The sequence below is a fragment of the Pseudomonas sp. GD03842 genome (assembly GCF_029841165.1).
In the GTDB taxonomy this organism is placed as follows: Bacteria; Pseudomonadota; Gammaproteobacteria; order Pseudomonadales; family Pseudomonadaceae; genus Aquipseudomonas.
In genome coordinates, this window is the sequence record NZ_JAOCEA010000002.1 from 452,808 (window position 1) to 510,478 (window position 57,671).

Here is a 57,671-nt window from a genome sequence, read left to right on the forward strand (position 1 = left end):
CGAACGCATGCACCGACTCACCGCGTTGGTCAGCCATTTCCTGGGCGAAGAGGTGCGGTTCCTCCAGCCTCAGGGCGGGGCCACCCTGTGGCTGGACTGTCAGTCCCGCGTGGACATGGCACGCGTGTTCGAACGGTTGCTGGAGCAGCGCATCGTCATTGCGCCGGGGGAGTTGTTCAGCGTCCGCGGGCTGCATCGGCAGAGCCTGTGCCTGAGCGTGGCGGCCGATTGGGGACACGACATCGAGTCCACGCTGGTGATCGTCAAAAACGCGTTGGCCCAGGAGCGAATTCCGTAGCGCGACGGGCGCCGTCGATCCAATTCCGTTTGCCACGAAGGGCCTGCCACTGGTATCTGTATGCCTGTCCAGTATTTCAGCGCGTCGGCCCTTTTCTGCAGTGACTTCCATCGTTTCCCAGCCTCCCGGTGACACCCCGTCCAGCCTGTCGGCGATTGATGCGCCGGGCGAATATTGCATCGCCGTACGCGCCTTGTGCGAGTTCACGGCCAAGGCCGGTGACCTGGACCTGCGTTTCACCCCATCTCCTACCGCTCAGGAAGGCATCGCCGGCCACCGCATCGTGGCGGCGCGGCGCGGTGAGGGCTATCGGGCCGAAGTGTCACTGGCCGGGCGTTTTCACGAACTGTCTGTGAAGGGCAGAGCGGACGGCTATGACCCTGCGCTCAACCGTCTGGACGAGGTCAAGACCTACCGGGGCGATCTCGACAACCTGCCGACCAATCATCGGCAACTGCACTGGGCCCAAGCGAAAGTCTATGCCTGGCTGCTCTGTCAGCAATTGCAACTGACCGAGATCGACGTCGCGCTGGTCTATTTCAACATTGTCACCGAACAGGAAACCCTGCTGACGCAGCGCTGCGGCGCCGAAGAGTTGCACGCTTTCTTCGATGCTCACTGTGAGCGCTTCCTGGCATGGGCCCGTCAGGAATTGGCCCACGTCCAGGCGCGCAACCACGCCCTCAACGAGTTGAAGTTTCCCCACCTGGATTTTCGCAGCGGCCAGCGTGAGCTGGCCGAGTCGGTGTACAAGGCGGTCAGCACCGGGCGTTGCCTGATGGCCCAGGCGCCCACCGGAATAGGGAAGACCATCGGCACGGTCTTCCCGATGCTCAAGGCGACTCCGCGCCAGAAGCTCGACAAGGTGTTCTTTCTCACCGCCAAGACGCCCGGACGCCAACTGGCGCTCGAAGCTCTGCGCGTCATCGGTGAATCTGCGCCGGCGGTGCAACTGCGGGTCCTGGAGATGGTGGCTCGCGACAAGGCATGTGAATACCCCACCCAGGCCTGCAATGGGGATTCCTGCCCACTGGCCAAAGGTTTTTATGATCGCTTGCCGGCGGCGCGCAGCGCGGCGCTGGCGCAACGGGGGCTCGATCGCGCAGGCGTGCGAGAGGTGGCGCTGCAGCATCAGGTGTGCCCGTATTACCTCAGCCAGGAGCTGGCCCGCTGGGCCGATGTGGTGATCGCCGATTACAACTACTACTTTGACCTCAACGGTCTGCTGTTCGGCCTCTGTCAGCTCAATCAATGGCGCGTTGCGGTGCTGGTGGACGAAGCCCACAACATGGTCGAGCGTGCGCGGCAGATGTACAGCGCGGGGCTTGACCAGTACGCCTTCAATCAGGTTCGGGCCAGTGCCCCCGAAGCGTTGAAGCAGCCGTTGCAACGGCTCAACCGCGAATGGAACGCGCTGCACAAAGCACAGGTTGCGCCGTATCAGGCGTATGCCGCGACACCTTCAGCGTTTCTCAATCGCTTGAATCAGTGCATCGCCGCGATGGGTGACTATTTCAATGATCATCCGCAGGCGGCCCATGGCGAGTTGCAGAGTTTCTACTTCGAAGCCATCCAGTTCGCTCGGATTGGCGAATTGTTCGACGAGCATTTCCTCTTCGACATCGGCAAGCGCGAACTCGGCAACCGCAAGACCCTCTCGCGACTGACCCTGCGCAATGTGGTCCCTGCCGGTTTTCTGCGGCCCCGCCTGACCGCCGCCCGCAGCACTGTGCTGTTTTCCGCGACCCTCAATCCTCGGCATTTTTACCGCGACCTGCTGGGTTTGCCGGACGATACGGCGTGGATCGATGTTGCGTCGCCGTTCCAGGGTGAGCAATTGGAAGTGCGCATCGTCAGCCGCATCTCCACCCGCTTCAACCATCGGCAGGCTTCACTCATGCCCATCGTTGGATTGCTCGCCGAGCAGTTCACCGCCAAGCCTGGCAACTATCTGGCCTTTTTCAGCAGCTTTGATTACTTGCAACAGGTGGCCGAGCTGATGCAGGCGACCTGTCCGGACGTTCCGCTGTGGCAGCAGGCCCGCGGGATGGCCGAGTCGGATCGCCAGCAGTTCATCGACCGGTTCACGCCGGACAGCCGAGGCATCGGTTTCGCGGTGCTGGGCGGCGCGTTCGGAGAGGGCATCGACCTGCCTGGAGCGCGATTGATCGGCGCCTTTATCGCAACCTTGGGGCTGCCGCAGTTGAATCCGGTCAACGAGCAGTTCAAACAGCGCATGGGCCAATTGTTCGGGGCCGGTTACGACTACACCTACCTCTACCCCGGCCTGCAGAAGGTGGTGCAAGCGGCGGGGCGAGTGATTCGCGGTCAGGAGGACCGAGGTGTGGTGATGCTGATCGACGACCGTTTTGCCGAGGCTCGGATTCAGAAGCTCTTGCCCGCCTGGTGGGCGCTGTGACCAAGGCGCTTTCGTCCAGCGGGGCGGGGCGGACAATCGACTCAAGGGTTTACGGATCGATACCCAAGCAGGGCGGTCCAACTGCCAGTAAACTGCCGCACAACGGTCTACTTTCTCACCTAATGTTTTCTGGCTTTCCCATCCACGGAGGTTTCGCATGAGTATCAGTCCATTCGCGGGCAAACTGGCGCCTGCAGAATTGCTGGTCGATCTTCCTCGTCTGGTCACGGCGTATTACACCGGGCAGCCCGATGCCTCGGTGCCGACCCAGCGGGTTTCCTTTGGTACCTCCGGCCATCGTGGCAGCTCGTTCGACTTGAGCTTCAACGAATGGCACGTACTTGCGATCAGTCAGGCCATCTGCCTGTACCGTCAGGCCCATGGCATCGACGGCCCCCTGTTTCTTGGGGCCGACACCCACGCGCTGTCTACGCCCGCTGCGGCCTCGGCGCTGGAAGTGCTGGCGGCCAATGGCGTCAACGTGATGATCTCTGAAGGCGATGAATACACGCCCACTCCGGCCGTGTCCCACGCGATCATTTGCTACAACAAAGGCCGCACTTCGGGCCTTGCCGACGGCATCGTCATCACCCCGTCGCACAACCCACCGGAGAGCGGCGGTTTCAAATACAACCCGCCCAATGGCGGCCCGGCCGATTCGCACATCACCAAGTGGATCGAGAACAAGGCGAACGAGCTGCTGGCCGAGAAGATCGTCGGTGTCAGCCGCATGAGCCATGAAAAGGCGCTGCGTGCGGCGACCACCCACCGGCATGACTACCTCAACACCTACGTCGCGGACCTGAAAAACGTCATCGACATGGACGCCATCCGCGGTGCCGGTCTGCGGCTGGGCGTCGATCCGCTGGGCGGCGCGGGCGTGCGTTACTGGTCGGCGATTGGCGAGCACTACGGCCTGAATCTGGAGGTGGTGAACCAGCATGTCGATCCGACCTTCCGCTTCATGAGCGTCGACTGGGACGGCAAGATCCGCATGGACCCATCCTCGAATTACGCCATGCAAGGCCTGATCGGGTTGAAGGATCGCTTCCAGGTGGCCTTCGCCTGCGACCCGGATCATGACCGGCATGGCATCGTGACGCCCACCGGGGGCCTGCTGGCGCCGAACAATTACTTGGCGGTGGCGATCGATTACCTGTTCCAGAATCGCCCTGAATGGCGCGCCGATGCCGCCGTCGGCAAGACCGTTGTCAGCAGCGGCATGATCGACCGCGTGACCCAGCGTCTGGGTCGTCGCCTCTACGAAGTGCCGGTCGGCTTCAAATTCTTCGCCGAGGGCTTGTTCGAAGGCTCGCTCGGCTTCGGTGGCGAGGAAAGTGCAGGCGCGTCGTTCCTGCGCCGCGACGGCTCGGTCTGGAGCACCGACAAGGATGGTTTGATTCCCTCCCTGCTGGCGGCCGAGATTCGTGCGCGCAAGGGCCGCGATCCGAGCGAGGTGTACAAGGCGTTGACCGACGAACTGGGTGAACCCGTGTCCACTCGCGTGGAGGCCAAGGCCAATTTCGAGCAGAAGGCGTTGCTGAGCAAGCTGTCGCCGGAGCAGGTGACGTCCACCGAACTGGCGGGCGAGAAGATCCAGCAGATTCTCAGCAAGGCGCCAGGCAACGATCAGGCCATCGGCGGTTTGAAAGTCATGACTGAAAACGGCTGGTTTGCGGCGCGTCCGTCCGGGACCGAGGACATCTACAAAATCTACGCCGAGAGCTTTAAGGGCGAGGAGCACCTCAAGCGTCTGGTGGCCGAAGCGCAGGTGCTGGTCGACGCTGCGATCGCGCCGAAGTAAGCCACCAGGGAACGGGGCCGGCGTCAGCCGCCGGTCATGTTCATGAAGCGCACGACCTGCACATCGTCGTTGATTTCGAAGGTGTGCCGGTAGGGCTTGAGCTTCATGGCCTCGACAATGGCGGTCTCCAGCTTTTCCGGTTGGCCGGGGTTGGCCCTGAGGACCGCCTTGAGGTCCGCCGAATGCTCATTGCCCAGGCACAGTAGCAAGCGCCCTTCGACCGTCACCCGCACGCGATTGCAGGTGGCGCAGAAGTTGTGGCTGTGCGGGGAAATGAAGCCCACGCGGATATCCGGCGCTTCCGCGATTCGCCAGTAGCGTGACGGCCCTTGAGTCGACTCGGTAGAGTGGACGAGCGTGTAGCGCTCGGCAATGCGGTCGCGCACCTGCTCGCTGGAAAAAAACGACTCGGCGCGACTGTGCTCGCTGATCACCCCCAGCGGCATTTCCTCGATGAAGGTGATGTCCAGCCCTCGGTCGATGGCAAAGGCGACCAGATCGTTGATTTCGTGGTCGTTACGCCCCTGCATCACCACGCAGTTGAGCTTGGTTCGGGTGAACCCGGCAGCGTTGGCGGCGTCGATCCCGGCGATGACCTTCGACAGGTCACCGGTGCGGGTCAGGGCTTTGAAACGCTCCGGGTCCAGGCTGTCCAGGCTGATGTTGAGGCGCTTGAGCCCGGCCTCGAACAGCGGCGCGGCGAGCTTGTCCAGTTGCGACCCATTGGTGGTCATGCACAATTCGCGCAGCCCGGGGAGGGCAGCAATGTTCTTGCACAGCCCTACGATTCCCGAACGGACCAGCGGCTCGCCGCCGGTCAGGCGGATCTTTTTCGTGCCCAGCGCGACGAACCGTTCGGCGATCTGCTGGATTTCCTCCAGCGACAGAATCTGTTGGCGCGGCAGAAAGGTCATCTCTTCGGCCATGCAATACACGCAACGAAAATCACAACGGTCGGTCACCGACAATCGAACGTAATCGACTTTGCGTGAATAGCCGTCTATCAAAACCCGGTTGGACATGCGTTTTCTCGGCAGCGTGTTGCGTGGCAGATCAGGCGTCGTGCTATGAACGGACGAAGCACATGGCTCAAGGTTCAAATCTTCTGGCTGACCGGCGGCTCGACCATCACGTTATGCGCCCGTTCAGCTTTCGAATAGGACACGTAATACGCCAGACCGACGAAAATTGCACCCCCCACCGCGTTGCCCAGGAACACCGCGCCGATATTTTCCACGAAGACGCCCCAGTTCAACGCATCGGCAAAAATGGCCGCCGGGATCACGAACATGTTCGCCACCACGTGCTGGAAGCCGATCGCGACGAAGGCCATGATGGGAAACCACATGCCGATGATCTTGCCGGTGACGTCCTTGCTGGCGTACGACAGCCAGACCGCCAGGCACACCAGCCAGTTGCAGCCGATGCCGGAAATGAACGCTTGACCGAAGTCGGCACTCGCCTTGGCTTTGGCGATCGCCACCGTTTTGGCCAGGTAAACGCCTTCGGTCAGCCCCAGCACATGGCCGAAAAAATAGGCAATGAACAGTGCGCCCAGCAGGTTGGCGAAAGTGACCAGCGCCCAGTTGCCCAGCACCGCGCCCACTGAGATGCGCCCGGCAAACAGCGCCGTGGGGAGGGTCATCATGTTGCCGGTGAGCAACTCGCCGCCCGCCAGGATGACCAGGATCAGCCCGATGGGAAACACCGCTGCACCCAGCAAATTACCCAGCGAGGCCCATGGGCCGGGGATCATGGTGCTGACGTGAATGTCCAGCAGAAAACCCAGGGCGATGAAGGCGCCTGCCAGGAAACCCAGTACCAGGATCGCGGACACCGGCAGCCGGGATTTCTTCACGCCGGCCTCGATGGTGAGCTCGGCGATTTGTTGGGGGGTGTTGATGGACATGTGTTCAAACTCGCACGCAAAGGCCGATGGCACGACACTCAGTCACGCGCCTGGCAACGATTAATGATGGGTCAAGCGTCCGGTCTTGATGCGCGAGCGTGCTGTGAGCCACGGCGCCAATCCATTTGAGGGTGTCGGTGTGCGACTTCACACCGCATCGCAGAAACGCCAGAAAAAGCGTAATCAGGTAGTGAGCAAGCTACCGATCCGGGGCCAGAGCGTCCAATCGCTTGTTCCGATCATCTCATCGATATGCTCTATCGCCCGCTGTTTCGGTCCGCGTGCAACCCTTCGGGATGGCCCATGCGCGCGCAAGAAGACCGGCGGCGAGAGCGAAAGGCCATTTATCGCTATCCCCATTGCCAGCGAATTGGCATGATGCACTGGGGAACCGACAGCAGGATCGCCGATCCGATTGAGCATGTCGCTTTCTGCCAGCCCCCCTTATCAGCGTGAACCCATGACCCATCGCCCCGCGCCGCTCCCGCTTGACGAAGCTCGACGTATCGAGGCCCTGGAGCGCCTGCACATCCTCGACAGTCTGCCCGAGCAGGCCTTCGACGACATCGTCTCGTTGGCCGCGCTGATCTGCGAAACCCCGATTGCCCTGGTTTCGCTCATCGACCGCGAACGTCAATGGTTCAAGGCCTGCGTCGGCTTGCCCGTGCGCGAAACCCATCGTGATCAGGCGTTTTGCGCCCATGCCATCCTTCAACCGGCGCAACTGCTGATCGTGGAGGACGCTACGCTGGATGAGCGCTTCGCCCAGAATCCGTTGGTGCTGGGTGAACCCTTCATCCGGTTCTATGCCGGGGCGCCCATCGTGACCGAACACGGTGCCGTGCTAGGCACCGTGTGTGTGATCGACAGGGTTCCGCGCACTCTGAACCCGGCTCAGGCTGCCGCGCTCGAGGCGTTGGCCCGCCAGACTTCAGCCCTGATGCAGCTGCGCGAATTCAGCCTGCTCAAAGACGAGCAGACCCGCAGTTTGAGCCGCAAGGTGATCGACGCACTGGGTGATGACCGAACCGCCCATGCCCAATTGCGCCAGGACCAGCGGGTGTCGGTGATCGGGCAACTGACCAGCGGCATTGCCCATGACTTCAACAACCTGCTCCAGGCGATCAGCGCCAGCCTGCAATTCATCGAGCGCAAGGCGCAGAAGCCCGAAGACGTTCTACGCTGGGCTTCGGTCGGTCTGCAGGCCGTGAACAAAGGCTCGACCTTGATCGCGCAACTGCTGGCCTTCACCCGCCAGGACCCTTCGGCGCTCAGCCTGCTGGACGTGAGCGCGGAATTGCGCGGCCTCGAGGAACTGTTCGGCCGTGTGCTGAGCCCGGACATCAAGCTGCTTTTCGAGCTGGACTCGACGCCTGCCTGGGTGCTTTGTGACGCCACTCAACTGGAAGCTGCGGTTCTCAATCTGCTGGTCAACGCACGGGATGCGATGGGCGGGGCGGGGAGCATTCGCGTGGCGACCCGGGTGCTGTCACTCACCGATCACGCGGCGCTGAGCGACGGCGTCTATGTGGAGTTGACCGTCGAAGACGACGGCCCTGGCATTCCTGAAGCGATTGCCCGACAGGCGTTCGAGCCGTTCTTCACCACCAAGCAAGCCGGGAAGGGCACGGGGCTTGGGCTTTCGCAGGTATCGGCGTTCGCCGCCCAGGCAGGAGGCAACGTGACCTTGCAGTGCGGCGGCGCAGGCGGCACCACGGTGAGCCTGCTGCTCAAGATACGCGAGGGCGTAGACGGGACGATCGCGCAGGCGCCAGCCCACTCGGCAGCATCGGCAGCTGCTTTGCCAGCTCGGGGAGCGAAGGTCTTGCTGGTGGACGATGACGACCGCCTTCGAGACGTCATGGCCGGGCTGCTAATGGACGCCGGTTACGCGGTGGAGTCGGTGTCGAGTGGTTTCGCAGCGATTGAGTCGATACGCCGTCGCGTGCCGGATATCGTCGTCAGTGATTGCGCCATGGGTGATTTCAGCGGAGTGGCGCTGTTTCGCGTACTGCGCGAGATCTGGCCAGGGCTGCCGGTGTTGCTGCTCACCGGGCACGCGGATATCGAAGCGGTGCGCGCGGGCTGTCAGGCCGGCGCGGTGATCATGAACAAGCCTGTGAGCCTGGAAGGCCTGATTGCCGGTATCGAGGGATTGCTGCGCTAGACTGCCGCGCTGAGTTCGTTGGCAAACCCCACTCCTTGAGCAGGGGTTTGCCGTCAGAACGGGTTGCAGATCGCAGCCATGACCGGGGCATACACGCCCGGTGCGCTACCGCTCGATGGTTCGGCTCCAGCGAGCGTTCCACTCCGGACGCACCTGATTGACTTGATCCCAATCGATGGTCACCGCTGTTTCCAAGTACTTGTTCATGGCCTCGACCTGCCCGCGGGTGCGGTCGCTGGTCGGCGTTTTCGGATTGGACGGGATCTGGTCACCCAGTTCCAGCGCCGGAGATTGCGCCTGCGGAGTGAGCAGGAATTCCGCCAGTTTCTGCGCCAGCTCGGGTTGATCGTTATTGGCAATGGTGCATTCGGCGACGTTCAGCACCACGGCGCCTTCCTTGGGCGGCGCGTACTCAACGGGCACGCCTTTGAGCTTGAGCGCGGTGACCTGTGTCGGCGTCAGCGGGAACAGGGCGGCCTCGCCGGTCTGAACCATTTCGGAAATCTTTGCGGAACTGGCGATGTATTCCAGCACATTCGGCCCCACGGTCTTCGGCCACGCCTTGAAGCCGGGCTCGACGTTGGTTTCGGTGCCGCCCTGCAAGCGGTTGAACATCAGGAAGCCGTGCAGGCCGAAGGTGCTGGAGGCCAGCGACTGGAACACCAGCTTGTCCTTGTAGCGTTTGTCTGCCATGTCTGCCCAGGAAGTTGGCGCGCTCCAGCCGTTCTCCTGAAACATCTTGCTGTTGTACGCCAGACCGGTGACGCCCAGGCTCACTGCCACGGCTTCGTCCTTGATCTTGCCCTTGGCCGGAATGTCCGCGAGGGTTGCGCTCGGCTGAAGCTTGCCGCACAGCCCCATGGAAATCGCGCGGTACATGATGCCGTCGTCGAGAAACATGACGTGCATCTGCGGGTTGTCCTTGCTGGCCTGGACCTTGGCGAGAATGTCCGAGGAGGTGCCGGGGACGATCACCACCTTGACGTCGTTGGCCTTCTCGAACGCAGGCAGTACCTGATCGGCATACAGCCGTTCCATGGTGCCGCCGTTCATCCCCAGGTACAGGGTGGTTTGCGCATGGACGGTGGTCGATGCCAGTGCGGTGGCCGCCAGTGGCAGACCGGTCAGGGCGAGGCGTTTGAGGGATCTGAGGGTATTCATGGCTGCGATGTTCCTCTGAGCAAAGGGATGACGTTATCCGTGCGCGGGGGCACGGCAGGGGCAGGCGGTACCGCTTGAAATCGGGAAATCGAAAAGGCATCCAGGGCGATGTCGGGCGCCCCGTCGCAGACGATCTGCGCCAGCGCCTGACCCGCGGCCGGGCCGATCTGGAAACCGGAACCTGCAAAGCCGAAACCGTGCAACAGACCCGGTTGCGTGGCGCTGGCCCCCAGCACCGGTTCGCGGTCCGGCAGGTAGCCTTCGGTGCCGCTCCAGGTGCGGATCGCCTGTGCGCCTGCCAGCGGCGGGTAGAGTTCACCGGCGTTGCGCAGTATTTCCAGAATCGCCGCCTGCCCGGGCCGGGCTCTGCCCGGGTCGAGCGCGAAGCCCTGGCCACCGCCGAGCACGCAATTGCCCCGAGCGACCTGTCGTGCATAGATACCGCCGCCTTCGACGCCGGTGCTGACGTCCATGAACAGGGGCAACGGTTCGGTGACCAACATCGCCGGGTGGCCCGAGCGCATCGGCACTGGTTCGCCGAATTGTGCAGCGAGGTCGGCAGCCCAGGCGCCTGCGCAATTGAGCAGCCAGGGCGCGCGCCACTGGGTGCCGTGGGCTGTGCGAACTCTGAAGGCCAGGCCGTCATGGGTGACTTCAATGACGCGAGCCTGTTCCTCCACCTGAGCGCCGGCACGCCGCGCTGCAAAAGCGAATGCGGGAGAGACGAGCCGCGGATTGGCGTGACCATCGTCGGCGCACAGCGACGCTCCCACGGCAACATCGCCGGCCCAGGGAAAGCGAGCACGCAGCTGAGTGCGGTCGAGCAGTTGCAGGTTCAGACCGAAGCCCCGAGCCGCCCGTTCGTAAGCCTCCAGCGCTGCCATGTCCTGTTCGCTGCGCGCCAGTTTCAAATGGCCGGAGCGCTGGTATTCGCCATCGATGCCGATCAGGTTGTGCAGGTCTGCCCAGATCCCGTGCGCCCGTTGCGAAAGCGGTAACTGAGACAGCGGACGCCCTTGGCGGCGCACCCCGCCATAGTTCACGCCGCTGGAATGGGCGCCGACAAAGTCCCGCTCCAGCAAGACCACGCGCTTGCCCGTTCTGGCCAGAAACAGCGCGGCGGAGGAGCCGACGATGCCGCCGCCGATGATCACGGCATCCACTTCGCTGAATGCGCTCATGGCTCCATCTCCACGCCGAACGGCAAGGGTTTGATCGGTGCCTGGCCGCGCAGGCGACCCACGCTGGAAATGTCGCGACCGCTGGCCTGGGCGATGATTTCGGCCGATGCCGGCCCGCACATCCGGCCCTGGCAGCGCCCCATTCCGACCCGGCACATGGCTTTGACCCGGTTCACCTCCCAATGCCCCTCGGCGACGGTCCGGCGAATGTCACCGGCGCTGACTTCCTCGCAGCGGCAGATGGTCGTTTCGTCCGGCGCATCGGCCGCCCAGCGATCAGGGAAAGGAAAGGCCGTTTCCAGGCCATGGCGGAATCGCCGAATACGCTCGAGCTTGCCTTGCAGTTCGCGGCTGCGGGCAGCGTCGCGCTGCTGACCGATATCGCCCAGCAGGGTCAGGGCCGCCAGCTCGCCCGCCATCTCTGCGGCGTCGGCTCCCATGATGCCGGCGCCGTCTCCCGCCAGGTAAACGCCTTCCACGCTGCTGCGCGCCTGGTCGTCCCGGCGCGGCAACCAGGCGCGGTTCAGCGGGCACCAATCGAAGGCACAGCCGAGCAAATCGGCCAGTTGCGTCTCGCTGCGCAACGCATGAGCGAAGCCGACGGCATCGCAATCCAGCCGTTTCAATTGGCCGCCGTCGCGCCATTGCACGCTGCTGACACGCTGGCGCCCCAGGATGCTCTCCAGCACGACACCTTGATGCACCGCAATGCCATGGGCGGTGAGCCAGCCGCGGTAATACAGGCCTTTGGCGAGGGTCGCGGGCTGCCCGAGCAGGGCGGGCAGGGCGCGGGTCTGAGCCGAGAGCGGGGCGCTGTCGAGCACCGCCGCGACCTTCGCACCGGCTTTGGCGTACTGATAAGCCACCAGGTACAGCAGCGGCCCGCTGCCCGCGAAGACCACCTTTTCGCCAATCGCGCAGCCCTGGAACTTCAGCGCGATCTGTGCGGCGCCGAGGCTGTACACGCCGGGCAAGGTCCAGCCAGGTACAGGCAGGATACGGTCCGTGGCGCCTGTGGCAACGATCAGCCGTTGATACGGCACCTGTGTCGCGACGCCGTTGGCCAGTGTGTCGAGCGTTTGCGCTTCGGCGTTCCAGACCAGCGTTTCCGGCCGATAGTCGATCTGGCTTGCCAGGCGATCCAGAGTCGAATGCACGGCACGGGCTTTAGGCGCTTCAAATCCGTAGAGGGTCTTGGCCGAGCGCTTGAAGTGCTCGGGCTGACGGCGGTAGATCTGTCCACCGCCGCGCAGGCTTTCATCGATCAGGCAGGGCTGAACGCCATGGGCAACCAGCGTCTGCGCAGCGCGGATGCCGGCCGGCCCGGCACCGACAATGACGATATCGGCGCGTTTCACAGGCAGCGCCCCGGTTCGCGGACGACACTCAGCCCGGCCTCCAGTAGCGTCGAGCAGGCGCGCACTCGACGGCCATCCCCCAGCCGGACCCAACAGTCCTGGCAGGCGCCCATCAGGCAGAAGCCGGCGCGAGGCTCGGCGCTGAAGTCGCTGCCCCGCAAGCGGTCGGCGCCGGTGAGCACGGCGGTCAACAGGGTGTCGCCCCGCAGGCCTTGGGTCGGTTGTCCGTCGAGGGTGAAGGGCAAGACCTCGCGGTCGAGTTCGGCCAGTCGTTTCAGCAATGCCATGGTGCGCTCTCTGTAAGGCCGGTGCAGGGGTGAAGGATCAAGGGACGCGCCATCAGTGTCGTCCCACTAGAACGCGGTCCAGGCCGTAGACCCGATCCAGGATGATCATGGTGGCGGCTGTCAGGGCGATGACCAGCGCCGAAACAGCGGCCATCATCGGGTCGATGGATTCGGTGGCGTAGACGTACATGCGCACGGGTAATGTCTGGGTCGCCGGCGAGGTGACGAAAATCGACAGCGTGACCTCATCGAAACTGTTGATGAATGCCAACAGCCAGCCGCCGGCCACACCCGGCAGGATCATCGGCAGCGTGATCTGGCGGAACAGGGTGAAGCGGCTGGCGCCCAGCGATTCGGCGGCTTGTTCGGCACTGCGATCCATGCCGATCGCGGCGGCGAGTACCAGGCGCAACACGTAGGGGGTGATCACCACGACGTGGGCGAACATGAGCCAGACAAAGCTGCCGTTGACGCCCATCAGGGCGAACAGCCGCAGCATCGCCACGCCTAGCACCAGGTGCGGAATGATGATCGGTGACAGGAACAGGCCGTTGAGCAGGTTCCGCCCGGGAAACTGGTAGCGGGTGATCGCCAGCGCGGCGGGGACGGCAATCAGTGTCGCGAGGGTCGCCGCCACCACCGCCAGCAACAGGCTGTTGTAGAACGACTGGATGAAATCGGCGCGTTCGAACACCGCGCTGAACCAGCGCAGGGAAAACCCACGCCAGGGCAGGCTCAGGGTGTTTTCCGGGGTAAACGCCACCAGGCACACCACCGCCAGCGGCGCCAGCATGAACACCACCACCAGGGCATGAAAGAACAAGGCCAGCGGGCCATTCTTGGACATCGGTTATTCCCCCAGGGATTTCTTGTAGCGGCCTTCCACCAGCCGGTTCCACGACAGCATCACCAACAGATTGATCAGCAGCAGCGCGACGGCGATGGCCGCGCCCATGGGCCAATTGAGTTCCGAGAGGTATTGGTCATAGACGGTGGTTGCGACCATCTTCAAGCGACGCCCGCCCAGCAGCCCCGGAATGGCAAAAGAGCTGGCCGACAGGCCGAATACGATGAGGGTGCCGGACAGCACGCCGGGCATCACCTGCGGCAGCACCACCTGGCGCATGACCGTGGCCTGGCTTGCGCCCAGCGACAGCGCGGCCTGCTCGGCCGACCGATCGAGCTTTTGCAGCGACGTCCACACCGGGATGATCATGAACGGCAGCATCACGTGGACCAGCGCCAGCACCACGGCGAACGGGGTATACAGCAGCTTCAGTGGACGCCCACCCAGGGCCTGGATGGCCTGATTGATCAACCCGTCGGCGCCGAGCAACAGGCTCCAGCCGAATGCCCGCACCACCACGGAAATCAACAGCGGGGTGAGAATCAGGATGAGGAAAATCGAGCGCCATGGCGTACCCATTCGGCTGAGGATGTACGCCTCCGGAACACCGATCAGCACGCAGAGCAGCGTGACCAGTGCGCTGATCCAGAACGTGCGAAAAAAAATCTCGTAGAAGTAGGAATCGCTGATCAGGTTCAGGTACTGGGCGACCGTCCACTGATCGCCTTTGACGCCCACCTCGTAATCGAACACGTTGAACGACAGCACCAGGGTGAGCAGCAATGGCAGCACCAGCAGGCCGATGAACAGCACCAGTGCCGGTGCCGAGAGCAGATAGCCGCGCCCGCTGTCGCGTAACAGGGTGCTGCCGCTCATACCGCGACCTCATCGGTGTTCACGATCCGGAGCAAGGTTGCGGGCCAATCCAGGCCGACTGTCGTGCCCTCTTGCAGCGGCGCCTGGCCATCGTTGCGACGGACGACGGTGATTTCGCCGATTGTCGTTTCAACGCGGTACAGCCACTGACTGCCCAGGAAGTAACGGGTGATGACCCGTCCCTGCAGGCGGCCTTCTCCGGCAGCGAGCAGGTCGATTTTTTCCGGTCGCAGGCTCAGGGTCAGCTCGCCGTCGCCGTGCTGCTGTCGGACCTGCGCCGCGCCGTTGCCATCGCGGTCGCCGCGCAGCAGGTTCGCCTTGCCCACGAAGCCGGAAATGAAACGCGTACGAGGGTGCTCATAGAGCGCGTAGGGTTCGTCGATCTGGGTAATGCGCCCGGCTTGCATGACCACCACCCGATCACTGATGGACAGCGCTTCGGCTTGGTCGTGAGTGACCATCAGCGTGGTGATGCCCACTTCGCGCTGAATCCGTCGGATCTCGAACTGCATTTCTTCGCGCAAATTCGCATCCAGGTTCGATAGCGGCTCGTCGAGCAGCAGCACAGGCGGCTCGATGACCAATGCGCGGGCCAGGGCCACGCGTTGCCGCTGGCCGCCGGAGAGTTCACGTGGATAGCGCTCGGCATGCCGGTCCAGTCGCACCAGCGCCAGCACCTTGGTCACCCTGCGCTGAATCTCGCTCGCCGCCACTTTGCGCATTTTCAAGCCGAAGGCGACGTTGTCGCGGACGCTCATGTGCGGGAACAAGGCATAAGACTGGAACACCACACCCAGCCCCCGGCTGGCGGGCTTGGCATGGGTGATGTCACGGCCGTCGAGCAGGATGTGGCCCGAGGTGACCTCCACGAAGCCGGCGATCATCTGCAGGGTCGTGGTCTTGCCGCAGCCGGAGGGGCCGAGCAGCGACACGAATTCGCCTTTTGCCACCGACAAGTCAGTGGCGACCACCGCATCGACGGCGCCGTAGCGTTTGCACAGGGCCTGAAGTTGAAGAAATGCCATGGCTGCGTTCCACCTCGTATTCGTGCATGCCGGGGCATGCGTTTTTATGGGCAGATGCGAAAGAGAAAAGCGCGGGTGCTTGGGGTGCTAGCACGCTGGACGTTGGCGCTCGATCGGGTCGGCTGCCGCTGTTATTCAAATCGCCCTGTGGACTGATCCTAGGCCGAAGCCTAGGATGGCCTCAACGATGAATTTCATTGAGCGAGATTTATTTTCGAGTTTATTCGCTCAATGAATTACCTAAGGTTTGGGAAGAATATGAATTCCACTGAACGAAATGATCAAACTGGCGATGTGGGTGTGGGTGCGGTGTCGCGACTGTTTGCGGTGCTGCGCTGCCTGGGGGACGGTCCGCCAGGCGGTGAGCGCGCGAGCCAGGTCGCGCAGCGGATAGGGTTGTCACAGCCCACGACCCATCGCCTGCTGCACAGCTTGCTGGATGAGGGGATGGTCGAGCAGGATGCCCGCAGTAAACGCTACCGCCTGAGCCTTGAGTTTTTCGCGCTGGCGGCAAGGGCCGGGCAGACCGGCAATCTGCGCGATGTGGTGCGGCCGAGCTTGCTGCGCTTGTCGGCGTCGCTCGGGGATTCGCTGTTCCTTCTGGCCCGCAGTGGCTTCGACGCCGTTTGCCTGGACCGCAGCGAGGGGCCGTATCCGATCCGTACCTTTACTGGCGACATTGGCGGCCGCGTGGCCCTGGGCGTGGGGCAGGGTAGCCTGGCCATTCTCGCGTTCCTTCCCGAGGAGGAACGGGACACCGTGATTCGCTACAACCTGCCGCGTCTTCGGGACTTTCACCTGTACGACGAAGTCATGCTGCGATCGGAAATCGACAGCGTCCGGCAGTTGGGCTACGCCGCACGCAATACCGGCGTGCTCGAAGGCATGGCGGGTCTGGCGGTGCCGATCCTGGATCGCGAAGGCCGGGCGGTGGCGGCGTTGAGCGTGGCGACGATCACCGACCGCCTCAATGCCGGGCGCATGCCAACCGTCGTCGAGATGCTCAAGCGCGAAGCGATGGCCATCGGGCAGAAGATCAACCCGTTCGATCCGGTGCTGAGGCGGCCGTCGCAGGTGTTCGGGCAATAGGACGGATTTTGAGCGTGGCCGCCGTTCAGATGCACTGATCGGGGAAAACACGATCAGCGACTCCATTGAGTGATGGCGGGTGTTCGCCAAATGGTTGACTGGCCTTTCAGACGAACCTTTGACGCTTTCCGACCGTCTGTCGGGTCTGCATCACGGCGTTTAAAGAACCCTATCCCAGAGTCGAATCAACCTATGTACGCCCGCTGTTTGCATCAGCTTGAAATGGCGGCACAGGGATGTGGCAAGCAGGCATTTTCGGACGATTCCGAAGACCGCAGTCCTTCCCTGATGAGATTCCCGTATGTCCAAATCCCTGAGATTGCAGATTCTCGCGCTGCTCAGTGGCAGCCTGGTGCTGGTGCTGCTGATCGCACTGGCCTGTTTTCATTTCCTATCCAGTAACGTGCATGCTTATCGCGGCCTGTTGGACGGGCCGTTGCAGGCCTCGCAGCGGGTCGATCAGGCGAACCTGCAGTTCAAGGTGCAAGTGCAGGAGTGGAAAAACGTGCTGCTGCGCGGCAAACAGACGGCCGATCGCGACAAGTTCTGGGGCCAGTTCGAGGAACAGGAACGTCTGGTCCAGGATACCCTCGGGCGGTTGAGTGCCATGAGCGACCTCGATTCGGCGACCCGCGCTCGGATCGACAAGCTGCGCGAAGAACACCGGGCGCTGGGTCTGGCCTACCGCAAAGGGTTCGAGGCATTCGTGGCGGCGGGCGCTGATCCGGTGGCCGGCGATCAGGCGGTCAAGGGCATGGACCGGGCAGCCAGTGAGCAGATGAGCGCGCTGGTGGTCAGCCTGCGCGAACAGAGCGATGCACAATCGCTGATGATCAGCGATGCCGCCGACCGAACCATCCTCATCGGTACGCTGGTGATGCTGGTCTCGGCCTTACTGGTGGGGGGGCTGGCGCTGTGGGTCGTCAACCGCAACATCGTGGGTCCGATCGGCCTGCTGATCGACTACGTCGCGCAATTGAGCCAAGGGCGCTTCAGCGACCGCGTCAGCGTCACCCGTCAGGACGAACTGGGGCGCCTGGCGGTGGCGGCCAACACCTTGCGCGATTTTCTCGCCGACACCTTCAACCGCCTCAAGCGCAGCACCACCGACCTGGATAGCGCCGGTGGCGAGTTGAAAGCCATTGCGGCGTTGATGGCGCAGGGCACTCACGAGCAGTTCGAGCGTACCGATCAGGTGGCCACCGCGATGACCGAGATGTCGGCCACTGCGCAGGAGGTCGCTCGCCACGCTGCCCAGGCGGCCAACGCGGCGGATGAAGCGGATCGCAACTCCCAGGACGGCAGCGAGGTGATGAACGCAACCATCACGGCGATTACCCGGATGCGCGCCGAGATCAGCAACACTGCAGATGTGATCCGACGTCTGGAAAGTGACAGCGGCCGCATCGGCAAAGTGCTGGAGGTGATCCGCGGCATCGCCGAGCAGACGAACCTGCTGGCCTTGAACGCGGCCATCGAGGCGGCGCGCGCCGGGGATGCGGGCCGCGGCTTCGCCGTGGTGGCCGATGAAGTCCGAACCCTGGCCCAGCGCACCGCCGCCTCGACCGCCGAGATCCATCAGATCATCAGCTCGGTGCAAACCGGTGCCATCGATGCGGCGCAGGCGATCGAAAGTGGTCAGGCGCGTAGCCAGGAAAGCGTTGATCAGGTGGCCCTGGCCGGTTCTTCGCTGGCGCGCATCACGACCGCTGTGGAGGCGATCCGTGACATGAACCGGCAAATTGCCACGGCAGCGGAAGAACAGACGTCCGTGGCCGAAGACATTTCCCGCAACCTGACGGAGATCACCGCCATTGCCACCACCAACCAAAGCAACGTACAGCGCACGCAAACCGCGAGTCAGGACCTGCACGTCTTGTCGGTGGGGCTGAACGACGTGATTTCGCGGCTCAGTGCCTGAACCGGGGAGCGCATCGAAGCGCTGACGCTGGCCTCAGCCCTGGCGAAACACCAGGGTTTTGAGGCCGCCCTCCGGGTCGATGTCCGCGAACTCCGGCGGGTTGGGAATGCGCTGTTCGAAGCGCAGACCGGGTGCCTCCCGCATGACTTCCTCGATCAGGAAATCCGCGCCCAGCGACGGGTCGTTCATGCATGCCAACACCGTGCCCTCGGGTGTCAGCAACTCAGGCAACTTGCGCAGCACGCGCTGGTAATCCTTGGTCAGGAGGAAACTGCCTTTCTGAAACGATGGCGGATCGATGATCACCAGGTCGTATGGCCCGCCGTGCTTGACCTTGCCCCAGGACTTGAACAGTTCATGGCCAAGAAAACTGACCTTGGTCAGGTCGTGGCCATTGAGCCGATGATTGTCTCGGCCGCGGCTCAATGCCGCGCGAGACATGTCCAGATTGACCACGAACGTGGCGCCGCCTTCGAGCGCGGCCACGGAAAATCCGCAGGTGTAGGCGAACAGGTTGAGCACGCGTTTGCCTGACGCGTTGGCCCGCACCCATTCCCGGCCGCAGCGCATGTCGAGAAACAGGCCACTGTTCTGCTTCTTGCCGAAATCCACGCGATAGCGCAGCCCGTCTTCAACGACGGTCCATTCTTCCGGGCACTCGCCGAACAGGGTTTCGGTGGCGCTGTCAGGCAAGTAACGGTGTTGCAACAGCAAGGTCTGGGCACCGCTGTCATGCCACCCGGGCGTTTGAACGACTTCCCTCAGCAGCGCTTTCAAGGCGTCCAACTCGTCGGCGGCCGGTGCCTTGAACAGCGCCACCAACACCACCCCCTGCATCCAGTCCACTGTCACCTGCTCCAGACCTGGCCAGCGTCGGCCCCGCCCATGGAACAGTCGGCAGGTTTGCGCAGGGGCGGGGCAGAGGGCGGCGAGCAGGTGTTGACGGAGGGTATCGAGGGCGGTGGCGTTCATCGGGGCGCGGGCGTGGGTCGGCAGTGAAAGAGGGCGGCAGTTTAACCGCAATCAGTGCGCCAGTGCCTGTAACGCTTCGAGCACTTGGCGCAACGCCTTGTTCACGGGTTTGTCCTGCCTCAGGACCAGGGCCAAAGTGCGACTGAGCGGCGGTGTAAGCGTCTCCACCCGCAAGCCGCGCCGATGATGCTCAGCGGCCACCGACATGCGCGGCACGATGCTGTAGCCCAGGCCGGCGGCGACCATTTCCTTGATGGCTTCGACACTGCCCAATTCCATGATCGGTTTGACCCGAAGACCCGCTTGCAGGTACCACTCATCGATCAACAAGCGGGTGCTGCTGCCCGCCTCGAACACCACCAGCGGCAGACGCTCCAGTGATGTCGGCGTCAACGGGGGGTGGATGCCTGGCGCCTCAGCGCTGAAGATCGCGACAAACTCGTCTGCCAGCAACGGGCTGATCGACAGGCTGCGCCCAGCCGCCGGGAGGGTGACCAGGGCCAGGTCGAGGCGGTTTTCCTCCACCGCGCGCAGGATGGCATCGGTGTTACCGGTACTGACCCGTACGTCGAGATCCGGAAAGTGATGTCTGAGGTTTTGCAGCATAGGGGGAAGCAGGTGGATGCAGGTGGTCGCCCCCGTACCGATCGCGACCTGACCGGCGATGCCAGCGGCGTGATGGGCCAGTTCGAGCAACGCCTCTTCCACGACAGCGTCGATGCGCCCGGCGTGGTCAAGCAGTGTGTCGCCAGCGGACGTCGGTTTGATCCGCTTGCCGACCCGCTCGATCAGGCGCAGGTTCAGACGCGCTTCCAACTGCCGGATGTGCAAACTGACCGCGGGTTGAGTCAGGCCCAGACGTTCGGCTGCGGCGGAAAAACTGCCGTGTCGGATGACCTGCGCGAAGGTGTGCAGGTGGATGAGGTTGAGGCGGTGCATGGCAAAGTTTTACTGATGCTGAGGATGACGAATCATAGCTTTGTTTCGTCTGGGCGGCGCGGCATCATGAGTCCGTCCCGATCCTCTGACCAAGAAGACGTTCATGCCTGAAGCCCTTATTCTGCGCGACGCTGACGAAGACGATATGCCCGCCGTGCAGGCGATCTACGCCCACCATGTGCTGTACGGCACCGCCAGCTTCGAGTTGGAGCCCCCCACAGTGGATCAGATGCGCCAACGGCGGGCGGACCTCCGTGCCCATGGCTTGCCCTATCTGGTGGCCGAGCAGGCCGGGGAGATCGTCGGCTATGGCTACGCGACCCTGTATCGCCCGCGACCGGCCTATCGTTTCACCGTCGAAGATTCGGTGTACGTGCGTGAAGGCATGGCGGGGCGGGGCATTGGCCAGGCGTTGTTGAGCCGGGTCATCCAGAGGTGCGTCGAGAACGGACGCCGCCAGATGGTGGCGATCATCGGCAACAGCGAAAACATTGCCTCGATCCGACTGCACGAGCGCCTGGGCTTTCGACGGGTCGGGGTGTTCGAGGCTGTGGGATTCAAGCACGGTCGCTGGCTGGATACGGTGATCATGCAGCGCGAACTGGGCGAAGGGGCGGCCAACCACCCCGAGGACTAGCCCGCCATGGGTTGCGCCGAGGTGGGTGCCGAGGGTGGCGCGGTATTTCGATCGGCGTGCCGAGCGGTTTCCGGTACGCCCAGCCAGAGCAATGCACTGGCGACCGCCGCGATGCCAGCCAGGGTCAGGAAGGCGGCGCTGTAACCCGCCTCATGAATCACCATCCCCGCCAGCCCATTGCTCAATGCTGCGCCCAGGCCGAATACCGTCGAAATGGCGCCCAGGCTGACATTGAAGCGGCCAGTGCCCTGGGTCAGGTCCTTGACCACCAGGGGCATCAGCGCGCCGAAGGCGCCAGCGCCGATACCGTCCAGCAATTGCACGCTGACCAGCCACCAGGGGTTGTCCGAGAGCACGTACAACACGCCCCTGAGCGGCAAGATAATGAAGCCCGCCAGTAACAGCGGCTTGCGCCCCCACTGGTCGGCCTTCGCCCCCACCAGCCACGCCACCGGTACCATCACCAGTTGGGCGGCGACGATACAGGCCGAGGTCAGGGGGGTGGCCAGTGACATGTCGATCTGCGAAAGCTTCTGGCTGACCAGCGGCAGCATCGCGGCGTTGGCCAGGTGAAACAGGCCGCAGCACACGGCGAACAGCATCAGGGGCCGGTTGTGCATCAGGACCGACAAGCCGCTTGGTTGCTCGTGGGCGTTGTCGACAGACTGGTCGAAACCCCGCGCGACGTCATGATCGATCGCCTCGGCATCGACGAAACTGACTGCGATCACGCTGGCGACGGCCATGAAGGCCATCAGGTAAAAGACAGCGATGGGGCCGAAGGCCCAGGACAACCCTCCAGCCAGCAGAGCCGCGCAGGCGTTGCCCGCATGGTTCCAGGTTTCGTTGCGTCCAGTGCGTCGGGTAAAGGCTCGCGGGCCGGTGATGCCGAGCGAAATCGCCGCGATGGCCGGAGCGAACACGGACCCAGCGATCGCGCTCAGGCTCTGGGTGAGCGCAACCCAGGTAAAACTGTGAATGAAGGGCAAGATCAGGCAACTGGCCGTCACCAGCAGCGCGGCGATGGCGACCACCAGCCGTTTGCTGCGGGTGCGGTCAATCAGCGCACCCGCTGGCGTCTGGGTGATCAAAGCGGCTATACCGGCGATGGTCATCACCAGGCCGATACTTGCCGGATCCCACTTATGGACGGCCAGCAGGTAGATCGCCAGGTAAGGCCCCAGCCCGTCGCGCACGTCTGCGAGGAAAAAGTTGAGGCCGTCCAGTGAGCGGTTGTTACGTCGTTCGGAAGAGGTGTCGTTCACGGCTGGCCTCGCCACATGGGTTGCGCAGCCGGGAAGGGCGCTGCATGCGATAAATGACAGGCGAAGCGGGGATTTGGTTCGCCGCCGGGCGCGGGACTTTTGCCCGTCTGACAATTGTGTTTATCGCCCCGATATTTGAATCCCATGCGAGGCAGGCATAAGCTTCGCGCCATTAATGAGGGCCCGGTTGCTGTGTGCGGGCCCATGTACGCCATTTTTGATCAGGAACTGCCATGTCCAGTCTGTTTCCCGCTGCCCGTCCACGTCGCCTACGCAGCAATGCCAACTTCCGCGCGCTGTTTCAGGAAACCGAATTCACCTTGAACGACCTGGTGCTGCCGATCTTCGTCGAAGAAGAAGTCGACGACTTCGTCCCGATCACCAGTATGCCGGGCGTCAGCCGCATCCCCGAGTCGAAGCTGGCGCAAGAAGTCGAGCGTTACGCCCGCGCGGGCATCAAATCGGTGATGACCTTTGGCGTTTCCCACCACCTGGACGCGACCGGCAGTGACACCTGGCAGGAAAATGGCCTGGTCTCGCGCATTTCGCGCACGATCAAAGATGCCGTGCCGGACATGATTGTGATGTCGGACACCTGCTTCTGCGAATACACCGATCATGGCCACTGCGGTGTCCTGCACGGCGACCACGTCGATAACGACGCCACCATTGAAAACCTCGGCAAACAGGCGGTCATGGCAGCGCGCGCCGGCGCCGACGTGATCGCGCCGTCCGCGGCCATGGACGGGCAGATCAAGGCCATTCGCACCGCGCTGGACGCGGCGGGGTTCACCCAGACACCGATCATGGCGTATTCGACCAAATTCGCCTCTTCGCTCTACGGGCCTTTCCGGGAGGCCGGCGGATCGGCGCTCAAGGGCGACCGCAAGACCTACCAGATGAACCCGATGAACCGACGCGAAGCCCTGCGTGAATCCCTGCTGGACGAAGCCGAGGGCGCCGATGCGCTGATGGTCAAGCCCGCTGGCGCTTACCTGGACATCATCCGCGATATCCGCGAAGCGTCGAACCTGCCGTTGGCGGCGTATCAGGTCAGTGGGGAGTACGCGATGATCAAGTTCGCCGCACAGGCCGGCGCCATTGACGAACACCGCGTGGTGCGTGAGAGCCTGGGCGCCATCAAGCGTGCGGGCGCCGATCTGATTTTCACTTACTTCGCGATGGACCTGGCCTTGGCGGGTATCTGACGCCAGAGCGCCCCTTCCTCCGGCGTGATCGACATTACGATCACGCCCACCCTGCGCGTTCGTGCCGCGTGAGGCCGTTGCCCAAAACCTGGCTTGGCATGCGGCGGCTCCGGGCGGTGCGCCAGGGCAGCTTGCGAGTGACCGCTATCGCCCGCCGCGCTGCCCGCCGGGGCACTTCTCGTCGGCGGCCGAGACTTCGAACGGTCGGTGACTTCGTGTGTCGTATACAGGGTCCGGATTTGTTAATGTGTACGCCCATTCAATCAGTGCCGACGTTTTCTGGCACCCATCCCGGTGTGTCTGTCTCAGGCAGGCTGGGGTGAAGGAGACCGACTTTTGACCCTGAGCCCGGCACTTGAACAGAGCGCGATCGATCAGTGCGCCCGCGAGCCCATCCAGATCCCCGGCAGCATCCAGCCTCAGGGGTTTTTGCTGGTGATCGAAGAGGCAGCGATGACCGTTGTCCAGGTCAGCGCGAACGTGAGCGAGTGGCTGGGGATTGCGCCGCAGGCGCTGATCGGCCTGCCGCTGTCCCAAGTGTTCGATGACGCCGAACGATTGATCGCGCGGTTCGCGGCCTTGCCTGAAGAGGATCAGAACCCTTTTCACGTCGGCGATGTTCGCTTTCTGGAGGGGATCCAGGCTGGCAAACCGATCGCGATGATGGCCCACCGGCACGATCAGGTCCTGATTGCCGAATTCGAACCGGCCAGCGACATGGGCTCGGCCTACGGCAACGTCTACCCCTTGATGCGTACCTTCATCAGCCAGATGCAAGAAGCCGAGAGCATCGAGGCGCTGTGTCAGCGTTCGGTGGCGGAGGTCAAACGGATCACCGGTTTCGGTCGCGTCAAAGCCTATCAGTTCGATGCAGAGGGCAATGGGCTGGTCATCGCTGAAATGGCTGAGCCGGATTACCCGACCTACCTGGGGCTAAGCTTTCCTGGCTCCGACGTCCCGGCCCAGGCCCGTGCCTTGTACCTGGCCAACCGTATCCGGGTCATCGAGGACGCCAATTACCAACCCTCGCCGCTGGTGCCGCTCGACAACCCGGTGACCGGGGCGCCGCTGGACCTGAGTTTCGCCACGTTGCGCAGTGTGTCGCCCGTGCATTTGCAGTACATGCGCAACATGCAGACCCTGGCGTCGATGTCGATTTCCATCGTGGTCCGGGGGCAGTTGTGGGGCCTGATTTCCTGTCACCACGCAACGCCACGTGCCGTCAGCTTCCAGACCCGCACAGCCTGCGAACTGCTGGGCAGTGTGCTGTCGTTGCAGATCGAAACCAAGGAAGCCCAGGCCAGGACCGAGCGCATGCTCAGCCTGCGCCGCCAGATCGTGCAGATGCTCGCCGCCATGGCCGACCTGGACAGCGTGATCGGCGGTCTGCGGGCTGTACCGGACGTGCTCCTGGCGTTCGTGGGCGCCTCCGGTGCCGCAGTGATCTCCGAATCATCGCTCGATGTCTACGGAGAGACGCCGGGCCACGGGCACATCCAGGCCCTGACCCAGTGGTTGAGCCAGCGGGGTTCCCACGACGTGTTCAAGTCCGACAACGTGGGGCGCGACATTCCCGAACTGCCCGAACTCAGCCGCTCGGTGAGTGGCGTCTTGGCCATGGCGATTTCGGAGTTGCACTCCAACTACATCATTTGGTTCCGTCCCGAACAGACACGTGTGGTGAACTGGGCAGGCAGGCCGGAAAAGGCCGTCGACGATAGCGGCTCCTTGAGTCCGCGTCACAGTTTCGCGCTTTGGCAGGAGACCGTGCGCGGCTTCTCTCGGCCATGGGACGAACTGGACACTGAGGGCGTCATCGAATTGCGTGCTGCCGTGCTCGGCATCGTACTGCGCAAGGCCGAGGAAATGGCCGCGCTGGCGGACGAACTGAAAAAGTCCAACAAGGAACTCGAAGCGTTTTCCTACAGCGTCTCCCATGACCTTCGCGCGCCGCTGCGCCACATCGCCGGCTACGCCGAGCTGCTGGGTGACACTGAAGGTGGCAAGCTTTCCGAAAGAGGGGTGCGTTTCCTCGATAACATCGGTGAGTCGGCTCGCTTCGCTGGCACCCTGGTGGACAACCTGCTGAGCTTTTCGCAAATGGGCCGTTCGGCCATGCGCTTCTCGGAAGTCGACCTCAACGCCATGGTCGAGGCCATGCGCAAGGAGATGCAGCCCGACTACGAAGGGCGTGACTTGCAGTGGCTGATCCCCGAGCCGCTGCCGGTGGTGATTGCTGACGCCGCTTTCCTTCACCTGGCGATGCGCAATCTGTTGGCCAATGCCATCAAGTACACCCGAACGCAAATCGCCGCCGTGATCGAGATCGGCAGCTATGAAGAAGACGGGAAGGTGGTGGTGTACATCCGCGACAACGGCGTGGGCTTCGACATGCAGTACGCCAGCAAGCTGTTCGGCGTGTTTCAGCGCCTGCACCGCATGGAGGAGTTCGAAGGCACGGGCATCGGCCTGGCCAGTGTGCGACGTATCATCGAGCGCCACGATGGCTCAGTCTGGGCTCAAGGCGAACTGGGACAGGGCGCCACCTTTTACTTTGCGTTGCCCAAGCGCAGCTTGACCGTAACCCTTTGAGTGTCCGAGGAGACGCCCAATGCTCAAACCCATTCTTCTGGTGGAAGATAACCCCAACGATCTGGAGTTGACCCTGGTTGCGCTGGAACGCAGCCAATTGGCCAACGAAGTGATCGTGCTACGCGACGGTGCCGAGGCGCTGGATTACCTGTTTCGCCGCAACAACTGGCACGATCGCGCGGCGGGCAATCCCGCGGTGATGCTGCTGGACCTCAAACTGCCCAAGGTCGATGGCCTGGAGGTGCTCAAGGCCATTCGCGAGAGCGAAGAGTTACGCAGCGTGCCGGTGGTCATGTTGACGTCGTCCCGTGAAGAGCCGGACCTGCAACGCGCATATGCCTTGGGAGTGAACGCTTACGTCGTCAAACCGGTCGAATTCAAGGAATTCGTCTCGGCAATCTCCGATCTCGGGGTTTTCTGGGCCGTTCTCAATGAGCCGCCGCCCGGTTCACTGCGACTGACACGCCGTCCGGGTTCCTGATCGCCGACACCTAGAGGCCCGACCCCTGGCGTCACATGCAGGCGGCAAGGGCCCTTGTGCAATGAACGACGACTATTCATGCCGATATCGCTACTCAAGCTGCTGCTGGTTGAAGACAGCCCACACGACGCGGAACTGACCCTGCTCATCCTGGAAAGCAGCGGTCTGAACGTTGACGCTACACTGGTCTACAACCACAAGGACGTGGAACGCGAACTGTCGGGCGGGCGTTTCGATCTGATTCTCAGCGACTACCTGCTTCCCGGGTCTTCCGGTCCGGATGTGCTGGCCACCGCCTTGCGTCTGGCCCCAAAGACGCCTTTCATTTTCCTTTCCGGCATTTTCGGCGAACAGCACGCGGTCGAGATGATGCGGATGGGGGCTGTGGACTATGTCCTCAAGCAAAACCTCAGAATGTTGCCCAAAGCGGTCACCCGGGCCGTGCTGGAAGTGCAGGAACGGGAGAAGCGCCAGCGGGCCGAGCAGACGCTGAAGGAAACCGAAATCCGCGCTCATCTGGCGATCGAGGCTGCAGAAATGGGCGTCTGGACGTACGACCCGCGCAGCGAGACGCTGCTATGGGACGAGCGCTGCAAGGCGCTGTACGGTGTGCCCGCCGATGCGCAGGTCAGTTTCAGCTTCATGTTCTCGCGCTGTCATCCAGAGGATCGTGAGGCGTTGCGCAGCAAGGTCCTGGCAGCGCTGAGCGGCGACACGGGCTTTCAGATCGAACACCGGATCCTCACCGAAGGGGAAGACGAACGCTGGGTCTTTTCCAATGGTCGCTCGCTGTTCGAAAACGGCCAGTGCGTGCGCTTTACCGGAGTGATGCAGGACATCAGCGAGCGCAAGCAGGCCACCGAAGCGCTTCAACAACTCAACGACATCCTGAACGAGCGCGTCGTACAGCGGACCCGCGAGCGCGACCGGACCTGGGAGCTGTCCCGTGAATTGCTGGGCGTCTTGCGTCTCGATCTGACGCCCATCGCGCTGAACCCGGCTTGGGAAGCGACCTTGGGCTGGACCCGCAACGACTTCCAGAGTCAGTCGCTCGCCGAGCTGATTCATCTGGACGACCTGGAGGCCACCCTCGGTGAAACCGCCAGCGTCGCAAATGGGCACGTGACCACCCGTTTCGTCAACCGCATGCGCCATGCCGATGGGGGGTATCGCTGGCTGTCCTGGACCATTGTGCCCGACGAAGGGGTGATGTACGTGGCGGTCCGCGACATCACCAGCGAGCGGACGGTCATGGACGAACTGGCGGCGACCAACAGGCGGCTGCGCGACCAGATCCGCGAACGGGAGCGAGTGGAGGCGGCGCTGCAGCAGATGCAGCGGCTCGAAGTGGTGGGGCAACTGACGGCGGGAGTCGCTCACGACTTCAACAACTTGCTCACAGTCATCCTCACCAGCGCCAACTTCCTCACCCGGGATCTGGAAAAGGGCGTGTTCACCAAATCACCCCAGCGCCTGGAGAATATCCGGGCTGCCGGCGAGCGGGGCGCCAAGTTGACCAGCCAGTTGTTGTCGTTCTCGCGGCGTCAGCGCCTGGAACCGGTCGCGCTGAACCTCAATGACACCATCGGCGGCATGCGCGAACTGCTGGGGCGCGCACTGGGTGGCAGCGTTTGGGTCGAGACTGACCTGGCCGAGGACCTCTGGAGTGCGCTGGTTGATCCGACCCAGACCGAAATGATCATTCTCAACCTGGCGATCAACGCCCGCGATGCCATGGCGCAAGGCGGTCAATTGCGCCTGAGCACTTGGAACGAGATGGTCTACCGCCTGCCGCAGCGGCCGGAAGACCCTGATCCCGGTGCCTACGTCGTGCTGTCGGTCAGTGACACGGGCTGTGGCATGAGTGAGGAGGTGCTGGCCAAGGCGTTCGAGCCGTTCTTCACCACCAAAGCCGTCGGCAAGGGGTCGGGCTTGGGACTGGCCCAGGTGTTCGGCTTCGCCAAGCAGTCGGGCGGGGGAGTGCGCATCGACACCGTCGAAGATGTCGGCACCACCATTCGGGTGTTCCTGCCCAGCATCGCCCAGACCGCGCAATCGGTCACCAGTGACTCGGACATGCCTGGCCACGCCGATGCGGACGACCTGCACCGCACCATTCTGTTGGTGGACGATGATCCGGCGGTGCGCTCGGTGACGGCGATGATGCTCGTTTCACTGGGCTATTCGGTCGTGGAAGCGGAGAACGGCGAAGAGGCACTGAAGAAAATCGATGCCTGCGTCGATCTCGTCCTGACCGATTTCGCGATGCCCAACATGACGGGCGCCGAATTGGCCGCTCGGGTGCGACGGGAGCATCCAGACTTGCCGGTGATGTTCATTACCGGTTTTGCCGACATCGACATTCTGGATGTCGATCAACAATTGATTGTGCAGAAGCCTTACAAGGAAGAAGAACTGGCGCGCAAATTGGCGAACGTGCTGATGAAAACGGGCACCAGTGTGGCCTCATGATAGAGAGGCCACGCGTGTTGGCACATGAAAGGGGGCAGGGTCGCGCGAAACAAATAGAAACATTTGCCGGAACCGACTCGCCTCGAGAACCACACAGTTGCCATCCCTCGATCCCGGATGGCGACCCTCATGCGTATCTCGAACAGTCCCTACAGCGGTATCTCACCCCAGGCTGACAGCGGCCAGGCCACTCGACATCCACCGCTTGACGTTTCAGCGCCCAAGCTTGCGAAACCCCAACTTTCTACCCAGAACGCCAACGTGCAGTTCGGCACCGCGACGGCGCAGGCGCCGGTCGGTGGCGACACGACCGAGAAACAATTGCTGTCCCTGCTCGCGCAGTTGACCCAGTTGTTCAAGGGCAACGTTCAACTTCCGCAGAACAGCCCGCAGGCTGTCCCAGATGGGCCAGCGCCGTCGGCCGCGGCCACTGGCGCCGAGAAAACGGCAGCGGCAACAGATGTGAACGCCGCAAAGCCCGTTGCAACTGCTGCCACGGCCGACGTGCCGAAAGCCGACGATGCGAGCTTCCTCGATGATTCCAAATACTCTTCGCCCAAGGAATTGGAGCGATGGGCACCCATGGTCGCCCATCTGCCACCGGAACAGCGCGAACAGGCAGCCAAGGAACTGAACCGGCCGATCGCCGCTGCCCGAATGGCCGCTGAAAAAGGCCCCGATGCGGCCAAAGCGATGGACTTCATCAACGCCAATCCGGCCCTGAAAACGGCGGTCGACACCGGCAAGCATGGCGGCAAGGCCGATGGCAAGATCACCGATGGTGACCTCAAAGCCTTCGCCAAGCATATGCAGAAGGCGGCTGACAGTGCCGACAAAGACATTGCCAATTATCAGAAGGACCATCCGGACGCCGACCCTCAATCCCTGGAGCTGGTCCGCAGCGCAGCCTTGATGCGTGCCAATGAACCCTTGACCAAGGCCGCCGATCCGAAACACGCGGCCGGGACCGAGGGTGAAACCAAGGTCGACGGACTCACCAGCGCCGATGGCCTCAAAGCGCTGCAGAACGATAACCCCGGCTTGGCCGGCCCTCTGCGTCAGGCCGCGAAGACCTGGGCACAGCCGGGCTTTCTAACGCAGATCGACCAGGGCGGTCTGTCGGGGCGCTCGCTGGCCGCCCACAGCCCGGACAAGTTGTTCAGCGCGAGCAACATTAGCGATTGGATCAAAAAGCAGGCACCTACCAATGGCGGAGAGTTCGCCAGCGTGCTCAGCGACGCGGCCACCCTCAATTCGGTGGCCAATACCGATATCAGCAAACTGGGCAAGGATGTCTTCGATCACCCTGCAGCCTATAGCGGCGAGCAGAAAGCCGCGGTCATGGTGAAGCTGCAGCAGACGCTGCAAAGCGTGGAGGCTGGCGAGGATTTGCGCAAAACCGGCAAGACCGAGGACGCCCTGAACGAAAAAATCGCACAGCTCCAGGCCGACCCCGATGTGCAGGCGTTCCTCGATCAACAGATTCCCCAGCAGTCTCGGGCCTTGGTGAACAGCACCCCGACCCTGCAAAAGGCGGTTACCGAGCAGATGCAGCGGGTCAACAGTGGGCAGGCGTTGCAAGCCGATCTGAACACCGCAGACAAAGCCGTGACCAAGGACAAGCCCAATGCGGATTACAGCAGTGCCCTGGGCGGGCTATCGGCCCAGTTGCAGATGCAGAAGGACTTGCTCGGCCCTGATGCCGCTGTTCCCACCGCGCAAGAGGTACTGGGCGGGCGCCCCGACCTGCAAGGGCGCATCCAGGATTCTTACGTTCGCAATTTCAGCGAAGGTGGGGCGGTCAGGCAGTTGCTTCACGCCAAAAAAGCCGACGGGGAGCAGGCGCTCAACAGCGCGGATGCGCAGAAAGCGGCCTACGACAGTGTGCTGTCCGAAAGCTTCGTCCAGGGGCAGCAAGGCAATTACGTACAGGCGACGTTCAGCCAGCTTCAGGATTCCAAGGCTGGGCGCAAGGTGTTGGACAACGCCAAGGGCGACAAGGATCACGCGCCCTCAATGTTGATGCAGGCCGCCTCGCATGTGGGACCCAAGGCATTCCAGTCCATTGCTGGCTTTGCGTCGGTCTCGGACATGCTCGCTCGCGGCGACAAGACCGACGCTGCCAAAACCCTCTATGACAGCACCAAGTCGGGACTCTCGGCGGCCAAGCATGGCTACGACGCGGTGGCCAAGTCTGCCGGGCGCGCGGGCTTGGGTGAGGTCGCCGCGAAAGTGGGCGGTCGAGTGGCGGGCATGGTCGTCGGCGAGGCGGCCGGGCTGGCCGCGGGGGCGGCCATCGGCGCCTCGATCCCGGTGGTCGGCTGGATCGCTGACGCGGCCATGAGCCTGGGCTTTGGCATCTCCGCAATCATCGAGGCGGTTAAAAAGCACAAGGCGCAGAAAGCCTTCGACCATAACGTCGACCCGGTTCTGGACCAGTTCGGCATTCCCAAGGCCCATTGATTCATTCCCCCTGAGCTGAAAGAGGTAAACGATCATGAGTATCGGTGTTTCGTCGCTTCGTCCGTTACAGGACCTGAGCACCCCCACGGACTTTTCCTCGCTGAGCGGCAAGTCCGGGCAGCACAACGCGCTCACCGGCGGTGGCAGCGGCAACCAGAGCATTGACCCCAGCACGTTGCTATTCGCCAACGCCGCGCAGCCGTCACAGGTGAACTTCGCGCCACCCAACAGTCAGGATCCGCAAGTCAATGCCAGCAATGCGCTTACCGGTAACAACGCGCAGAACGGCATCATGCAGCAGATCCTGACGCTGCTGATGGAACTGATGCAGTTGCTCAAGCAGAACAACCCCAACGCTCAGCCGAATGCCCAGAACCTCGCCGCGCAGAACAGTGGGGGAGGCGGTGGAGGGGGCGGCGCAGTGGACAATGGTGGCGGTGGCGGTGGCGTCGAGGGCGGGGGTTCGGGCGTCAATGCCCCGGCCAGCAACGCAGCTCGCGGCGTCACGGACGATACCGCTGTGAGCGGGTCGGGCGATCTGCACTTGCCCAAACAGCTAGAGCCGTATCGCAGCGACATCTTGGACGCCTCCAACGCCACCGGTGTCCCTGCCAACATTCTTGCGGGCCAGATCTGGGCTGAGTCTCGCGGTCAGCTAGGACAGGACACCACCAACGTCAACGGCAAGACCGACGCGGGCCTGATGCAAGTCAACGCTGACACCTTCGCTGGGCTCAAAAAGGAAAACCCCGATTTGTTGGGCAATGCTGACGTGAACAATGTCCACGACAACATCATGGCGGGCGCGCTGTACATGCGTGACCAGCACCAGGCCTTCGGCGACTGGGGCTCGGCACTGCGCGCCTATAACTCAGGGCCGGACAAAGTGGTCAAGGGTGACCTTGCCAACGTGGGTGGGGTGGGCGATCCCAACTACGTAGACAACGTGATGAATTTTGCCAAGATCATCGAAAGCGGCCAGGGCCAACTGCCAGCCTGATCTTAACCGCTGCCGCACCCGGCAGCGGTCCTACACCCCCGCCCAAGCCGCTGATGGCACAAGCAGTGGCTTGGGCTTCTCCATTGTTGCGGCTTCAGCCTGTTCGTCGTTTCAACATGCACTGTCCCAAGTATCGTCAAATCAATCGGTTAACGCAGCTTGCTCGTCCGGTTATTACCGGTTTAACACGGCGTGCACTTAATTGAGGCATGTCGAGCGTTGCATTATTACTGAATCGTCAATGGCGTTTTTCGAAGTTGCAGCGGCGGCAACTTGCACAATTGTGCTTTTATTGCGTTCCGACGAACTAATGGGCGGGGTTTCGCTCGAATCTTTCGGTAAGATATGAAACCCCATTCGGCGGGCAACCTGGAATTGCCAGGCACGCCTGGAGAAAGGGTTCTACCCTAAGCAAGTGTGGGCACAAGCCTATCAGGCCAGTGCATTGATCGTGATCGACCACCGGCTGTTCTGGCCGAGTTCGTTAGTTGCAAAAAAACACCTGATTATTGAGTTCAAGTGCATCGTTTTATTGTCGAGTCAGGCAACTATCGGGCCGTGGGCTCGTACCGACCGACATGACATCTGGAGCATCGGTTATGAAAAGACAATTGATAGTGGGCCTCACGGTTTCCGTGCTGGCAGTGGGTGTATCCGTTGCTTTTGCAGCGTCCGACGTCAATGACAGCAAAACGGTCGCCGAATACGGCTCTGAGAAAGTCGGGCCCAACAGGACCGCCTCCGACGGCGCCGATCATGTCGGCGCCAATGCGACAGCGTCCGATGGTTCGGATCGTGTAGGCGCCAACCGTGTAGCGGCCGATGGCGCTGATCGTGTCGGTGCCAATCGGGTGGCAGCGGACGGTGCCGATCATGTGGGTGCAAATTCGGTAGCCGCCGATGGAGCGGATCGCGTGGGCGCCAACCGTGTAGCGGCCGATGGCGCTGATCGTGTCGGTGCCAACCGTGTGGCAGCGGACGGTGCCGATCATGTGGGTGCAAATTCGGTAGCCGCCGATGGAGCGGATCGCGTGGGTGCCAACCGCGTCGCAGCCGATGGAGCGGATCGCGTGGGTGCCAATCGTGTAGCGGCCGATGGAGCGGATCGCGTGGGCGCCAACCGTGTAGCGGCCGATGGAGCGGATCGCGTGGGCGCCAACCGTGTAGCGGCCGATGGTGCCGATCGCGTGGGTGCCAACCGTGTTGCAGCGGATGGTGCCGATCATGTGGGTGCAAATTCGGTGGCCGACGATGGTGCGGATCGCGTGGGCGCCAACCGTGTAGCGGCCGATGGTGCGGATCGCGTCGGTGCCAACCGTGTGGCAGCGGACGGCGCCGATCATGTGGGCGCAAATTCGGTAGCCGCCGATGGAGCGGATCGCGTGGGCGCCAACCGCGTCGCGGCCGATGGTGCGGACCGCGTGGGTGCCAATCGTGTAGCCGCTGATGGTGCGGATCATGTGGGTGCAAACGCCGTGGCCGCGAATGGTCAGCCTGAGCGCGGTTTGGCGTCCGATGGAGCCGACAGGACCGGTGCCGCGCGTCTGGCCGAGCAGAGTAAAAAACTGGACCACATGAATTTCCGGGAAGTGGCCGGTGAAATGGATTACGACCGTCTGACCAAATAAGCGCGCCGTCAGTGCAACTGAACAGCGCCCTCTGCAGCACAACATCTGCCGAGGGCGCTGCCGTTTTCCGGGCCAGTGCGGGCCGAAGGTGCTAGATTCGCAGTTTTAACCCCGGACAGCCCCCGATGTCGGACCGCACGATTATCATTCCTCCCTTTCAGCAAATTATCGCGGACCGCGCCGGTTACGCCCCGGCCGTCATGGTGGGCGACACGCTTTATTGCGCGGGTCAGGTCGGCCGCACCGCGGACCTTGAGGTGATCCAGGACCCCGAACGCCAGTTTCTCGCTGCGTGGGACAACCTGCGGCAAGTGTTGGAAGCGGGTGGTTGCACTTTCGCTGACGTGGTCGACATGACCACTTATCACGTGAACATGTCCGAGCACATGGCAGTCTTCCGCGCGGTGAAGGACCGAGTTTTTCCGCGCGGCCTGTGTGCGTGGACATGCATCGGCGTGAGCGAGCTGGCTCGCCCGGGGCTGTTGGTAGAGATCAAATGCGTGGCGGTACGGCGTTCGACGTGAAGGGTGGCGCTGATCCTGAAAGGCTGAACTAACCGTTTTCGTGGCAGGTCGTTTGACAGAGTCTCATACAGCCTGGAGTGTTCCATGAAGCCCTATATCATCTGCCACATGATGTCCTCCCTGGACGGTCACGCCCTCACTGACGGCTGGGACCGTGCCTTCAAAAAGGCCGCGGGCGACCTCTACGAGCGCCTGGCGCAAACGTTCGAATTCGATGCCTGGATCTGCGGCCGCGTGGCCATGCAGGAAATCGCCCACGATGAAGGCTACCCCACCGGCCTGGCCAGCTCACCGATTCCACGCACGTCGCACATTGTCGAGCGTAATGCCGAGACCTACGCGATCTCGATCGACCCACAGGGCAAGGTGGCCTGGAAGTCCAACGAGGCGCTGGGCTCCCATGTCGTGGAGGTTCTGACGGAGGCGGTCGCGGACGATTACCTGGCGTACTTGCAATCGGTGGGGGTGTCCTACGTGTTCGCGGGCAAGCAGACGATCGATCTCGCCCAGGCAGTAGAACGCTTGAGCGAGGAACTGGGCTGCCAGCGCTTTATCGTGGAAGGGGGGCCGCATGTCAGCGGATCCTTCGTCAACGCCGGTCTGGTGGATGAGGTCAGCGTATTGGTGTTGCCGCTCATCGATGGCCGTGGCGAGCATCCGGCTTCCTTCGAAGTCTCGCCCCAGGCGTGGCAGCAGGCCGCACACCTGAAACTTACCAGCGCCGAAGTGCAGGAAGGCGGCGCGGTCTGGCTGCGTTACAACTGCGCTTGATTCGCATGTAACGAGGGCGTCCGGCCAACAGGCGCCGTGCCGACGGCGCCTTGTACCAGGTCGATGAAGGCATTGAGCGCAGGCGAGCGAACACCGCGGCGCCACGTCAACCAGATGTTGAGGTAGCGGAATTCTTCGTTCAGAGGATACGCATTGACGTTACGACTGCCCGGCATGCTTTCCAGCATGCTGCGCGGGACCATCGCCACCCCGGCGCCCGCCGTCACGCAGGCCAGCATTCCATGGTAGGACTCCATCTCGAAAATCTTGCCCGGCGTCGCCATGTCCGCCTTGAACCACGCCTCGAAGTGTCGGCGGTACGAGCAGTTCTGGCGAAAGGCGTAGACCGTCTTGCTGCTGACATCCTGAGCACGGGTCACCGGCATGTGGCTGGCGGCGGTGATCAACAACATCTCTTCTTCGAATAACTCGATCCCTTCCAGGTCAGGATGGCGCAGGGGGCCATCCACGAACGCGGCACTGAGCCGGCCGGACAGCACGCCATCGATCATGTCGCCTGACGGGCCGGTCGACAGGTCCAGCTCGACCTTGGGGTAGCGTTGGTGAAAGGCCGCCAGCAGCGAAGGAATCCGCACTGCCGCCGTGCTTTCCATTGATCCGAGGGAAAACACGCCTTGGGGTTCGGAGCCGGACGTCGCCTGTCTCGCTTCCTCGACCAGCTCCAGAATCCGCCGGGTGTATTCCAGAAAGGTCCTGCCAGTGGCGGACAGGCGCAGCCGCAGCTTTTCACGGATGAACAGGTCGACTCCCAGTTCCTGCTCGAGCTGCTTGATGCGGGTGGTCAGGTTCGAGGGCACGCGGTGCAGGCGCTGAGCGGCGGCGGTGATGCTGCCTTCCTCGGCGATGGCTTTGAACAGTTCGAGTTGTGTCAGGTCCACGGGAGAGCGCCTTCTTTCTCTTTTAGAGAATGTATTTTTGATAATTATTCATTATCGGAAATTTCTTCCAAAGCCTATCGTGGCGCCAAGACTTCAGCAACGGGCAGCCGCTCGCGGGTGAAGATCAACCCTTATTGGAGGCTATCGCCATGTCCGTACACGCATCGTCGACCCATGCCATCTCCCTGAACCCGGCCACCGGTGAGGTGTTCGCTGAATACCCTTTCGAGCAGGCTGCCGATCTGGAACGCTCGCTGGCGCGCGCTGCGGCCGGTTTCAGTCAGTGGCGCAGGCAACCGGTCAGCACACGCGCCGCACAACTGCGCGCCATCGCCCAGGTGCTGCGTCGCAAGGCCGACGCCCTGGCGCGGATGATGACGGCGGAAATGGGCAAGCCCATTGCCCAGGCGCGCGCCGAAGTGGAAAAGACCGCCGTGACCTGCGAGTGGTACGCCGAGCATGGCCCCGCCATGCTGGCCCCTGAAAAGACCCCGGTGGAAAACGACAAGGCTTACATCGACTACCTGCCACTGGGGCCGATTCTGGCGGTCATGCCGTGGAATTTCCCCATCTGGCAAGTCATGCGCGGCGCGATTCCGATGATCCTTGCGGGCAACACCTACGTGCTCAAGCACGCCCTCAACGTCATGGGCAGCGCCTACCTGCTGCGCGAGGCCTGGGCTGAAGCCGGGCTCCCCGAGGGCGTGTTCGAAGTGATCAACGTCGGCAACGAAGGCGTGTCCAGCGCCATTGCCGATCCGCGCATCGCTGCGGTAGCTGTAACGGGCAGCGTCCGGGCGGGCGCTGCCATTGCCGCCCAGGCCGGCGCTGCGTTGAAGAAGTGTGTGCTGGAGCTGGGCGGCTCCGACCCGTTCATCGTGCTGGCCGACGCCGATCTGGACGAGGCGGTGAAGGCCGCCACTGTCGGTCGCTACCAAAACAGCGGCCAGATCTGCGTCGCGGCCAAGCGCATCATCGTGGAAGAAAGCGTGTTGCCGGTGTTCACCGAGAAGTTCGTTGCGGCGGTCAACGCACTCAAGGTTGGTGACCCTTTGGATGAAGCGCACTATATCGGCCCGATGGCCCGATACGACTTGCGCGACGAGTTGCACGGCCAGGTCCTCAAGACCCTGGAGGAGGGCGCGACGCTGTTGCTCGGCGGCGAGAAGCTGCCAGGAAAAGGCAACTACTACGCGCCCACTGTCCTGGCGAACGTACGCCCGGGCATGACCTCTTTCAAGGAAGAGCTGTTCGGCCCGGTGGCCTCGCTGATTGCCGCCCGCGACGCCGACCACGCGGTGGCCTTGGCCAACGACAGCGAATTCGGCCTGGCAGGCAGCGTCTGGAGCGCTGACGTGACCAAGGCGCGCGACATCGCGGCTCGGCTGGAAACCGGTGGCGTATTCATCAACGGCTACACCGCGTCCGACGCACGGGTGCCGATTGGCGGCGTGAAGAAAAGCGGTTTTGGCCGCGAACTGTCGCATTTTGGCATTCGTGAGTTCTGCAACGCCCAGACGGTGTGGCTGGATCGTCGCTGATCAGTGGACGCCTCGATCCTGTGTCAGGGCGTCCTTCGATTTTTTTCGACCGGTTGCTTGACTTCCCTTTTTCAATCAGTAAGATAGCTCGCATTCCGCGATAGCTCAGTTGGTAGAGCAAGTGACTGTTAATCACTGGGTCCCTGGTTCGAGTCCAGGTCGTGGAGCCACATAGAAGACGGAAAAGGCCAGCTAAATAGCTGGCCTTTTTTGTGGGCGTCTACCAGCGATTGTCCCTACGGTAGTCGACGTGATAGTCATGGCCCCGCGGGTGCCAGGCGTGTGGCGGCGGAGGGGGTGGCGGTGCGAACCGGCGTGGCGCGACGGGCACGTAGGCCACCGGCTGATACACCGGCTGGTAACGCGGGCGAGGCCGATAATCCCGATAATCGGGGCGGTGGTGATCATGGCCCGAGCCGCTGATCACCGTGGCCAATACCGCACCCACTGCGGCCCCGGCGATGACCGGCACGACGACGTCGCGATCGGCGGCCGATGCGGCACCCGCAGCGACCAGGCAACCGGACAGGATCAGGGCTTTTGTCATCTTAGAAATCATGGTGTCTCCTCAGGCGAGGTATTGGGTTCGCCATGGAGTCATGAAACCCCGAATCGCTGTAAAGGAACGTCTGCGTTCCGTAAAAGTTGAGTAAAGGGTCAGGATCGACCCCTCCAGGAATATGCCCATGAACGAACAGCTATTGTCCGCCCGCCTTGAGCGCGTTGCGCAGTGCGTGCCAAGGGGCGCGCGCCTCGCCGACATTGGCTCCGACCATGCGTATCTGCCGGTGGCCTTGAAGCGTCGCGGGCTCATCGAAGCTGCCGTGGCGGGGGAGGTGGCGCAGACGCCTTTCGCTGCCGCCCTGCGGACCGTGCGTGATAACGGCCTGGAAGGGACCGTCCGGGTGCGTCTGGCCGATGGACTGGCCGCCATTGAACCGGGTGACGGTATCACCGCCGTCAGCCTGTGCGGGATGGGCGGCGAAACCATTCGCGACATCCTCGACCGCGACCACGAGCGGCTGACCGGCCAGGAGCGCCTGATTCTGCAACCCAATGGCGGCGAGCAGCCCCTGCGCCAATGGCTGATGGATAACTGCTACCGCATTCTTCACGAAGAGGTCTTGCGGGAAAACCGTTTCGATTACGAAATCATCGTCGCCGAGCGCACCGGGCCCGTTCGCTACAGCCCCGAAGCGTTGTATTTCGGCCCGCTTTTGCTGCAATCCCGCCCCGCGGCATTTCTGCTCAAGTGGCAGCGCCTGCTCGAAGGCCGGCAACGAACGCTGGCCGATTTCGCTCGCGCCCGGCGGCCGGTGCCCGGCGAGAAAGTGGACGCCATCGAAAGGGAAGTGCGGTGGATCAGCGACATGCTCGGCGTAGGCAGCACGTCAGGAAACTGAAGGGTCTACAGCGTCATGACCATTTCATGCCAGGCCATGCCGCCATGGTCCGATTCGGAAGGTTTCACGTACTGGTAGCCCATGCGCGCATACAGCTCGACGTGCCGTTCCTTGCACATCAGGTGGATCGTGCGTTTGCCCAGCGCACGCAGGCGCTCGACGAAGGTGCGCATCATCAGGCTGGCGTAGCCTTTGCCTTGATGGGCTGGGTCGATCACCACGGACATGATGACCGCGTTCGGCGCCGCACTGTCATGACCGACCAACTCCTTGAACGCTTCATCGGACATCACTACTTGATGGGCGCAGCCACAATTGATGAAGCCGATGATCTGCCCGGCCAGCTCCATGATCAGAAAACCTTCCGGGTATTGGGCGATGCGGATCGCGATCTTCTCACGGGTGGCGGCTTCATCACCCTCATAGGCCGTGGTTTCGATCTCGAAGCAGCGCTCGACATCGGCCAGGGTGGCGGTGCGAAAAACGGGGGCGGTCATGGCAGTCTCATCGTGCGGGGAGGACGGCATGATAAAAAAAACCGGCTGACTGCGCTGCTTTTTTACGGCGGGGCAGACGCGCGCATTTGTAGTCGATCGCTTGGCCGCTACGAATGGGCCGCCCGTCCGCCGCTTCTGAAGGGGCGTGCCCCTGGGCAGGGGCACGAGAGGGCATCAGTCGATGCGAGGATGCTGCTGTGCCAGTTCCTTGCGCTTGGCCTCCAGTTCGGCGATTTGCGCGTCGATGTCTTCGATCTTCTGCTCGATGTTGTCATGGTGCTCTTGCAGCAGTTCTCGCGCCTCCTGGATATCCGAAGCCGCAGGCGCGGCACCCCGCAGCGGTCGGTTAGCGGTTTCTTTCATGGTGACACCCGTGACCAGGCCGATGACCGCGATGACCATCAGGTAATACGCTGGCATGTACAGGTTATCGGTGCTTTCCACCAGCCACGCCGCGGCCGTCGGGGTCAGGCCAGCGATCAATACCGACACGTTGAATGCGCTGGCCAGCGCGCTGTAGCGAATGTGGGTGGGAAACATCGCGGGGAGGGTGGAGGCCATCACGCCGATGAAGAAGTTGAGCACCACGGCGAGGATCAACAGGCCCGCGAAGATCAAAGCGATCTTGCCACTGATGATCAGCATGAACGCCGGGATCGACAGAACGAACAGCGCGATGCTGCCCACGATAATGAAAGGCTTGCGGCCGATCTTGTCGCTGAGGAAGCCGATCAGGGGTTGAACGAACAACATGCCGACCATGATCGCAATAATGATCAGCACCCCATGGTTCTCGCTGTAATGCAGGTTGTGCGAGAGGTAGCTCGGCATGTAGGTGAGCAGCATGTAATAGGTGACGTTGGTTGCCACCACGATCCCGATGCAGGTCACCAGGCTGCGCCAGTGTTGGGTCGCGACCTCCTTGAACGACACTTTCGGGCCACCGGACAGACCTTCCCGATCGCCTTGTTCCAGCTTGTCGACGTGCTGTTGAAACGCAGGCGTTTCTTCAAGGGCGTTGCGCAGGTAAAGCCCCAGCATGCCCAGCGGCAACGCCAGGAAGAACGGCAGGCGCCAGCCCCATTCCTGGAACTGGTCCTCGCCGATGACAGCCGAAATCAGCACCACGACGCCCGCGCCCAGAACGAAACCGGCGATGGAACCGAAGTCCAGCCAACTGCCGAGGAACCCGCGTTTACGGTCGGGGGCGTATTCGGCAACGAAGATCGAGGCACCGGTGTATTCGCCGCCGACCGAAAAGCCCTGGGCCATTTTCGCCAACAGCAAGAGGATGGGCGCCCAGATCCCGATGGACGCGTAGGAGGGAATCAGGCCGATGGCGGTGGTGCTCAACGACATGATCACAATGGTGGCCGCCAGGACTTTCTGGCGACCGTACCTGTCCCCTAGCGCGCCGAAGAATACGCCCCCCAGCGGCCGAATCAGGAACGGCACCGAAAAGGTGGCCAAGGCTGCAATCATCTGCACCCCTGGGCTTGCGTCGGGGAAAAACACTTTGCCCAGCACGTAGGCGACGAAGCCGTACACGCCGAAGTCGAACCACTCCATGGCGTTGCCCAGTGCTGCGGCGGTGATCGCCTTGCGCATCTTTGCATCGTCGACGATGGTGATGTCTTTGAGCCCAATGGGCTGGACTTTTTTCTTGCCTGATTTCATTCGGGTCACTCGGTTGCTGATCGGTATCGCAGGACGTCGATGCTGTCGGTGTGATGGCATCGCTCTTGGTTCAGATACGAAGGGATACAAAAAAATTCAGTATCGCCAGGTTTTTTCCCAGCAGGACCCGCGATGGCGTCCGTCCGTTTGCCCGGTGAACGCAGGGAGACCGGACGCGCATTTGCGTGCCGATCCCGTAGAATCACGGCTTATTCATCGGTTTCTTCAAGGCGGTAGCAGTGGATGTGCAGCAGGGCTTTGTCCTGACCCGACATTGGCGTGACACGGAGGCAGGGACCGAGGTCGACTTCTGGCTGGCCACCGACGATGGGCCACGCCACCTGCGTCTGCCGCCGCAGACATCGACGGCGTTCATTCCAGCGGTGCATCGCGAGCGGGCCGAAGCCGTGCTGCGCCAGGAACGCCACGTCGAACTCAAGCCGCTGGAACTGTGTGATTTCCGCCATCGGCCGGTGCTGGGGCTCTACACCCGGCAGCACCGGCAATTGATGAACCTGGAAAAGGAACTGCGCAAGGCCAGTGTGGACGTGTACGAAGCCGATGTACGGCCTCCCGAGCGCTACCTGATGGAGCGTTTCATCACCGCACCCGTGCAATTCAGCGGTCAACCGGATGCCAGCGGCGTTTGGCTCAATGCGCACCTCAGGCCCGCACCGGATTACCGACCCAAGTTGAAACTGGCCTCACTGGACATCGAAACCACCGAGCGTGGCGAGCTGTACTCCATCGCCGTGGAGGGCTGCGGCCAGCGTCAGGTGTACATGCTCGGCCCGCCCAATGGCGATGCGTCGGGCGTGGACTTCTCGCTGGAATACTGCGACAGCCGAGCCGCGCTGCTGGAGCGCCTCAACGGCTGGATGGCCCGGCATGATCCCGACGCAATCATCGGCTGGAATGTGGTGCAGTTCGATCTGCGGGTGCTGCATGAACATTCCCGACGCCTCAATGTGCCGCTGCGCCTGGGGCGTGATGGCGAGGCCATGGGCTGGCGGGAGCACGGTCAGGCCCATCATTACTTCGCCTCGGCGGCGGGACGGTTGATCATCGACGGCATCGAGGCGCTACGCTCGGCGACCTGGAGTTTTCCTTCGTTCAGCCTGGAAAACGTCTCCCAGACGCTGTTGGGCGAGGGCAAGGCAATCGACAACCCCTACCAGCGCATGGACGAAATCAACCGCATGTTCGCTGAGGACAAGCCTGCGTTGGCCCGCTACAACCTCAAGGATTGCGAGCTGGTCACCCGGATTTTCGAAAAGACCGAACTGCTGACGTTCCTGCTCGAACGGGCCACGGTGACCGGATTGCCCGCCGACCGCAGCGGCGGCTCGGTCGCTGCCTTCGAGCATCTTTACCTGCCGCTGATGCACCGTCAGGGCTTCGTCGCCCCCAACCTCGGCGAGCGCATGCCCGAAGCGAGCCCCGGCGGCTTTGTCATGGACTCTCGTCCCGGCCTCTACGAATCGGTGCTGGTGCTGGATTACAAGAGCCTGTATCCCTCGATCATCCGCAGTTTTCTGATCGACCCGGTTGGATTGATCGAAGGCTTGAAGCACCCCGACGACAGTGAATCGGTTGCCGGATTTCGCGGCGGCCGTTTTTCCCGGACCCGGCATTGCCTGCCTGCCATCGTCGAGCGCGTGGCGCAGGGGCGCGAAGCCGCCAAGCGGGAGCGCAATGGGCCACTGTCTCAGGCGCTGAAGATCATCATGAATGCCTTCTATGGCGTCTTGGGCTCCAGCGGTTGCCGTTTCTTCGATACCCGTCTGGCTTCATCGATCACCATGCGTGGCCACCAGATCATGCGCCAGACCCGTGAACTCATCGAGGCCCAGGGCTACGAAGTCATTTATGGCGACACGGATTCCACTTTCGTCTGGCTCAAGCGCCCCCATGGCCAGGAAGAAGCCGCGCAGATCGGCAAAACCCTGGTGCAGGGCGTCAATGACTGGTGGCGCGAGCACTTGCGCGCCGAGTTCGGCCTGCAGAGCGCCCTGGAGCTGCAGTTCGAAACACACTTCAAGCGCTTTCTGATGCCGACCATCCGTGGCGCGGAGGAGGGCAGCAAGAAGCGTTACGCCGGGCTGGTCACCCGCGCCAACGGCGAGGACGAAATGGTCTACAAAGGCCTTGAAAGCGTGCGCACCGATTGGTCACCGTTGGCCCAGGCCTTTCAGCAGGAATTGTACAAGCGCATTTTTCAGCGCCGCCCTTACCAGGATTACGTCCGCGACTACGTGCGCAGGACGCTGGCGGGGGAAATGGATGACCAGTTGATCTACCGCAAACGCCTGCGCCGTTCCCTCGATGATTACGAACGCAATGTGCCGCCTCACGTTCGCGCGGCTCGCCTGGCCGATGACTACAACCGTCGCCAGGGCCGCCCGCTGCAATACCAGAACCGCGGCTGGATCAGCTACGTGATCACTGTGGCCGGTCCTGAGCCGTTGGAATGCCGCAGTGCACCGATCGATTACGACCACTACATCACGCGCCAACTGCAGCCGATCGCCGACGCGATACTGCCCTTCGTCGACGACGACTTCACGACCTTGATTGGCGGCCAGATGGGGTTGTTCTAGGCAAGCGCCTGGCCTGCGGGGCGGTGCGGCTTCACACACGATGGCCAAGCACAGGCGAAAAATTTACGAGCGCCCAACGAGCGGGGCTCATGCCTCGCAAGGGTGCGAGCCAGAGCCTTTGAAGCGATCCGAAGAGCGACTGCCACAGGTCGCTTTTTTTAATTGGGCGCGCGCAAGCGCTTGCGCGAATCGTTTCAGCTCTTCTATTGTGTTTCAAGGTACTTCCCGAGAGCGGCCTCTGCACGCGGTGCACGAGGCGGCCCAGGCATAAAAACAAGAGCCTCGGAGACACTGATGAACAGCCCATACGCTGTGCCGCCCGTTACAGGCATGCTCGTTGACGCCCCCTCTCCATCGATTGCGCAGGGGCGACCATGAGCGCCGTCCTCGCTGAACCCCTCGATCCCGTGCTGGAAATGAAGGCCATTTCCAAGACCTTCAACGGCCTGCGCGTGCTCAAGGAAGTCTCGTTGAAAGTCTATGCCGGTGAAGTCCATGCGCTGATGGGTGAAAACGGGGCGGGCAAATCCACCTTGATGAAAATACTCTCCGGCGCTTATCAGGCCGACACGGGAGGGCAGATCCGTATTGCCGGCAATGACCTGTCGGCCTTCGACCCGCTGACGGCCAAGGCGCAGGGTGTTGCGGTGATCTACCAGGAACTGAGCCTCTGCCCGAATCTCAGCGTGGCGGAAAACATCTATCTGGGCCGCGAACTGCGCCGCGGGTGGAGCATCGATCGCAAGGCGATGGAGGCCGGCTGCGTCGATGTCCTCGTGCGCTTAGGGGCGGATTTCAAGCCGTCCACCAAAGTCAGCCTGTTGTCCATCGCCGAACGCCAGTTGGTGGAGATCGCCCGGGCCTTGCATGCGAAGGCGAAAATCCTGGTCATGGACGAGCCGACCACCCCGCTGTCATCCCGCGAAACGGACCGCTTGTTCGCGTTGATCAAGCAACTGCGCGATCAGGGGCTGGCGATCATCTACATCAGCCATCGCATGGCCGAGATTTATGAGCTGTCCGACCGCGTTTCTGTCCTGCGTGACGGCGAGTACGTCGGCATGCTGCGTCGCGACGAGCTGTCTGCCGAGGCCTTAGTAAAAATGATGGTGGGCCGCGACCTGTCCGGGTTCTACAAAAAAGAGCACGCGCCCTACGATCCCGGGGAAGTGGTGATGCGGGTCCGCGATATGGCGGACGGCAAGCGCGTCAAGCCCTGCAGTTTTGACCTTCATGCCGGCGAGGTGCTGGGTATCGCGGGGCTGGTCGGAGCAGGGCGCACGGAGCTGGCGCGGCTGATTTTCGCGGCCGATCCGCGCCGCTCAGGGACCCTGGAAGTTGCGGGCAAACCGGTGACGGACCTGCACACCCCAGCGGATGCCATTCGCGCGGGAGTGGTCTACCTCACCGAAGACCGCAAGGCGCAAGGGCTGTTTCTCGACATGAGCGTGCGCGACAACATCAACGTCTGTGCCTGTGTGCCGGATGCCCATGCCGCGGGCGTGCTGGACCGTGGCAAAGGCGCGCAACGGGCCGCGGAGGCCATCCGTTCGCTGTCGATCCGGGTGGCGTCGGGCAGGGTCAATGTCGGTGCGCTGTCCGGTGGCAATCAGCAGAAGGTGCTGCTGGCGCGACTGCTGGAAGTCAAACCTCACGTGCTGATCCTGGACGAGCCCACCCGTGGGGTGGACATCGGCTCCAAATCGGAAATCTACCGCATCATCAACGAACTCGCGAAAGCCGGGGTGGGCATTGTGGTGATCTCCAGCGAGTTGCCGGAAATCATCGGCACCTGCGACCGGGTGTTGGTCATGCGCGAAGGGCAGTTGGTGGCGGAAGTCGGCGGCGCGTCGGGGCAGGCGATTTCCCAGGAGCGGATCATCGACCTGGCCACGGGCGGCCAGGCTGCGCAACCGGGTTCCGACGCCATCGGCGCTGCGATATGAAGGCCTGAACCTCAACGACAATAATAAGGAGCCTGGACGATGAGTCTGCCTCTGCAAAACTCGCCCGCCGTCGCCGCGATCAGTAAGCGCGAGCGTATGCGTGACCTGATGCGCACCTTGGGTATGTTGCCGGTGCTTGTATTGCTGGTGCTCGGTTTCGCGCTGATGACCGACAGTTTCATGACCTGGCAGAACCTGTCGATCATCACCCAGCAGGCTTCGGTCAATGTGGTGCTGGCGGCGGGAATGACGTTCGTGATCCTCACCGCCGGTATCGACCTGTCGGTGGGGGCGATTCTCGCGGCCTCGGCGGTCGTGGCCTTGCAAGCCTCGATGTCGCCGCAGTGGGGCATGCTGGGGATCTTCGCCGGGGTGGGCTTCGGTTTGCTGCTGGGGTTGGTCAATGGCGGGCTGATCGCCTTCATGCGCTTGCCGCCCTTCATCGTCACCCTGGGTGCGCTGACCGCCATGCGAGGGCTGGCCCGATTGCTGGCGGACGACAAGACGGTGTTCAACCCCGACCTGCCGTTCGCCTTCATCGGCAACGATGCGTTATTCGGCGTGCCCTGGCTGGTGGTGATCGCCGCAGCGGTCATCGTGATTTCCTGGTTCATCCTGCGGCGCACGGTCATGGGCGTGCAAATCTATTCGGTGGGCGGCAATCCTGAAGCTGCCCGTTTGTCCGGGATCAAGGTGTGGAAAGTCCTGCTGTTCGTCTACGCCGTTTCAGGTGCACTGGCGGGGCTGGGCGCCGTGATGAGCGCATCGCGCCTGTTCGCGGCCAACGGCCTGCAGCTCGGGCAATCCTATGAGCTGGACGCCATCGCTGCGGTAATCCTCGGCGGCACCAGCTTCACTGGGGGCGTGGGCACCATCGGCGGCACCTTGATCGGGGCGCTGATCATTGCCGTGCTGACCAATGGCTTGGTGCTTCTGGGCGTCTCGGACATCTGGCAGTACATCATCAAAGGCATCGTGATCATCGGCGCGGTGGCGTTGGACCGCTATCGCCAGTCCGGTGCACGAACCTGAGGGCCTGCCGCTGAGCACCGTGGCGCCTTGATGGAAAGGCTCCGCCACACCGATCACGAACTGGATACCCGTTGAACGCGTCAATCACAAGAGAGAAAACATGAACGTCAAACGCCTATTCCCCACTGCCGTATCGTTGTGTCTGGCTGCACTCGTGGCCCAAAGTGTCGAGGCCCGCGAGCTGAAATCCGTGGGCATCAGTCTGGGTTCGCTGGGCAACCCCTATTTCGTGACCCTGGCCGAAGGCGCGAAAGCCAAGGCGCTGGAGATCAACCCGCAGGCCAAGGTGACGTCGGTTTCCGCCGATTACGACTTGAGCAAACAGTTTTCCCAGATCGACAACTTCATTGCGGCAGGCGTCGACCTGATCCTGATCAACGCAGTGGACCCGAAAGCCATCGCTTCGGCGGTCAAGAAAGCGCAAGCCGCGGGTATCAAGGTGGTCGCCGTCGATGTCAGTGCTGCCGGCGTGGATGCCACGGTGCAGACCGACAACGTCGAGGCGGGCAAGCTGGCGTGCCAGTTCATCGTCGACAAGCTGTCGGGCAAAGGGAACGTGATCATCGAGAACGGCCCGCAGGTCACTGCAGTGACCGACCGGGTCGCCGGTTGCAAGTCCGCGTTCGCCGCCGCTCCGGACATCAAGATCCTGTCCGATGACCAGGACGCCAAGGGCTCCCGCGACGGCGGCCTGAACGCCATGCAGGGTTATCTGACCCGCTTCCCGAAAATCGATGGCCTGTTCGCGATCAACGATCCGCAAGCCATTGGCAGTGACCTGGCGGCCCGCCAGCTCAAACGCAGCGCAATCATCATTACATCGGTCGATGGCGCACCGGACATCGAACACGCCCTGAAGTCCGATTCGCTGATTCAGGCCTCGTCCAGTCAGGACCCCTGGGCCATGGCGCAGCAGGCGGTGGTGATCGGCAATGACCTGCTCAATGACAAGCCACCGGCACAAGCGGTGACCCAACTCACGCCGAAGTTGATCACCCGTGACAATGTCGGCACCTACACCGGTTGGTCGAGCAAACGCTGAAGCGCCATGCCGAGGGAGTGAACGCCGTGGTCAAGATGGAGGACGTGGCGCGCCGCGCGCGGGTGTCGACCTCGACCGTGTCCCACGTGCTCAACGGCACGCGCAAAGTCAGCGCGCAAACGGTGGACGCGGTGCAGCAAGCGGTGCGGGAGTTGGGTTACATCCCCAACACCCTCGCGCGCTCGCTGGCCCGTTCGCGCACTTACACCCTCGGCGTGGCGATTTCGGCGCTCTCCAACCACTATTTCAGCGAGACCGTCCACGCCATCGAAACCGAATGCGCCCGGCACGGCTTGATGATGCTTTTTGCCGACACCCACGATGACCCCGTGCAGGAATTGCGCGTGGTGGAAGCGCTGCATCACCGCCGGGTCGACGGCATTCTGTTGGCACCGTCCAGCGATCCAGAACGGGCAGCACTCGGCTACCTGCGGACCCATGCCATTCCCACGGTGCTGGTGGACCGGCTGGCGGCGGAGGGCTTCGATCAGGTGGGGGTGGAGAACCGCGCGTCGACCCAGGCGCTGGTCACCCATCTGATCGGCCACGGTCACCAGCGCATCGGCATGATTGCCGGGCACCGTGGCCTGAGCACCACCGAAGAGCGCATCGAGGGGTATCGGCAGGCGCTGTCGGACGCGAACCTGAGGTTCGACGACCGCCTGCTGGTCAATGGTCAGTCCAATAGCGAATCGGCGCGCCGGGCGGCCCTGAGCTTGCTGGCATTGCCGGTGCCGCCGACGGCGATCATGGCGGCCAACAACCTGATGACCATCGGCGCCATGCAGGCCCTGCGAGAAGCCGGTGTGCAGGTGCCGGATCAGATGGCGCTCGTGGGCTTCGACGACTTCGACTGGGCGGATTTCTTCCTGCCGCGCCTGAGCGTGATCGCTCAGCCGGTGAAGGCCCTGGGCGAGCGGGCGGTGCAATTGTTGTTGCAGCGCATCGACGACCCCGAGGGTGAGCGCCAGTCTGAACGGCTGCCCGCCACGCTGCGCATCCGAAATTCGTGTGGATGCCCCTCCGGCGTCCCGTTGAAAGGAATTGAACCGACATGAGCGACGCCGTTTCGCTGGGCATCGATCTGGGCACCTCCGAGCTCAAGGCGATTCTGCTCGACAGTCACGGGCACGTACTGGCAAAAGCCGGTGCTGGGCTGACCACGGCTCGCCGTCAACCGGGCTGGTCCGAACAGGATCCGCTCCACTGGTGGCAGGCCTGCACCGATGCGCTTGAGCGCCTGCGCAGCGACGCCCCCATGGCGTGGGCCCGGATCGCTTGCATCGGCCTCTCGGGGCAGATGCACGGCGCGGTGCTGCTCGATGCCGAAGGGCAGGTCCTTTACCCTGCGGTGCTCTGGGATGATTCACGCGCCGTTGAAGAGGCCGAGCAGCTGAACCGCGACTTTCCCGGCTACGCGCAGGTGACGGGCAGCCTGGCCATGGCCGGCCTGACGGCACCCAAGCTGGTGTGGCTCAAGCAGCACGCGCCAGCGGTGTTCGCCCGCGTTGATTGCGTGTTGTCGCCCAAGGATTACCTGCGCCTGCGGTTGACGGGAGCGCGAGCCAGCGATGTCTCCGATGCCGCCGGCACACTGTGGTTGGATGTGGCCAATCGCACCTGGTACGAACCGATGCTGCGCGCCTGCGGCCTCACCCTCGCGCAGATGCCTCGCCTGCTGGAAGCCAGCGAGCCGGCGGGGTGCCTGACGTCCGAAGCGGCCCAGGCGCTCGGGCTACCTCGGGACCTTGTGGTGGCGACCGGCGGCGGCGACAACCCGGTCGCGGCGGTCGGCATTGGCGCAATCCGCGCAGGCGATGCCTTCATTACCCTGGGGACCAGCGCCGCGCTGGTGGCGATTACCGAGCACCCCGCGGGTAACCCGGCCCGTGCCGTGCACAACTTCTGCCATGCGTTGCCGGACCGCTGGTACACCATGGGGGCGATGTTGGCAGGAGCCAGTTGTCTGCGCTGGGTCACGCGGCTGCTGGGCCAGCCGGATGAGCGCGTGCTGCTGGAGCAGGTCCGCGCGGCCTTGCCGCTCGATCGGCCCGTTCCCTTGACGCACCCCTTGTTTCTGCCGTATCTCGCGGGCGAGCGAACGCCGCACAACGATCCGCTGTTGCGTGGCGGCTTCATGAACCTCGGGCACGACTGCACCCCGGCGATGCTCGGCTACGCCGTGCTGGAGGGGGTGGGCTTCGGGCTGCTGGATGCCCTGAATGCGGTGTTGTCGGCGGGGGCCACCGTCAACGCCTGTGCGTTGGTGGGCGGGGGCGCACGCAGCGATTACTGGGCACAGTTGTTGGCCAACATTGTGGATCGCGAAATCTTCACCTTGCAGGGCAGCGAGTTGAGTGCCTGCATCGGCGCCGCGCAGTTGGGATTGCTGGCCATCGGTCACTCCGAGGAACGCCTGTCGGCAGGGCTGCCGATCCAGGCCCGCTTCCAGCCAATGCCCGCCGTGCAGCCAGCCTTGGAGGAGCGGTATGCGAAGTTCCGCAGCTTACTGAGCGCAGCCCGGGGGCTGCATGAATGACGGGCGCGCTGATGATTCGTTGCCCCTCTAGACTCGCTCAGGCGAGGGCCTATCAGGGCCTCAGCCGCCGCGTGCCAGCCCCATCTGATCAGCAATTTCATTCCAGAGGTGCATCGCCACATAGGCCCGCCATGGCTTCCAGCTCTGCGCGTGCTTGAGTTGGTCGACCTTGCGGGTCAGTTCGGGCATCCGCCGCGCGATGGCCTGCATGAGCACCAGATCGGTGGCAGGCCAGGCGTCGGCGTCACGCCAGGCGCGCATCGCGGCGTACTCGACGGTCCAGGGGCCAATTCCCGGCATGTCGAGCAGTTGCCTGCGAAGCGTCGCGATGTCGGGCTCGTCGTTATCGATGTCCACCTCACCGTCGGCCACCGCCTGGGCAAAACGTTGCAGCGCGGCGACGCGTTTGCCCGGCATGCCGATCTTGTCGAGGTTTACCTGCGCCAAGGCATACGGTGTCGGGAAATGCCACGGCGTCAGGGGGTGAGAGGGCTCAGTCGCAGCGGTACCGGCGCGTTGCACCAGACGGCCGACGATGGTCGTCGCCGCTTTGACGCTCACCTGCTGCCCGACGATGGTTCGCACCACCAGTTCGAACCCGGACCAGGCGCCGGGGACGCGCAGCCCCGGCGCATTGTCGAGCAGCGAGGCGAGCCATGGGTCCTGCGTCAGGCCTTGGCGGACGGCGTCCGGGTGCGTCTTGAGGTCAAACAGGCGAACCAGGCGTGGCGTCATCCGGTCCAGATGATGCCGCGCCTCACCCTCGACTCGCACGATCAGCACGTCGCGCTGCGGATCACGGCGTACGCTGAGCAAGCCGGTCGCATCGTCGACCTTCACAGTCCGGTAGTACACCTGTTCATGCACTGCTTCTACGCCGCCGGTGGCCCGGCCGCTGAAAAATCGCAGCATTCGGGTCCAGTCGAACGGCGGGATGAATTCGAGCTCAAGCTCGTCATAAGCGGCAGCGGCGGCAAGTGTCATCACATCCTCATGGGAAAAGCACGGCTTGGGGGAGCAGGGTAGCGCATCGAGCCACCGTTTGAAGCCGTTCCACGCAGCGTGCGCTCACTGCGCGGTTGGCGCGGCGCCCAGGCAGAAATAGCTGAAAAGCGCGTAGAGCCGACCCACTGGCGCGCCTGGCCAGGCGTCAATCCCTGAACAATTAGGTAAGCTTTCTCTACCCCATGACGCACCCCATGACGCCACGGCCCCGCCTGGCCTCGGGTGCAGACACAGGAACAGCCATGAAAAAATCCAAAGCCGAGACCGCACAGACCCGCAAGCGGATCGTTGACGTCGCGTCGCGGGAATTCAAGCGAACCGGCATCCAGGCGACACGGGTCTCGGACATCATGGCCGCCGCCGGTTTGACCCATGGCGGGTTTTATCGCCACTTCGACTCCAAGGAACAACTGCTGGCCGAAGCCTGCGCGACGGCCATGCAACGGATCGCCGAGAAGGCCAGCGCGGCGGTCGGCGGCGGGGAGCGCGGGCTCGCCGACTATTTCAACGACTTTCTATCCCTGACTCAGCACGACGACTGCGCACGCAGTTGCACCTTCGTCACGATGGGCAGCGAGCTGGCGCGTGCCGACGAGCATACGCGGCATGCGATTTCGGAAGGTTTTCGTACCTGGATCGACATCCTGGCCAGGCAGGCCGAGGAGCAGGGCTCGACCCACGCCCGTGCCGACGCAATGTTCAGGCTGGCCGCGATGATCGGTGCCGTGACCTTGGCCCGTATGCTCGACGATCCCGAACTCGCCAACGAGGTGCTGGCCCAGGCCCGTCAGCGGCTGGCCGAGCCTGCAGGGAATCGCCCGACTGCCGACTGATCCCCGCCCTCGGCCAGGCTCGACGGGTGAGACACACCAGAGAGAGCCAAGGAACCACTTTAGATTGTAACCATCATCTAACAAATGTTAGATTTTGTTTCGGCGCGCTTTGCATGACGATCGACTTATCATCCCGCAAGGCTCATTCCCACCTTTTCGTTCGATGATTGCTGAGGCTCGGCTCCAGGAACGGCGCCTGCACGCAACGCATGACGTTCCGCAGGCCGTGGCCGGGTGCTGCCGCGGTGATTCAAGCGAAGCCTATTTGATCGAGGTAATCATGCTGACTGAATGGCTTTCACACGCCCTATCGCGTCGAGGTATCCACTATGGCTGGGCCATGGTGGCGGTGACGTTCCTGGCTTCGTTGGTCAGCGCGGCGGCGGTCGGTGCGCCGGGCATTTTCATCGTGCCCATGCAGATGGAGTTTGGCTGGAACACGGTGGACATTTCCTCGGCGCTGTCGATTCGCTTCATTCTGTTCGGCCTGACCGCCCCCTTCGCAGCAGCGTTGATGGGCAAGTACGGCCCGCGGAACGTGACCATTTCCGCGATCATCGTGATCATGACCAGCCTGTTGCTGTCCCTGGGCATGACACAGGTCTGGCAACTGATGGCGCTGTGGGGGATCGGTGTAGGGGTCGGTGCCGGGATGACCGCGTTGGTGCTTGGCGCGGTGGTCTCGTCACGCTGGTTCAATCATCGCAGGGGCCTGGTCGTTGGCGTACTCACGGCCAGCAATGCGACGGGCCAACTGATCTTCATGCCACTGCTGGCTAGCGTGTCCGACCATTATGGATGGCGCTGGGCCCTGGTGGTGCTGTCGACGATGTTGGCGGTGGCGGCGGTCGCGGTGTTGATGATCATGCGCGACCGTCCCAGTGATCTGGGGCTGCGGCCTTATGGCGATACCGGCACAGCGCCGATCGCTGAACCGGCGCACAACGGTCATTCGATTTTCGCCGCCACCCTCACAACGCTTCGCGACGCTGCCAAGACCCGCGTGTTCTGGATTCTGTTCGGCACCTTCTTCGTCTGCGGTGCCAGTACTTCTGGCCTGGTGCAGGTGCACCTGATTCCACTGTGTGGCGACTTCGGCATCAGCCCGCTGCAGGCGTCCGGTTTGCTGGCGGCCATGGGTTTCTGCGATTTGATCGGGACGGTTTTGTCAGGCTGGCTGTCCGACCGCTTCGACAACCGGTACCTGCTGTTCTGGTATTACGGCCTGCGGGGGTTGTCGCTGATCGCCTTGCCTTACTCGGATTTCTCCCTCCTCGGTCTGTCGGCGTTCGCGGTGTTCTACGGACTGGACTGGATCGCCACGGTCCCTCCCACCGTGCGCCTGGCCATCAGCCGCTTCGGGCCGGAGCGGGCAGGGTTGGTGTTTGGCTGGGTGTTCGCAGGCCATCAGATCGGCGCCGCGTTTGCCGCGTTCGCTGCCGGCTGGTCGCGGGAGAACGTCTCTAGTTACCTTCCTGCGTTCATGGCGGCGGGCGTGTTGTGCCTGGTCGCCTCTGCCGTGATCATGACCGTGCGCCGTGAAAAAACTGCGCCGGTGCTCGCCACGCCTTAAAACTGCAGGGCTTTCAAGCCCTCAAGCACAGAGTGCCCGGAGACTGGAAACCGCCTGAATCCGGGCACCGCGTAGCGCTTGACCGCTTGCGCATTCCTTTGCGCTGTTCCACACGGCGCCCGCCGCTCGCCCCCGAAGATCCCAAACCGCTGGCTGCACACAGCTGCTAGGCGATGTCCCGTACCCGATGGGCGGCCGGGCGCGGGGTGTCAGCGCTCGAGACATGGAAGAAGCTGACCTTGTCCATCAGGCCGCTGGCGACGTTGGCCAGTTCCTCGCTGGAGCTGGCGACATCCGCAGAATTGACCGAGGTCCGCTGGGCCGCGACGTGGATGCGCGCGATGTTCTGGCTGGCGTCCTGCACCGCCGCACCTTGTTGCGCCGAAGCGCTGGCAATGTGGGCGTTCATGTCGCTGATGGCGCTGACCTCACGGCTGATGGTGGTCAGCGACTGCTCGGCAACCCGCGTTTGTTCCAGCGTCTGCTCGGCCATCTCGCGGCTGTTCTGCATGATCGACGCCGCATGACTCGAACCGCTCTGCAACTGGCCGACCATGTTTCGAATCTGCTGAGTCGATTCCTGGGTGCGGGTCGCCAGAGACCTGACTTCCTCGGCAACGACCGCGAACCCGCGCCCGAACTCGCCCGCTCGGGCCGCCTCGATGGCCGCATTGAGCGCCAGCAGGTTGGTGCGTTCGGCGATGGAGTTGATCACCCCGACAATCGTTTCGATCGATTGACTGTCGTGGGCCAACTGGACCACCGAAGACGATGCATCATTGAGCAGGTCCGACAGATCGCGCATGGCAACGCTGGCGTTTTCGACGACTCGCTTGCCGCTTTCCACCTCATGGTCAGCGGTACTCGATGCCTTCGCCGCGGTCTCGGCATAACGGGCAATCTCGCTGCCGGAGGTGGCCATTTGCGAGAGGGCGGTGGCGATCTTTTCGGTTTCTTCGGCCTGGATACGCAACTGCTGGTTGTTCAACTCCGAACTGTTCTTGAGCTGGCGCGACGAGCCTTGCAGCTCGATGGCCGCGGATGTCACGCGGGTCAGCGTATCGGAAAGGCGTTGATTGCTCTCCCGCAGGGCGCCCATGACGCTTTGCGGGTACCGCGTTTCGATGGCGTTGTTGATCTCACCGTTGGCCAGTTCGCGAATGTGTTCGGCCACGGCTTCGGGCTCGGCCCCCAAGGTCGACTTGATATTGCGGATGATCAGGATCGAAGCGAGGACGCAAATCAGGGCGGCGATGCTGGTGCTCAACAGCATCAGACGCGCGAAGCTCCCTGCGGTGTCCCGAATGATCTGCACGTTTTTGCCGGTATCGGCTTCCTGCAAATCGATGAAGTCATTGATGCGCTTGAGCCACTCCCGGTATGCGCCGGCCACCTGCTCGCGCAACAGCGCCTGGGCCTGGTCGGTCTGGTTGTCGCGACGAAGCCCGAGCAACTGTCGGGTCAGCGGTTGAGCGAGATTTTCCTGAGCGATGATCGCCTCCAGTCGGGTCTTGTCCAACTCGGAAGCGCCTTTGCCTTGCACCACTTCATGCAGTGGCTTGGCCGAGGTCTGGTAGAACTGGTCCAATTGCTCGATGGTCGCCACGTAGCGTTTAAAGGCGGCGTCGTCGTTGGCCAGAATGGCGTCCCGAATCGCGATCGCCCGGTCGTGCACGCTGCCGCGCAGGTTAATGGCATAGCGTTGCTTGACCGTCGAGTTTTCACTCACTTCGGTCAGCTTCGCTTCGATCATGTTGACGCGATAAACCCCGATCAGTGTGACCACGATCATTAAAGCCAGCATCAGTCCGAAGCCAAGCCCGAGCCGCTGAGCGACGGTCATTTTGTTGGCCATGAAACACTCCGAAGTCCATCAGGACGCGATTGATTGAGATAGGTGCCTGTATGGCACAGTGCAATCATCGCTGAGCCCACGCTATCGAGCTCATGAAAACAGCTAATTCGTCTCATCAGTAATAACGATAGTGGGGTGTGAACCGAGAGCGATACCGAGTCGTCTCAGAGCGGCTTGCGCGGTACCCGTGTGATCTGAACTCAAGGAGGTCGGTAGTTCAGGTCCTACACGCGGTTCAGAACAGTCGCACCGGGCGCGACGCACTTGCTGCGCGATTCGCCCATGAAAATAAGCGAGGGTGCCAACAGGAAACTCTGTTCTTCCCGGTTGCTCGTAACCTGTTGTTGCCGAGCATGGCGGTAGCGTTGTTCCCCATGCCGCGAGTCGCTCGCCTCAGCCGAATGAAAGATTTATCTCCCTGACGACGGAATGTCACCAATGGACTATCAGCTTCAAGAAGGATCTATCGCTTTGCCGGAAGGCTTCCAAGACCGTACGGTCAACATGTTCGTGCCGGGGACCACGCTCCCGGCCCCGCTGAACGTCACCATCTCGCGTGACAACCTGCTTCCCGCCGAACACCTCAACGCGTATATCGATCGCCAGGTGAAGCTGATCGCGTCCAAGCTGCGCGGCTACACACTCTTGAGCAAAACGCCTGCGACCTTGTCCCCGCAGCAACCCCTCGTGGGTGTCCAAGTGGACGCCTATTACATGAACGACGGCCGTCCGGTGTATCAGCGTCAGGCGGCGTTCGAAATCCAGCCGAGCCGGGTTCTGGTGTTCTCGACCACCAGCCAGGCGGACTTTGGCCCGAGTCAAGCTCAGGACTGGCTGCAACTGCTGTCCAGTTTTCAGCCTCGTCACGCGCAGGCTTCACCTGTCAAATCGGAGCAGGGATAAGCCATGTTCGAGGCCGCGCGATGGAACGACGGAATTGAACACACCCATGCGCTGGGCGGATTTTTGATCGGGGCGGTGGCCGGGTTGGCACTCGCCACCTATGCCGCCTTCACGATTTGCACAGCGGGCTTTGGCGGGCTGCTGCTGGGGGTTGCAGCGGGGCTGGTGGCCAGTGCCCTGCCTATGGCAGGGGAATGGTTTGGAGGGTTGCTGAGCGCGTCGGCCGGGGAGATCGAGCTGACGGGATGCTCGCCCAACGTCTTCATCAATGGTCGTCATGCAGCACACGCCACGTTGAGCACAGCGCGGTGTGAAAAGCATCCGGCCACGGTGAAGGTGGCGGAAGGGTCATCCAACGTTTTCATCAATAACGTCGCCGCAGCACGCAAGGGCGACAAGCTGACCTGCGGCGCGAAGATCTCGACCGGTTCGAACAACGTGTTCATCGGCGGTGGCACCCAGCAGTACCTCAACATCGATGAAGAGATTCCGGACTGGCTGCGCGTCACCGTCGACGTCTTGATGGTCGTTGCCTCGATGGGGCGGGCGGCGCTGTCGGTCGCCAAACTCGGACTGATGAACGGGCTCAAAGCCGCAGGTCCCTGTGCCTTGAAGTTCGGCGCGGCGGTCGCGGGAAGTTACCTGTTTGGCCGCTTCGTCGCCGGCCCGGCGATCGAACGTGCCATCGGCGGTTTGACAGGCCATCCCGTGGACCTCACCACAGGCCGAAAGCTGCTATTGGACGCGGGAGAGACCGATTTCGTCCTGCCGGGCCTGATGCCCATCGAGTGGTCGCGTTTCTACGCAAGTGACCTGGCCGTCGACAGCGTGCTGGGGCGAGGCTGGGTGCTGCCTTGGGAGCAGAACCTGCGGCGCAGCGGTAGCTTCGTCTACCTGACCGACAATCAGGGCCGAAGTGTGCCCTTCGTCGACATCGAACCGGGCGAGCGCATTTACAACCCCTACGAGCAGCTCTACCTGGTTCGTAGCCAAGGCGGCCACTACCTGCTGCAAACCCTCGACAACGTCTTC

The 57,671-nt window shown here is 62.7% G+C and carries 46 protein-coding genes, 1 tRNA gene and 2 pseudogenes (2 of these 49 cut by a window edge); 31 read left to right on the forward strand and 18 right to left on the reverse strand.

What is annotated here, in order from left to right:
• The 3 genes from N5D61_RS04560 to pgm form a co-directional block, all read left to right on the forward strand.
• Window positions 1-298: the end of an aminotransferase class I/II-fold pyridoxal phosphate-dependent enzyme gene (locus N5D61_RS04560; RefSeq protein WP_279891055.1), read on the forward strand. It extends 1,100 nt beyond the left edge of the window; 298 of the gene's 1,398 nt are visible here — the last part of the coding sequence; the start codon falls outside the window, past its left edge; its stop codon occupies window positions 296-298.
• Window positions 299-476: 178 nt separating this feature from the next.
• Window positions 477-2,717 (forward strand): ATP-dependent DNA helicase, encoded by a 2,241-nt coding sequence (locus N5D61_RS04565; RefSeq protein WP_279891130.1) that lies wholly within the window; start codon window positions 477-479, stop codon window positions 2,715-2,717.
• Between the two features lie 157 nt (window positions 2,718-2,874).
• Window positions 2,875-4,521 (forward strand): phosphoglucomutase (alpha-D-glucose-1,6-bisphosphate-dependent), encoded by a 1,647-nt coding sequence (pgm, locus tag N5D61_RS04570; RefSeq protein WP_279891057.1) that lies wholly within the window; start codon window positions 2,875-2,877, stop codon window positions 4,519-4,521.
• Window positions 4,522-4,544: 23 nt separating this feature from the next.
• Here pgm and moaA read toward each other — a convergent pair whose 3' ends face one another.
• Window positions 4,545-5,543: a GTP 3',8-cyclase MoaA gene (gene moaA / locus N5D61_RS04575; protein ID WP_279891059.1), complete on the reverse strand. Its 999-nt coding sequence runs from the start codon at window positions 5,541-5,543 to the stop codon at window positions 4,545-4,547.
• Window positions 5,544-5,617: 74 nt separating this feature from the next.
• Window positions 5,618-6,430, reverse strand: a complete 813-nt coding sequence (locus tag N5D61_RS04580) for a formate/nitrite transporter family protein (RefSeq protein WP_279891060.1) — start codon at window positions 6,428-6,430, stop codon at window positions 5,618-5,620.
• A 460-nt stretch (window positions 6,431-6,890) separates the two neighbouring features.
• Here N5D61_RS04580 and N5D61_RS04585 point away from each other — a divergent pair, with 460 nt between their 5' ends.
• On the forward strand, window positions 6,891-8,597 hold the full coding sequence (locus N5D61_RS04585; protein ID WP_279891061.1) for a response regulator: 1,707 nt from the start codon (window positions 6,891-6,893) through the stop codon (window positions 8,595-8,597).
• A 105-nt stretch (window positions 8,598-8,702) separates the two neighbouring features.
• On the opposite strand, the gene N5D61_RS04590 is transcribed toward N5D61_RS04585, so the two are convergent.
• Genes N5D61_RS04590 through N5D61_RS04620 form a run of 7 tightly spaced genes read right to left on the reverse strand, consistent with a single transcriptional unit; the run spans window position 8,703 to window position 15,332 of the window.
• Window positions 8,703-9,758, reverse strand: coding sequence for an ABC transporter substrate-binding protein (locus tag N5D61_RS04590; protein ID WP_108239698.1), 1,056 nt, complete (start codon window positions 9,756-9,758; stop codon window positions 8,703-8,705).
• Complete coding sequence (locus N5D61_RS04595) at window positions 9,755-10,939, reverse strand: FAD-binding oxidoreductase (protein WP_279891063.1); 1,185 nt, start codon at window positions 10,937-10,939, stop codon at window positions 9,755-9,757. The genes N5D61_RS04590 and N5D61_RS04595 overlap by 4 nt, the downstream gene beginning before the upstream one ends.
• Window positions 10,936-12,297, reverse strand: coding sequence for an FAD/NAD(P)-binding oxidoreductase (locus N5D61_RS04600; RefSeq protein WP_279891064.1), 1,362 nt, complete (start codon window positions 12,295-12,297; stop codon window positions 10,936-10,938). Before N5D61_RS04600 ends, N5D61_RS04595 begins: the two co-directional genes overlap by 4 nt.
• Entirely contained in the window at window positions 12,294-12,584 is a 291-nt protein-coding gene (locus tag N5D61_RS04605; protein WP_108239695.1) for a (2Fe-2S)-binding protein, read from the reverse strand. The genes N5D61_RS04600 and N5D61_RS04605 overlap by 4 nt, the downstream gene beginning before the upstream one ends.
• 52 nt (window positions 12,585-12,636) lie before the next feature.
• Window positions 12,637-13,431: an ABC transporter permease gene (locus N5D61_RS04610; protein WP_279891067.1), complete on the reverse strand. Its 795-nt coding sequence runs from the start codon at window positions 13,429-13,431 to the stop codon at window positions 12,637-12,639.
• 3 nt (window positions 13,432-13,434) lie between these two features.
• Window positions 13,435-14,307, reverse strand: a complete 873-nt coding sequence (locus N5D61_RS04615; RefSeq protein WP_279891068.1) for an ABC transporter permease — start codon at window positions 14,305-14,307, stop codon at window positions 13,435-13,437.
• Entirely contained in the window at window positions 14,304-15,332 is a 1,029-nt protein-coding gene (locus N5D61_RS04620; RefSeq protein WP_279891069.1) for an ABC transporter ATP-binding protein, read from the reverse strand. Before N5D61_RS04620 ends, N5D61_RS04615 begins: the two co-directional genes overlap by 4 nt.
• Window positions 15,333-15,590: 258 nt before the next feature.
• On the opposite strand from N5D61_RS04620, the gene N5D61_RS04625 reads away from it, so the two are divergent.
• Both N5D61_RS04625 and N5D61_RS04630 read left to right on the forward strand, forming a co-directional pair.
• Complete coding sequence (locus N5D61_RS04625; protein WP_279891071.1) at window positions 15,591-16,421, forward strand: IclR family transcriptional regulator; 831 nt, start codon at window positions 15,591-15,593, stop codon at window positions 16,419-16,421.
• 301 nt (window positions 16,422-16,722) lie between these two features.
• The gene (locus N5D61_RS04630) at window positions 16,723-18,342 is read left to right on the forward strand and encodes a methyl-accepting chemotaxis protein (protein ID WP_279891073.1); all 1,620 of its coding nucleotides are present in this window, start codon (window positions 16,723-16,725) and stop codon (window positions 18,340-18,342) included.
• Between the two features lie 33 nt (window positions 18,343-18,375).
• On the opposite strand, the gene N5D61_RS04635 is transcribed toward N5D61_RS04630, so the two are convergent.
• Entirely contained in the window at window positions 18,376-19,314 is a 939-nt protein-coding gene (locus N5D61_RS04635) for a class I SAM-dependent methyltransferase (RefSeq protein ID WP_279891074.1), read from the reverse strand.
• A gap of 51 nt (window positions 19,315-19,365) precedes the next feature.
• Window positions 19,366-20,253, reverse strand: a complete 888-nt coding sequence (locus tag N5D61_RS04640) for a LysR family transcriptional regulator (RefSeq protein WP_279891076.1) — start codon at window positions 20,251-20,253, stop codon at window positions 19,366-19,368.
• 103 nt (window positions 20,254-20,356) lie between these two features.
• Between N5D61_RS04640 and N5D61_RS04645 the strand changes: the two genes are divergently transcribed.
• The gene (locus N5D61_RS04645) at window positions 20,357-20,890 is read left to right on the forward strand and encodes a GNAT family N-acetyltransferase (RefSeq protein WP_279891078.1); all 534 of its coding nucleotides are present in this window, start codon (window positions 20,357-20,359) and stop codon (window positions 20,888-20,890) included.
• Here the strand turns inward: N5D61_RS04645 and N5D61_RS04650 are convergent.
• Complete coding sequence (locus tag N5D61_RS04650; protein WP_279891080.1) at window positions 20,887-22,155, reverse strand: MFS transporter; 1,269 nt, start codon at window positions 22,153-22,155, stop codon at window positions 20,887-20,889. The genes N5D61_RS04645 and N5D61_RS04650 overlap by 4 nt on opposite strands.
• A gap of 233 nt (window positions 22,156-22,388) precedes the next feature.
• On the opposite strand from N5D61_RS04650, the gene hemB reads away from it, so the two are divergent.
• From hemB to N5D61_RS04700, 11 genes and pseudogenes are all read left to right on the forward strand, one after another.
• Entirely contained in the window at window positions 22,389-23,363 is a 975-nt protein-coding gene (hemB, locus tag N5D61_RS04655) for a porphobilinogen synthase (protein WP_108239686.1), read from the forward strand.
• A 336-nt stretch (window positions 23,364-23,699) separates the two neighbouring features.
• Window positions 23,700-25,955, forward strand: a complete 2,256-nt coding sequence (locus N5D61_RS04660; protein ID WP_108239685.1) for an ATP-binding protein — start codon at window positions 23,700-23,702, stop codon at window positions 25,953-25,955.
• 19 nt (window positions 25,956-25,974) lie between these two features.
• On the forward strand, window positions 25,975-26,436 hold the full coding sequence (locus N5D61_RS04665) for a response regulator (protein ID WP_108239684.1): 462 nt from the start codon (window positions 25,975-25,977) through the stop codon (window positions 26,434-26,436).
• A 78-nt stretch (window positions 26,437-26,514) separates the two neighbouring features.
• Complete coding sequence (locus tag N5D61_RS04670; protein ID WP_108239683.1) at window positions 26,515-28,908, forward strand: hybrid sensor histidine kinase/response regulator; 2,394 nt, start codon at window positions 26,515-26,517, stop codon at window positions 28,906-28,908.
• 129 nt (window positions 28,909-29,037) lie between these two features.
• The gene (locus N5D61_RS04675) at window positions 29,038-31,371 is read left to right on the forward strand and encodes a type III effector HrpK domain-containing protein (protein ID WP_279891083.1); all 2,334 of its coding nucleotides are present in this window, start codon (window positions 29,038-29,040) and stop codon (window positions 31,369-31,371) included.
• A 175-nt stretch (window positions 31,372-31,546) separates the two neighbouring features.
• Window positions 31,547-32,371, forward strand: a complete 825-nt coding sequence (locus N5D61_RS04680) for a lytic transglycosylase domain-containing protein (RefSeq protein ID WP_279891132.1) — start codon at window positions 31,547-31,549, stop codon at window positions 32,369-32,371.
• A 989-nt stretch (window positions 32,372-33,360) separates the two neighbouring features.
• Window positions 33,361-33,576 (forward strand): annotated as a pseudogene (locus tag N5D61_RS26455) (hypothetical protein); the annotation flags it as partial.
• Between the two features lie 45 nt (window positions 33,577-33,621).
• Window positions 33,622-33,810 (forward strand): annotated as a pseudogene (locus tag N5D61_RS26460) (hypothetical protein); the annotation flags it as partial.
• Window positions 33,811-33,846: 36 nt separating this feature from the next.
• On the forward strand, window positions 33,847-33,999 hold the full coding sequence (locus N5D61_RS04690; RefSeq protein WP_279891138.1) for a hypothetical protein: 153 nt from the start codon (window positions 33,847-33,849) through the stop codon (window positions 33,997-33,999).
• Between the two features lie 125 nt (window positions 34,000-34,124).
• Window positions 34,125-34,523, forward strand: a complete 399-nt coding sequence (locus tag N5D61_RS04695; RefSeq protein WP_279891085.1) for a RidA family protein — start codon at window positions 34,125-34,127, stop codon at window positions 34,521-34,523.
• An 84-nt stretch (window positions 34,524-34,607) separates the two neighbouring features.
• Window positions 34,608-35,294: a dihydrofolate reductase family protein gene (locus tag N5D61_RS04700; RefSeq protein WP_279891087.1), complete on the forward strand. Its 687-nt coding sequence runs from the start codon at window positions 34,608-34,610 to the stop codon at window positions 35,292-35,294.
• On the opposite strand, the gene N5D61_RS04705 is transcribed toward N5D61_RS04700, so the two are convergent.
• Window positions 35,279-36,193, reverse strand: coding sequence for a LysR family transcriptional regulator (locus N5D61_RS04705; protein WP_108240499.1), 915 nt, complete (start codon window positions 36,191-36,193; stop codon window positions 35,279-35,281). The genes N5D61_RS04700 and N5D61_RS04705 overlap by 16 nt on opposite strands.
• 149 nt (window positions 36,194-36,342) lie before the next feature.
• On the opposite strand from N5D61_RS04705, the gene N5D61_RS04710 reads away from it, so the two are divergent.
• Together N5D61_RS04710 and N5D61_RS04715 are read left to right on the forward strand one after the other, a co-directional pair.
• Window positions 36,343-37,734, forward strand: coding sequence for an aldehyde dehydrogenase family protein (locus N5D61_RS04710; protein WP_279891090.1), 1,392 nt, complete (start codon window positions 36,343-36,345; stop codon window positions 37,732-37,734).
• Window positions 37,735-37,828: 94 nt separating this feature from the next.
• A tRNA-Asn gene (locus N5D61_RS04715) sits at window positions 37,829-37,904 on the forward strand.
• A gap of 50 nt (window positions 37,905-37,954) precedes the next feature.
• Here N5D61_RS04715 and N5D61_RS04720 read toward each other — a convergent pair.
• Window positions 37,955-38,293: a hypothetical protein gene (locus N5D61_RS04720; protein ID WP_108240501.1), complete on the reverse strand. Its 339-nt coding sequence runs from the start codon at window positions 38,291-38,293 to the stop codon at window positions 37,955-37,957.
• Window positions 38,294-38,420: 127 nt separating this feature from the next.
• Between N5D61_RS04720 and N5D61_RS04725 the strand changes: the two genes are divergently transcribed.
• Window positions 38,421-39,137 carry a tRNA (adenine(22)-N(1))-methyltransferase TrmK gene (locus tag N5D61_RS04725; protein ID WP_108240502.1) on the forward strand — a complete coding sequence of 239 codons (717 nt, stop codon included), beginning with the start codon at window positions 38,421-38,423 and terminating at the stop codon, window positions 39,135-39,137.
• Window positions 39,138-39,142: 5 nt separating this feature from the next.
• On the opposite strand, the gene N5D61_RS04730 is transcribed toward N5D61_RS04725, so the two are convergent.
• Together N5D61_RS04730 and proP are read right to left on the reverse strand one after the other, a co-directional pair.
• Complete coding sequence (locus tag N5D61_RS04730) at window positions 39,143-39,634, reverse strand: GNAT family N-acetyltransferase (protein WP_108240503.1); 492 nt, start codon at window positions 39,632-39,634, stop codon at window positions 39,143-39,145.
• A gap of 174 nt (window positions 39,635-39,808) precedes the next feature.
• Window positions 39,809-41,311 (reverse strand): glycine betaine/L-proline transporter ProP, encoded by a 1,503-nt coding sequence (gene proP, locus N5D61_RS04735; protein ID WP_108240504.1) that lies wholly within the window; start codon window positions 41,309-41,311, stop codon window positions 39,809-39,811.
• Window positions 41,312-41,550: 239 nt separating this feature from the next.
• Between proP and N5D61_RS04740 the strand changes: the two genes are divergently transcribed.
• From N5D61_RS04740 to xylB, 6 genes are all read left to right on the forward strand, one after another.
• Entirely contained in the window at window positions 41,551-43,911 is a 2,361-nt protein-coding gene (locus N5D61_RS04740; RefSeq protein ID WP_279891094.1) for a DNA polymerase II, read from the forward strand.
• Between the two features lie 374 nt (window positions 43,912-44,285).
• A complete protein-coding gene (locus tag N5D61_RS04745; RefSeq protein WP_279891095.1) occupies window positions 44,286-45,857 on the forward strand; it encodes a sugar ABC transporter ATP-binding protein in 1,572 nt (523 codons plus the stop codon).
• Window positions 45,858-45,896: 39 nt separating this feature from the next.
• Window positions 45,897-46,889, forward strand: coding sequence for a ribose ABC transporter permease (locus N5D61_RS04750; protein ID WP_108240508.1), 993 nt, complete (start codon window positions 45,897-45,899; stop codon window positions 46,887-46,889).
• 100 nt (window positions 46,890-46,989) lie between these two features.
• Window positions 46,990-47,931, forward strand: a complete 942-nt coding sequence (locus N5D61_RS04755; RefSeq protein ID WP_279891098.1) for an ABC transporter substrate-binding protein — start codon at window positions 46,990-46,992, stop codon at window positions 47,929-47,931.
• A gap of 26 nt (window positions 47,932-47,957) precedes the next feature.
• Entirely contained in the window at window positions 47,958-48,989 is a 1,032-nt protein-coding gene (locus N5D61_RS04760; protein ID WP_279891099.1) for a LacI family DNA-binding transcriptional regulator, read from the forward strand.
• Window positions 48,986-50,470: a xylulokinase gene (gene xylB / locus N5D61_RS04765; protein WP_279891101.1), complete on the forward strand. Its 1,485-nt coding sequence runs from the start codon at window positions 48,986-48,988 to the stop codon at window positions 50,468-50,470. Before N5D61_RS04760 ends, xylB begins: the two co-directional genes overlap by 4 nt.
• 60 nt (window positions 50,471-50,530) lie before the next feature.
• Here the strand turns inward: xylB and N5D61_RS04770 are convergent, their stop codons facing one another.
• Window positions 50,531-51,454, reverse strand: coding sequence for a DNA-3-methyladenine glycosylase (locus N5D61_RS04770; RefSeq protein ID WP_279891102.1), 924 nt, complete (start codon window positions 51,452-51,454; stop codon window positions 50,531-50,533).
• 263 nt (window positions 51,455-51,717) lie between these two features.
• On the opposite strand from N5D61_RS04770, the gene N5D61_RS04775 reads away from it, so the two are divergent.
• Both N5D61_RS04775 and N5D61_RS04780 read left to right on the forward strand, forming a co-directional pair.
• Entirely contained in the window at window positions 51,718-52,308 is a 591-nt protein-coding gene (locus N5D61_RS04775; RefSeq protein WP_108240513.1) for a TetR family transcriptional regulator, read from the forward strand.
• A gap of 280 nt (window positions 52,309-52,588) precedes the next feature.
• On the forward strand, window positions 52,589-53,881 hold the full coding sequence (locus N5D61_RS04780) for an MFS transporter (protein ID WP_279891103.1): 1,293 nt from the start codon (window positions 52,589-52,591) through the stop codon (window positions 53,879-53,881).
• A 166-nt stretch (window positions 53,882-54,047) separates the two neighbouring features.
• Here N5D61_RS04780 and N5D61_RS04785 read toward each other — a convergent pair whose 3' ends face one another.
• Complete coding sequence (locus tag N5D61_RS04785; RefSeq protein WP_279891105.1) at window positions 54,048-55,736, reverse strand: methyl-accepting chemotaxis protein; 1,689 nt, start codon at window positions 55,734-55,736, stop codon at window positions 54,048-54,050.
• Window positions 55,737-56,174: 438 nt separating this feature from the next.
• Between N5D61_RS04785 and N5D61_RS04790 the strand changes: the two genes are divergently transcribed.
• On the forward strand, window positions 56,175-56,639 hold the full coding sequence (locus N5D61_RS04790) for a DUF1795 domain-containing protein (protein WP_279891107.1): 465 nt from the start codon (window positions 56,175-56,177) through the stop codon (window positions 56,637-56,639).
• Window positions 56,640-56,642: 3 nt separating this feature from the next.
• Window positions 56,643-57,671: part of a DUF6531 domain-containing protein coding region (locus N5D61_RS04795; RefSeq protein ID WP_279891109.1), annotated on the forward strand (this coding region is incomplete at its 3' end). The annotated region continues 1,815 nt past the right edge of the window; the window shows 1,029 of its 2,844 annotated nt.

Excerpts from the sequence above, each read along its gene's own strand:
- N5D61_RS04605 (WP_108239695.1), bottom strand. The coding sequence starts at position 12,584 with ATGGCATTGCTGAAACGACTGGCCGAACTCGACCGCGAGGTCTTGCCC.
- N5D61_RS04630 (WP_279891073.1), top strand. The coding sequence starts at position 16,723 with ATGTCCAAATCCCTGAGATTGCAGATTCTCGCGCTGCTCAGTGGCAGC.
- N5D61_RS04725 (WP_108240502.1), top strand. The coding sequence starts at position 38,421 with ATGAACGAACAGCTATTGTCCGCCCGCCTTGAGCGCGTTGCGCAGTGC.
- N5D61_RS04720 (WP_108240501.1), bottom strand. The coding sequence starts at position 38,293 with ATGATTTCTAAGATGACAAAAGCCCTGATCCTGTCCGGTTGCCTGGTC.
- N5D61_RS04710 (WP_279891090.1), top strand. The coding sequence starts at position 36,343 with ATGTCCGTACACGCATCGTCGACCCATGCCATCTCCCTGAACCCGGCC.
- N5D61_RS04595 (WP_279891063.1), bottom strand. The coding sequence starts at position 10,939 with ATGAGCGCATTCAGCGAAGTGGATGCCGTGATCATCGGCGGCGGCATC.
- N5D61_RS04635 (WP_279891074.1), bottom strand. The coding sequence starts at position 19,314 with ATGAACGCCACCGCCCTCGATACCCTCCGTCAACACCTGCTCGCCGCC.
- N5D61_RS04590 (WP_108239698.1), bottom strand. The coding sequence starts at position 9,758 with ATGAATACCCTCAGATCCCTCAAACGCCTCGCCCTGACCGGTCTGCCA.
- N5D61_RS04615 (WP_279891068.1), bottom strand. The coding sequence starts at position 14,307 with ATGAGCGGCAGCACCCTGTTACGCGACAGCGGGCGCGGCTATCTGCTC.
- N5D61_RS04785 (WP_279891105.1), bottom strand. The coding sequence starts at position 55,736 with ATGGCCAACAAAATGACCGTCGCTCAGCGGCTCGGGCTTGGCTTCGGA.
- N5D61_RS04730 (WP_108240503.1), bottom strand. The coding sequence starts at position 39,634 with ATGACCGCCCCCGTTTTTCGCACCGCCACCCTGGCCGATGTCGAGCGC.
- N5D61_RS04625 (WP_279891071.1), top strand. The coding sequence starts at position 15,591 with ATGAATTCCACTGAACGAAATGATCAAACTGGCGATGTGGGTGTGGGT.
- N5D61_RS04790 (WP_279891107.1), top strand. The coding sequence starts at position 56,175 with ATGGACTATCAGCTTCAAGAAGGATCTATCGCTTTGCCGGAAGGCTTC.
- proP (WP_108240504.1), bottom strand. The coding sequence starts at position 41,311 with ATGAAATCAGGCAAGAAAAAAGTCCAGCCCATTGGGCTCAAAGACATC.
- pgm (WP_279891057.1), top strand. The coding sequence starts at position 2,875 with ATGAGTATCAGTCCATTCGCGGGCAAACTGGCGCCTGCAGAATTGCTG.
- N5D61_RS04770 (WP_279891102.1), bottom strand. The coding sequence starts at position 51,454 with ATGACACTTGCCGCCGCTGCCGCTTATGACGAGCTTGAGCTCGAATTC.
- N5D61_RS04580 (WP_279891060.1), bottom strand. The coding sequence starts at position 6,430 with ATGTCCATCAACACCCCCCAACAAATCGCCGAGCTCACCATCGAGGCC.
- N5D61_RS04670 (WP_108239683.1), top strand. The coding sequence starts at position 26,515 with ATGCCGATATCGCTACTCAAGCTGCTGCTGGTTGAAGACAGCCCACAC.
- N5D61_RS04585 (WP_279891061.1), top strand. The coding sequence starts at position 6,891 with ATGACCCATCGCCCCGCGCCGCTCCCGCTTGACGAAGCTCGACGTATC.
- N5D61_RS04620 (WP_279891069.1), bottom strand. The coding sequence starts at position 15,332 with ATGGCATTTCTTCAACTTCAGGCCCTGTGCAAACGCTACGGCGCCGTC.
- N5D61_RS04665 (WP_108239684.1), top strand. The coding sequence starts at position 25,975 with ATGCTCAAACCCATTCTTCTGGTGGAAGATAACCCCAACGATCTGGAG.
- N5D61_RS04695 (WP_279891085.1), top strand. The coding sequence starts at position 34,125 with ATGTCGGACCGCACGATTATCATTCCTCCCTTTCAGCAAATTATCGCG.
- moaA (WP_279891059.1), bottom strand. The coding sequence starts at position 5,543 with ATGTCCAACCGGGTTTTGATAGACGGCTATTCACGCAAAGTCGATTAC.
- N5D61_RS04745 (WP_279891095.1), top strand. The coding sequence starts at position 44,286 with ATGAGCGCCGTCCTCGCTGAACCCCTCGATCCCGTGCTGGAAATGAAG.
- N5D61_RS04755 (WP_279891098.1), top strand. The coding sequence starts at position 46,990 with ATGAACGTCAAACGCCTATTCCCCACTGCCGTATCGTTGTGTCTGGCT.
- N5D61_RS04640 (WP_279891076.1), bottom strand. The coding sequence starts at position 20,253 with ATGCACCGCCTCAACCTCATCCACCTGCACACCTTCGCGCAGGTCATC.
- N5D61_RS04780 (WP_279891103.1), top strand. The coding sequence starts at position 52,589 with ATGCTGACTGAATGGCTTTCACACGCCCTATCGCGTCGAGGTATCCAC.
- N5D61_RS04700 (WP_279891087.1), top strand. The coding sequence starts at position 34,608 with ATGAAGCCCTATATCATCTGCCACATGATGTCCTCCCTGGACGGTCAC.
- N5D61_RS04675 (WP_279891083.1), top strand. The coding sequence starts at position 29,038 with ATGCGTATCTCGAACAGTCCCTACAGCGGTATCTCACCCCAGGCTGAC.
- N5D61_RS04750 (WP_108240508.1), top strand. The coding sequence starts at position 45,897 with ATGAGTCTGCCTCTGCAAAACTCGCCCGCCGTCGCCGCGATCAGTAAG.
- N5D61_RS04645 (WP_279891078.1), top strand. The coding sequence starts at position 20,357 with ATGCCTGAAGCCCTTATTCTGCGCGACGCTGACGAAGACGATATGCCC.
- N5D61_RS04610 (WP_279891067.1), bottom strand. The coding sequence starts at position 13,431 with ATGTCCAAGAATGGCCCGCTGGCCTTGTTCTTTCATGCCCTGGTGGTG.
- xylB (WP_279891101.1), top strand. The coding sequence starts at position 48,986 with ATGAGCGACGCCGTTTCGCTGGGCATCGATCTGGGCACCTCCGAGCTC.
- hemB (WP_108239686.1), top strand. The coding sequence starts at position 22,389 with ATGTCCAGTCTGTTTCCCGCTGCCCGTCCACGTCGCCTACGCAGCAAT.
- N5D61_RS04775 (WP_108240513.1), top strand. The coding sequence starts at position 51,718 with ATGAAAAAATCCAAAGCCGAGACCGCACAGACCCGCAAGCGGATCGTT.